The organism is Paenibacillus sp. FSL W8-0186, from assembly GCF_037969765.1.
GTDB lineage: Bacteria > Bacillota > Bacilli > Paenibacillales > Paenibacillaceae > Fontibacillus > Fontibacillus woosongensis.
In genome coordinates this window covers 3940571-3998241 of record NZ_CP150207.1, presented here as the reverse complement: position 1 = coordinate 3998241, position 57671 = coordinate 3940571, and the positions used below count along the sequence as shown (strand labels likewise).

Here is a 57671-nt window from a genome sequence, read left to right as displayed (position 1 = left end):
ACTCTTTAATTCAGGAAGTCATAAGTAACTTGATGAATTTTGTAGTCATCGGCGTAAATAGCTTGTTTCGAGAGAAATACATGAAGCTTGAAAAAACAAATGCAAAACAGCAAATAAAAACGCAACTGGTATTTTCATTAAGCAACGGATTTCTTCAGTTATCCGGCATGATCATTACATTATTTATTCTAGGTTATGGCGGTTACAAAGTGATCGAAGGAAGTTTAACGATTGGCGGGCTCATTACATTTAATGTTTATTCTCAGAGGTTGATAGCCCCCATCATGAGAGCTTCACAATTTCAGACTAGGCTAGCAGGGGCACTAGCCTCCTGGCAAAAAATCCGAGATATTCTTGAAGCGCCTTTGAATTGGGGAGAATCGGATGCCATGCTGAATAAATGTTCGTCCATTCGCAGCATAGACTTTCAGAACGTTACCTTTCAATACGATGATAAGCTGGTTCTATCGAAAGTAAGCATGCAATTCGAGTCGAAAAAGATATATGCCATTGTGGGCGAGAGCGGGTCGGGAAAATCCACGATCACTTATTTGATGCTCAAGCTATGGCCTATCGAAAAGGGGAATATTCTAGTTAACGGTACATCAATAAACCGGATTTCCACGACCGATCTAAGGCAGCAAATTGCCGTTGTAAGTCAAAATACACTGCTTTTTAATGACACCATTTATAACAATCTGGCATTAGGGAGCACAACCATTACGGAGGCCGACGTTATGGAAGTGTTAAGAATCGTAGAGCTTTACGAATTCGTAATGCAGCTCCCCCAGCAGCTTCAAACTGAAATTGGCGAACAGGGAATACGTATATCGGGCGGGCAACGGCAGCGGTTATCCATAGCAAGGGCACTTTTGAGACCGACTTCTGTATTAATTCTTGACGAAGCTACATCGATGCTTGACCCGATCACAGAGGAAAAAATAATGTTCAATTTAAATCAACATATTCAAGATAAAATCGTTATAGTAATAGCTCATCGATTACGAACTGTCGTAAGCAGTCATGAAATTTATTTACTGCACGAAGGAAGACTCGCTGAGAGAGGCAATCATGAATCACTTCTTGCTGGAAAGAAACAGTATCAAGCGATGTTTGAAAGAACAGTATAGTCGTTAAGAGGTGAAAATATGCAAATTCAGATTGATCAAATCAGCAAGCGTTACTCGAAGAAAGCCTGCGCGCTTCATGAGGTATCACTTAACATTGGTCCTGGTCTATGCGGCCTGATCGGGAGAAATGGTGCAGGTAAGACTACTTTAATGCGGATTATCGCAGGGATTATGGAGGCAACCGCCGGAACCGTCTATTTCGATGGACAGACGATGAAATCTTCAGCGATGCGAAAACACTTGCAGGAGAAAATAGGCTATCTTCCTCAGGATTTTGGTTTCTATCCTAATTTAACGGTTAAGGAAACTATGGATTATATAGCCTTGCTGCACGGACTAAGCGGGAAGAAGAAACGGACTAGAATACAGGATTCTTTAGAAAAAGTACATTTAAACAAGCAGGCTGATAAAAAAGTTCGGGAGTTATCCGGCGGCATGAAAAGACGGTTAGGCATTGCACAAGCGATTATTCATGAACCCGAAATTCTTATCGTGGATGAGCCGACAACGGGAGTCGACCCTGAAGAACGAATATCAATCCGGAACTTATTAACGGAATATGCAGGTCAGCGGATCGTTATTTTATCTACGCATATCATTGAAGATATCGCCCAGTCTTGCCAACAAGTGGCCGTACTGGATCAAGGCAAGCTAAAATATCAGGGTGACATTGGCAGTATGATCAGGGCCGTCTCCGGCGTTGTATGGGAGTGCTCTTTGCCCTTAACTGCAGATTATAAGAACATGCTGCATGAGTATACCCTAGTATCGAATCATTATATGGAGGATTGCATCAGGCTGCGGGTGCTTGGCGAGAAGGCACCGATAACGGGCAGCGTTCAAGCAGCCCCGACTGCTGAGGATGCTTATATTTGGATGATCGGCGGGCTTGCGAAATGATGCGAGTTAGCAAAGTGATGCGGTTTGAGTTTCTTTTTCAGATCAAGAGCAGGTTTTATTTACTTGGCTTGTTAATTGCCCTCTTGTTTCTGTGGTCGGAATTTTCACCTTATATTCAACATTATCCAGTGGACGATAATAATGACATTCGCCAGCTGTACGAAAAAGGAATACACCCCGAATTGCTGCATATAGACGTTTCGCCTGAAGAGACTTTATCATCCGTGCTGCAGCACATCGACAATCTCCCGGAAGGTATTCTGTCCCAAGAAAATTATGACGCGGCTAAAGAGTTAAGCGCTGCAATAAAGGCACAAAACCTATCTCTGGAGCAAGCAAACACTCTAGTAAATCAACAATATCCGTCATTGGCGCCGCAATGGGAAGTCTACGTTGAAGAAAAGGGACAACGCCTCGGTTCAATTGAAGAGGTTCAGCCTGCATTCAGGGCTTATTACGAACAGCGAACATTTAGCTCGGAACTCGCTGTACTTTGGGTGGATCGTCTGCAAATTATTATGTCATTTCTATCCATTCCTGCTTTTTTGATGCTATTCTTCAAAGATAGGCGGTTTAATGCGCTAGAGTGGCTGCATGCCAAACCATTTACAGGCCAGCAATACGTGATTGGAAAATATTTAGGGACGGTTGCGGCGTGGTGCCTGCCCACCGTGCTAATAAGCGCCGCAGTTAATATTTGGTTCGGAGTTCGGTTCACAGCTCAGTCATTTACGTACCATTTGGCGGATTTACTCTTAGGCCTGTTTGTTTGTGTGGTGCCGACCTTTATGATATCTGGGGCTATTATAATTTTACTAGGATTTATATTCCAAAATGAAATCGCCGCTTTGCCGGTCTTTATTCTTTATCTCATTTTCAATATTACTTCCGGCGTATTTGCGGGAAATGGAAACACAACCGTTATGAATTATATGCTTCGCTTAGATGAGAGTTTTTCCTATAATTGGCTGGCTTTTTTACCCCATCAAGGCTTGGTTATCGGGGCAAGTATTCTGTTTGTACTGCTCGCTGGACAATTATGGCCCCGGCAAGGTCTTAAAGGAAAAGGCAGGTTGACCTTATGAAGCTAATAGTTTATCAAATTAAAGTTCTCTTTTCGCCGGTAAAATGGCTGTTGACAGGAGCGTTTATCGTGTTTATTCCTTTTATGTTCTATGCTCCGACAGCCGTAGACATTCTGAACCTGTACGAAATCTATGCACCCTTCGCAGGAATCATATTGTTCCCTGATTTGATTTGGGTCGATCATTACACCCGCGCAGCGGAGGTGCTGGCAACCCGCAGAAGCCGGAGGCATCCTTTATTAGCATATAGATTAATGGTTATGATTCTGTTCATGATCTTCATGCTGCTTGCAGGGTGGTTGTTACTACGAATGAATTTATCGCCTCACGGTTTTCGCTTCTCAAGCGAGCAGCTTCCATTCTCCGGGCTTTTATATGTGGCTTTGCCCGGTCTCTTATTTTCCGGAGCGCTATCTTTATTGGCCGGCGCTGTTCTGAGATCGCCCGAAATTGGTTATTTGCTGGGTCTCGCCAATTGGATGTATTGGAACATTAATATGGAGAATACCTCCTGGCTGAATTTATTTTCGTATGCCAACAGGCTCAGCGATCTGCAGTCGAAATGCACATTAAGCTTGTTAAGTATAGTGTTCATCTCATTATGTGGATTTGTTATGCTCCGCCCTGTAGAGCAATATAAGTTAATAAGCCGACTGAAAGACGGGCTAATGAAGGGTCTTGACCGGCTATTATAGGGGTTCTCCGGCAACTTTTGGTTGATATGCTGGAATCATTTAATCCTTTACACTGTTGTAAAGCAGTAAAGGGAGATGAACGCGATGATGCCAAGCCAGGCTTTGAACCCATACTTGCCTAGCTACGAATACATCCCCGATGGTGAACCCTATGTATTCGGGGATAGATTATATGTATTTGGTTCGCATGACAGATTTAACGGTAAGCTTTTTTGCATGAATGATTATGTTTGCTGGTCTGCCCCCATTGATGATCTAAGTGATTGGAGATACGAAGGGGTCATCTATAGGAAAACGCTAGATCCTATGAACAAATTAGGTTTGTATCAGATGTATGCACCCGATGTGGCAAAAGGGCCAGACGGGCGATATTACCTGTACTATACACTGGCCTTTCGCAGCGTTATGGCCGTAGCTGTATGCGATTCACCGGCAGGCGAGTATGAGTTTTACGGTTATGTAAGCCATCCGAACGGAGATAGGCTGTGGGATCACAGCGGAGATCCTATTTTATTCGATCCCGGCGTTCTAGTTGATGATGATGGATGCGTTTATCTGTATTCAGGCTTTGCACCAATAAAAGATGTTCCTTTTTTCGTGACAGGATGGAAGAAACGTACTTGTAAAGGCGGGTACGTAATTCAGTTACAGCCGGATATGAAAACGGTGACCGGTGAACCGAAGCTCATCCTTCCCAAAGCGGGGGAGGCAGACGGCACTGGATTCGAGGGGCATGAGTTTTTTGAGGCGAGCTCGATCCGTAAAATAAAAGATACCTATTACTTGATCTACTCGTCGATCAACGGCCATGAACTATGCTACGCCACAAGCAAAAGCCCGACAGGCGGCTTTAAATTCGGCGGAACGATCATAAGTAATGGCGACCTTTATATAAACGGGTACGATTCGGATCAAAAGGCCTATAACTATATTGGCAACAATCATGGCGGGATCGTTCAGGTTAGAGATCAATGGTATGTGTTCCATCACAGGCACACGAACCGGCATCATTATTCCAGACAGGGACTTGCCGAGCCGATCGAGATCAAGGAAGATGGGACGATTCCACAGGTAGAGCTGACGAGTTGTGGACTAAATAACGGTCCATTCATCGGCAGAGGAGAGTATGAGGCGCGAATTGCTTGTCATTTGATGTCAGCGGAAGGCGCAGGCCGGTATGGGGTATATTTCGGAAATATAACCTTCAGAAAGCATCCATATTTCACGCAAAGCGGGAAGGACAGGGAGAATAGCCCTTATCAATATATTGCAAATATGAGAAATGGAGCCGTGGCAGGCTTCAAATATTTTCTGATGCAGGATGTGTCGGAAATCGCTGTATGTGTTCGGGGTCCTGCTACGGGGTTCATGCTGGTTGCGAATGGTTTAGATGCAAAGCCTATCACAAGAATACCGATCTCGCCAAGCAGCGCCTTTACGTATTACGGGGCGAAAATTAACATCGAAAATGGGAAGCAGGCGCTCTATTTTACCTTTGAGGGATCGGGAAAGCTGGATTTCAAGTCATTGGTGTTGAAATAATAGCTTGTTCCGTCACGTCAATACCGCCATAACAAATAATTTTCCATAATGATAGGCTGCGCTAACTTCTAACCAAGGAAGGGCGCAGCCTATTTTCATAAGATATAAGAAAGTATAGACACTGGGGACTCCGCTTCCCCATTTCGCAATAAAAACTAAGCCCCAAGGAACATCTTCATGTCATCCTCAACATTTGTAATCCCGCCGATGCCGAACTGCTCCACCAACACATTGGCCACGTTCGGAGAGAGGAAGGCAGGCAGCGTCGGCCCGAGATGGATGTTTTTAACCCCAAGATAGAGCAGGGCCAGCAGCACGATGATCGCTTTTTGCTCATACCAGGCGATATTATATGAAATCGGCAGCTCGTTGATGTCATCCAGCCCCAATATCTCTTTCAGCTTCAACGCAATGATGGCGAGCGAGTAGGAGTCGTTGCATTGGCCTGCGTCCAGGACGCGCGGGATGCCTCCGATTTCGCCGAGATCAAGCTTGTTGTATTTGTATTTTGCGCAGCCCGCGGTGAGAATGACTGTGTCGCGTGGAAGCTGCTGGGCAAACTCGGTATAGTAACTGCGCGACTTCATCCGGCCATCGCATCCGGCCATGACAAAGAAACGCCGAATGTCTCCAGCCTTCACGGCATCGACTACTTGGTCGGCAATGCTCGTCACGGTGTTATGGGCAAAGCCGCCGACGATTTCCCCGGTCTCCAGCTCGGTAGGGGGCGGGCACTGCTTGGCCAGGGCTATAATTTCGGAAAAATCTTTAGGCTGACCGTCTACGCCCTCCGGAATATGCCGCAATCCAGGATAGCCGGTGTTTCCCGTCGTAAAGATGCGTTTCACATAGCTCGGCTTCGGTGGAACGATGCAGTTGGTCGTCATTAGGATCGGGCCATTAAAGCTCTCAAATTCGCTGGCTTGCTTCCACCAGGCATTGCCGTAATTCCCGACAAAATGCTCATATTTCTTAAAGGCTGGGTAGTAGTGCGCCGGCAGCATTTCGCTATGGGTGTACACATCCACGCCAGTTCCTTCGGTTTGCTGCAGCAGCTCTTCCAGATCCTTCAGGTCATGGCCGCTCACTAAAATGCCCGGGCGATTACGAACTCCGATGTTGACTTTCGTCACCTCGGGATGACCATAAACGCCGGTATTGGCTTGATCCAGCAAGGCCATGGCATCCACGCCGAATTTGCCCGTCTCCATCACGAGTGCGACCATTTGATCCACGGTTAATGTATCATCTAAAGTAGCGGCAAGCGCTCGCTGCATAAATTGCTCCACTTCGCGATTCGTATAATTCAGTTGATAGGCATGATACTGATATGCGGCCATTCCTTTAAGCCCATAGGTGAGCAGCTCTCGCAGGGAGCGGATATCCGCATCTGCAGTAGCAAGTACGCCAACCTCCTTGGCTTTGGCATCCAACGCTTCTTCATCGCTGTCATGCCAAACCGCCGCATCTGGCAATATCGTCTGGCTGGCTGGATGCTGATGCTCCCAGTGCTCACGTACCTCATCACGAAGAGTGAGCGCTTCGCGAATTTTAGCGACGAACACGTCCCGGTCAAAATTGGCATTTGTAATTGTAGCGAACAATGAATCCATTATAAAGACAGATGTCCGGCGTTCCAGCGATTCTGGCAGCTCCGTACCCGCGCTGAAGAAGGATATGCCTTTCAAAACAAAAATAAGCAAATCCTGCAGGTTGGCGACCTCAGGCGTCTTCCCGCATACGCCTACGATGGTGCAGCCAACACCTTTAGATGCCTCTTGGCACTGAAAACAAAACATCGGCATCCGCTCATCATGATGATTTAATGCAGCTTGATTCATCTATGCGACCTCCTCATTTTTATTTGTGAAAACGATTTGAGAATCATTTACGTCATCTGTTCATCAGAAGCATAACGCAGGAGGAAAGGCGACTAGGTGATTGGAATCACAATAGAACAATCTGATCCAAAATATCCATAATTAGCGAAAATAAATAACAAACCGTTTTCTTTTGTAAAGAGAGATGTTTCTAAAACAGCCTATACAAATTAGGATTTGAATTTTAGAATGGATAAATAATAGCAGCTATGAAATCACTGGAGGTTATGTTGTGAGTAGATGGAGGACCATGTTCCCATGGTTTGGACGATTACAAATCATGCACAAGATTATTCTTATATTCCTTCCATTGATTTTTATTCCACTCTTTATTTCGGGCTATCTCTCTAGCTACAATTTCAGCCAATCTACCATCCAAAATATGGAGCAAAGTGCCCTGGATGAGTCAAAATTAATAGTATCTCAAATCGATTCTATTATTAGCAATGCAGAGAACAGCGCTAATTTTATTGCTACTGATATTAATCGCATCATTGCCAGCTCCCCTGAGCAGCGTGATTCGGTACAAGAGCTGAAGTTCAGACGGCAGATTCAAAGCAAACTATCCACGGATCTTATTCTGTTTCCCGATGTCGATTCTGCCATTTTTATCGATAGGAACAACCATATTCATACTTCATACTCTCGCATAAACGAGGATGAGCATCAGATATTTGATAGCGGAATGATCGAACAGGTGACTCGGATGGGAAGCTATGGAAGGAATCGCTGGTTTTCAATGGAGCAGCGTAATTTTCTGGTCAGTGACCCGGCGGTTCCCGTTCTTACTCTCGGCAAGGTCGTGATCGATGTAGATAGCGGCAATAAATTAGGCACCTTATTTATCAATGTGAAGGAGACGACGTTCTCTTCATTTCTCGGCACTGAGAATGATCAGGGCATTTCCAAAACCTATTTGCTGGTGGATACGGCTCAGAGAATTATTTCCAGTTCGAACCCGGAATATGTTCTAGAACCGTTCGATCACTTAAAGATGAAGCGGCCCTTGACGCTTCTTAATGAACCCTATTCAGAAATGATCGATCGTGACCAAGGGCAGGAATTCATCAGCGTATATCCTTACAACAGGATGAACTGGAGCCTGGTAAATATGAACCCGATGACTGCGTTAAAAAGCATGATCAGTCACAATGTCTGGATGACTGTCGTGATCGGGATGGTTTGTTTATTGCTTGCATTCCTAGGCATAGCTCTATTATCCAAGGTCCTTGTAAATCCCCTGCTTCAGCTTGCTAAATCGATGCGCAGAGTCAAGGAAGGCGATCTGAACGTTACAGCGGCTATTCGCGCGCAGGATGAGACCGGACTGCTAGCTACTGTATTCAATCTCATGATCGACCGCATAAAGCAGCTTATCGCCACCGTAGAGAATGAGCAGCTCCGTAAGCGGGAATACGAGCTGGCGCTGATGCATGCCCAGATAAAGCCGCATTTCCTCTACAACACCTTAGATACGATTTATGTACTTGCTGATATGGAGCGAACGGAAGAGGCCAGAGATACAACCAAAGCTCTTGCGGACTTCTATCGTGTCATTCTGAGTAAAGGCTATGAAATTATTACGCTGGAAGAAGAGGTGAAAATCGTTAATGACTATTTAACGATTATGCAGGTTCGTTATCCTCATATTCTACAATATGATATTGCTATTCCTGACGAACTCAAAGGAATCCATATTCCCAAGTTGTCGCTGCAGCCCCTGGCCGAAAATGCGATTTATCATGGACTGAAGACGAAGGACAGCAGTGGCTTTATTCGGATTCGTGCGCATGCGGACAGCGAGCATGTGATCATTGAAGTGGAGGATAACGGCGTAGGAATGTCCCCCCAGCTTATATCCCGTATTACTGATTTCAAAGAGGATTCGGCAAAGAGAACATCGATTGGCATATTTAGCGTGCATGAAAGACTGAAGCTGTATTTCGGGGACATCTATGGTATTCATATTGAGAGCAAAGAGGGCCAAGGAACAACGGTTAAACTCATTCTTCCCAATAACTACAGCAAAGGTGAGCAGAATGTATAAAGTTATGATTGTTGATGATGAACCATTATTCAGAGACTACATGCGAAGCAAACTGGACTGGGCTAGCCACGGATTTCATATTTGCTGCGAGGCGGCTAATGGAAGAGAAGCGCTGGAGGAAGCCAGGGAGAATCGACCGGATCTCGCATTCATTGACATATCCATGCCGTTTATCGACGGGCTGGAATTGACGGAACTGCTAAAGCAGACACAGCCTGATATTTCCGTCGTATTTGTGACAGGGCACAGTGAATTTGATTATGCGAGGCAGGCGGTTCGGCTCGGGGCACAGGATTATTTGCTTAAACCGTTCAATAAGGTTGAATTTTCAACAACGCTTCAGCGGGTAAAACGTACGTTGGATGAACGCTCCCGGCCTTCTTTTCAGGAGCAAATCCCCCCTCAGAAAGCGGAAAACCTTGGAGTTCTCCCATTTGATGTTCAGGAGACGCTGATTTTGACGCTCAGGATGAGGGAGATGGATGCCGTCCACGAAGAGCTGAGCCGAATCTGGCAGGTGATTCGCAAGATGGATATTTCCATTTCGAGCGCTAGGGGACAGAGCTATCTGGAGGCCTTCATCCACCTTTGTCGTGCTTATATCATAGAGTCCGAGCTGAACCCGGAAGAAGTGTGGGGAACGGACAGCACGCTAGAGCAGCAGCGGCAAGCGCTGCCATCCTGGGAAGAGGCCCTGGGATGGATCGCCGAGCTGTTCAGCAGAGCGGTTAACTATAGGGAATCTTTTAGGCCTTCGAAATCGTATCAATTATTTACGGCTGCCAAAGCATATATCCAACAAAACTATTCAGATTCAGAATTGACTGTTGAAGGTGTGGCACAAGCCCTATATGTCGATGCCAGTTATTTGCGCAAAGTGTTTAGGAAGGAAGCTAGCATTTCAGTCGTAGATTATATCACCTACATTCGCATGAAGGAAGCGAAGGAGATCCTGCTAACCAGGCCCATGAAGCTGTCGGCCGTGGCAGAAAAGGTAGGATATAATGACCCGAATTATTTCTCCAAATGCTTTAAAAAAAGATTCGGTCTAACCCCTTCCGAATTCGAGCAGCTCCATGCAAATAAGGCGAATCCTGAGTAGATTCGTCTTTTTTGTCCTGTTTATTCCTTATGATGCTCGATTATTGCATTAATCAAAATGATGAACAATTTTATAATAAACATACACCTTGAAAGCGTTGCCAGCAGAAGGTGAACAGCACGTTTAATCCAGAAAAGAGGGGTAACAGCATGAAAAAAGTTTGGTTCAAGTCTTTAACAGCTCTAGTCACCATCGCCATGTTATCTTTGTTGCTAGCTGCTTGTTCAGGGGGGGATTCGAGTCAGGGTTCGACAGGCTCAAGCGGTAATTCAGGAGAAGAGAAGGTTAAGCTAAAGGTGTATGCTCAGCATTTTGACGACGACACCTCCAAACCGTTTGACTACGCGGTAGAAGAACTGAAGAAGGAAATGCCGAATGTTGAAATCGTGCTGGATCCTGCGGTACAGGATGGATACCAGAAGCTAAAAACCTATGCCGCTACCGGGAATATGCCGGATATATTCGAAACAGACTGGGTAACTTTGCAAACGTTTGCCAAATCTAAAAACGTTCTTTTATTAGATGAATTTGAAGAAACGACAGCTTTTAAGAATAAATTGAATCCTGGGGTTGAAGGAAGGTTAATTGCACCAGACGGTCATGTTTATGCTTTTCCATTTACCGGCATCGAATTCCAGATCCTCTATTACAACAAAGAAATATTTGAAGAGGCGGGTATTGAAGTTCCGATCAAGACCGTGGATCAGTTAGCAGAGGCGGCCAAAAAGCTGAAGGAAAAAGGGTATGTTCCGCTATCTATTTTTGCTAAAGAGAAGTGGATCCCTACAGCGCTTTATCAAGGCTTTGTTACGCGCGAGGAAGCCATGGGCTACGGCAAGCTGGATGAAGCCGGTGTCACTGAACTGCCCGAGTCCTTCATCACTGCAGCTCATCAACTGAGAACATTGCAAGAAGCTGGGCTGTTTGATGTAAACGCTACAAATACGAACTATGATCAGGCTTCTTCCTTGTTCTACACGGGTAAGGCAGCAATGTTCGTAAACGGACAATGGGAAATTTACAGCTCTCAAGAAAAGCTTGGCGATAAAGTGGACTGGATGTACTGGCCCGCAAAGGATGAAGAAACCTATGAAAAAACAAAATATGCAGTCAACGGTTCTCCATCCCCTGGCGGTTTTGCCGTATCTCAATCGACGAAAGATCCGGAGCTGACGGTGAAGGTAGCCAGCTTTCTAGCTCAAAAGGCTGCCGAGTATAAATACGCTCAGCTTGGCAGTCCGATCGTATCCGTAAAAGTGGATAAAGAAATCACGGCGGAAATCTCGCCGATGATGCAGCGCATTGCCGATGAAATACTTCCAAATGCTACCGATTATGCGGTCGCCCTGAACAATGTTTCGATCAAGAATGTACTGGATGACAATACGCAAAGTATGCTGATCGACGGCTTCTCCACGGAGCAGTTTATTAAAAATCTAAATTCCGTATTGGCTAAAGAGAACAAGTAAGACATAGAGACCCGGGCCGTCCCCCTTGATGCATGTGTTCAATCAGGGGGGGATTGCTTCCAGGAAAGGAGTGGGGCTACACCATGGATAGATATTTAAGCAACAAGAAGGCAATCCTGATTTTTCTGCTTCCGGCATTGCTAGCCTATACTGTCGTTCTCATTTCACCGGTGCTGCAAACAATGTATCGCAGCTTTTTTGAATGGGACGGATTAGGTACGGCTGTGTTTAATGGTCTCGATAATTATAAGGAAATGTTCCAGGATCCTCTTCTCATGACATCTTTGCGAAATGGCTTTATTTTTTCCGTTGTCCTGGTCGTTTTTCAAATTGGCCTCGGAACGATTCTAGCGCTGGCTTGTGCCGATCCGCGAGTCAAGTTTAGAAAATTGCTGAAAACGGCTTATTTTGTGCCGGTGATTTTGTCTGTGACGGTAGTATGCCAGCTTTGGATTGCAATGTACGATCCGACGAATGGCCTGATCAATAAGCTTTTTCAGATCATGGGAATCTCCTATCAGCAAAACTGGCTGACTTCGCCGACGGTATCGATTGTTGCCATTGCTTTTGTTAACGCCTGGCAGTTCATGGGCTATCAATTCAGCCTCCTGTATGCAGGAGTGAAATCGATCCCCGAGCAATACTATGAAGCGGCAACCATCGACGGCTGCAGCAAATGGATGGCTCACCGTAAAGTAACGCTCCCTTTGATGAAAGAAACCTTTAAGTTCTGCTTTATCATTGCGATCACATCAGGAATCGGCGCTTTTGTACAAATGCTTATTATGACGAATGGCGGACCAGGCACGAGCAATTATACTTTAACCTTCATGATTTACCGGTATGCCTTCCTGGAGAATAAGTATGGCTATGCCTCAGCCATATCTGTATTATTGGTCGCCATTTCACTAGTAGCGACGATGATTATCAACAAGGTGTTTGATCGTAAAGATGATTAACATGCATCTTAGAAGGAGAGATCGTTATGCAACGGGTTAAATCATTCCTCATCCAGGTTCCTTTATGGCTGTATTTCATTATTTCTGTTTATCCGCTGTTTTGGATGATTTCCTATTCGCTCAAGGACAACAATGAAATATTCGTTACCAATCCATTTGGGCTGCCGACCCAATTTCGATATGAAAACTACATTAACGCTTGGACTCAATTTAATCTTCCGCAGTATTTTATGAACAGTGTGGTCGTTTCTACGGTGGCAACGTTATTTATCGTCATTTTAGCGTTAATGTTCTCGTTCGCTATCGCCCGGCTGCGCTGGAGGTTTCGGGAAGCGGTCCGGCTCTATATGCTGGTTGGCATGTTCATGCCATTGCAGGTCATTATGATCCCTCTTGCTATTCTCGTAAAGGACTTTCACTTGGCGAATACGTATGGAGCGCTCATTATTCCTTATATCGTGATTGGATTGCCATTTTCATCGCTTATTTTCTATGGGTTTATGCGCGATATTCCTTCCGAGATTGAAGAAGCGGCATGTATGGACGGAGCGAGTGTCTATCGTCTGTTCACTAAAATTATAGTACCCGTAGTTGTTCCGGCAATCGCGACGGTGGTCATATTTCAATTCTTGAACAATTGGAATGAGTTCATGCTGGCGAACATACTTATTTCCGATGAATCGATGAAAACACTACCCCTGGGACTATTGTTCTTTCAAGGTCAATATAGCACCGACTGGGGCGGAATGGGGGCAGTGATGACGATTGCCAGCCTTCCGATGGTGATTATCTATTTGTTCTTCAGTGAACAGGTTGAAAGGGCGATGACCATGGGCTCTGCGGTAAAAGGATAATAGGCACGGCTGAATTAAAGGCCTGAACCCGGAAGAATACCGGGGGCAGGCCTTTGATGCCTAACGGCCTATTTTCGCTTTTATATCAAGCTGTCTAGCATGCATCAGGTGACTGCTGCTTTCCACACGAATGTTCCGTTTGTGGAAATGTCCGAAACCCTGCTCCGCCAAGTAAGCAGCCAAATTCCCCGCGCCAGGCGAGACGGGGCCCGGCTGGCAGTGATCATACAACACTTCTGCTCTGCGGGTATCCTCCGCATCAAGATAGATTTTACGGCCTGTCATCACGTTGCTTAGTATAGAGACGTCTCTGCGCTTCGTGAAGACGACCTCCGGCTTAAATTTGAAATACATCGCCTGCCCCCCCCTATTTATAGATAACTCTCAAAATATATTATAAATGGAAAAAATATTATTTTAGAATGACTATAGTGTCTATTTTGTTAAATATAGTAAAAATATGGATAAATGATCGTTTTGAAAACCAGGTTGTTATAAAAATGCTCAAGGTTATAATAAGATGCAAATGACATGTATTCTATCGGACATCGAGGAAAAGAGATGATACCCTTGAGAACCTGGCGCACTCTGATGCTGCAAACGAAAATTCTGATCGCTTTTATTCTCGTTCTATTTGTCGTGATCGGTTTAACCTGCCTCATTTTCTACTATGGAAATATGAGAGATACGAAGACGCATACCTACTCGATGTTAAATACGCTCAGCGGGCAGTATAGCAAAACCGTCGATTTTTTTATGGATGACATTGAGAAAATCTCTCTATCGATCTTCAGCGACCCCGCCATACAGGGTATTCTGGCCAATCATGCCCAAATCAGTCCTAAGGAAGGCTTGAAGGTAAGGAACGAGCTCTTTGCCTTGCTCTTCAACTATGCCCATCCCCGTCCGGAAATTGCGGGAATCCGCCTATTAACGACGGATCATATTTCCTATCATTACGAGGCAGGATCAACCGTAAATGCCGAAGTATTTCAGGAAGAGCTTTGGCAGACCCGGCTGGATGCGATGTCCAAAAGCGGTTATTTGCTGCTCCCGCCGACCTCCTCCAATGAAGAAGGCTACAGGGAGAAGAACCTTTCCCTTGTGCGCCATATCTACCGGATTCCCAGGAGGGATAAAATTGGCTCACTCAAGATTGATATCAACGCCCATGAAATGGGACGCTTGCTCGTATACTCTGGCTCCGACCCGCTTGGCGAGCAAATGCGTGTATTCATCGTCACGGATGAAGGCGCTGTCATATACGACAATGAGGATGCCTATACGGGACAGCGCGTTGCAGCCTTCGCTCATGCGCTAAGCACGGACGAGAGGAAGTATTCCGGGGAAATCGATTGGCTGGATAAGAAGTATTTGTACACTTCCGAGAAATCCGATTACACCGGCTGGAACATTCTGATTCTGCTGTCTAACGATTTCCTGGTCGCCAAACAACAGGAGGCACAGATCATCCTTGTCATTGTCGGGCTTATTGCAGCCGTACTTGCATCCATAGTCGCCTACCTGATTGCCCGTCATGTGACCAAGCCTTTAAGGGAGCTGATTACCGAGATGAACCGGGTCGAACGGGGCGATTTAAGTGGAAGGATGGATATTAAAAACAGGGGCGAGCTCGGAGTGCTAAGCCGCGTGTATAATAACATGCTCAACAGTATATCGCGCCTAATCACGGAGGTATACGAATCCAAGCTTGCTGAGAACGATGCCAGGCTATCCGCGCTGCAAGCGCAGATCAATCCGCATTTTCTTTACAATACGCTGAATATTATGAAGTCCATCAGCCGCTTAAAGGGCGTTGAAGAGGTGGCGGAAATGTCCGAATCGCTGGCTGACTTATTCAAATACACCATGAAGAATTTGCAGCTTCCCGTTTCGCTTCGGCAGGAGCTGGAGCATGTGGCTAATTATATGAACATTCAGAAGCATCGCTTTGGCGACCGGTTTGCGTTAAGGATGGAAGTCTCTGAGGAACTGATGAACGCCTCCGTCCTCAAGCTCACGATACAGCCGCTAGTAGAGAACGCAATCATCCATGGCTTCAGCCGGAAGAAAGCGGATGCTATTATAAATATCAAGGTATGCACGGAAGGGGAACTGCTGCTGATCTCGGTCAGTGACAACGGATTGGGCATGGAGGAGCAAGCGCTCAAAAAGCTGGAGCAGCGCCTTGCCGAGTACAGTAAACGCAGTAAGCATGATGTTCAGGAGGATGGCGAAGGGATTGGACTCAGCAACATCCATCAGCGCATTCAATTGCTGTACGGTGAAGGGTACGGCGTAAAGATTGCGGGCTCACAGGGAGCAGGAACAACGGTGACGTTGATTTTTCCTTACAAGGCTTTTACACCAATGCTGGCAGAGGAGACGAGGCAATGAACATCTTTTTAGTGGAGGATGAGCGCTGGGCGCTTGCAGAGCTAGTGGAGTTGTTTAAGGCATATGAGCCGCGGCACCGGGTTTACAGCTATGACAATGGGGATGACGCGCTTGAAGCGGCGGTGAGAATCAGGCCGGAGCTGGTCGTCACGGATATCACAATGCCGGGCATTAGCGGTTTGGAATTAGTCGAAAGACTTGCTGAATTGGATTCAACGATCAGGGCGGTCATTTTGAGTGTGCACGATCAATTCTCTTATGCCCAACAAGGATTGAAGCTTGGCGTTATCGATTATTTGCTGAAGCCCGTCAAAAAAGAGGCGCTTTACGACACGATCGATCATGCCATCGAGCGCATTCAAAGCGATATGAAGTTAAGGAGCGCCAAGAATAAATGGCTTCTGTCGCAAATGCTGCTCCATTCGGAGCCTGTCGATTCTCCGCTTTTTGATGAGATCTACGAGCAGCCCTATTTCATAGCTCTGGCTATGGCAGAGCAAGGCTTGGCCAATATGCCGCCTGCTGCAGAAGAAGGGCTTCGTGAATTCGCAAATCATGCAGCCGGCAGCGGCTACATGGTGGAGCTGGACACACAGCGAAAGATACTGCTTCTCCCTTTCAACGACCAGGGGCAGATCAAGCGGTATGAAGCTGAATTGCACGAATGGTTCCTGGAAGCCAAGCAGGATGGGCCCATACATGTCGGCTGGGGCCTGAAGCAGGCGAAGGCCTCTCTACATGCCGTTTACAGAGGATTGGACGAAAGAGTGGAAACGAACCGGAGATTTGCCCAATCTACTTGGATTGGCCGGAATGAAGCGGTCTCCGAGGTGAATCTCAGCGATCTGTGGGACGATATCAGGGTGCTGGAAGCCTTCATTAAGAAAGGCCAGATGACCAAAATTAAAGAAACCGTCGCCACGGTGGTCGACAAGATTGCCAACAAGCGGGTGGCCCGGCACCAGCTGATGATTTTCCTGAATGACATGGCCTACTCGCTTCGATATAAATTGCAGCAGGGGGCGATGGATTGGCGGCAGACGGATCCTGAAGTGCAAGGGAATTTCGAGGGAGTAGCGACATACGAGGAGCTCGGCTGTCATTTGGAGCATTTCGCATTAAGCATCTGTGCCCAGACGGTCACGCCGGATACGCTGCCTAAGGAGTTGATCCCCGTGCTCCTGAAATGGATCCATCAGAATTATCACCAGAACATTTTTTTGCAGCAGTTTGCTAGCGAACATCATGTCAGTCTGGGATATCTGTCGCGGCTGTTCAAAGCCCAGACCGGGCAGTCCTTCTCGGAATATTTGGCAGGCTACCGGATGGAGAAAGCGAAGGAATTTTTGGCTGGCGGAATTGAACGGATTCAGGATGTCTGCCAGATGGTCGGTTACGAGGACGTCAAATATTTCAGCCATCTGTTTAAACGAATTGTGGGCATTACGCCGACAGAATATCAGAAGAAGCTGCAAGCTCAATAAAGCCGGGCATCTGTTTGCCTGGCTTTTGGCTTAAAGGAAAATCTCTCCCCCCAAATACGAAAAATCCCCCGCTGTGCTCCGTTCATTTTAAAATTAAACTATATATGTAAGCGTTTAACGGACGCTTCGCTTAAGGGAACCCGGGCCCTTTTGGCGGTAATGGAATGCAAATAAAATGGGGGCACATGTCCAAAAGGAGGATTCATTTATGACGTTCAGAAGAAAAGCAACCTGGTTAAGTCTGACGCTGGCTTTGCTGCTGATTGTATTGTCCGCTTGCGGCAAAGGCGGGAACATTGCCGGAACTTCCGGCAATGAATCTGCGAAGGAGACTGCGGATACCGAGAAAACGACGCTCACACTGCTTATCGACAACCAGACCGCGATTGACGGCATTCAGGCGGTGGCCGATGAAATCAAACGGGAATTGAACATCGAGACCAAAATCGAACTCCGCCCTGGCGGTACAGAGGGAGATAACGTCGTAAAGACGCGCCTGGCGACAAGCGATATGGCGGATTTAATGTTCTACAACTCGGGTTCCCTGTTTAAAGCCTTGAATCCGCAGGAGTATTTTGTGGATCTGACGAACGAACCGTTTATGGACAATGTGCTGGATTCCTTTAAAGATACAGTCTCGGTAGATGGCAAGGTATACGGCATTCCAGGCGGATCAACAGTGGGCGGGGCCTGGCTGTATAACAAGAAAATTTATAGTGAGCTGGGGCTGTCGGTGCCAAAGACGTGGGATGAGTTGCTGGCGAACAACGACAAAATTAAAGAAGCCGGATACACCCCGGTCATCGGCTCCTTTAGCGATTCTTGGACCTCCCAGCTTGTCGTGCTGGCTGATTATTATAACGTGCATTCCCTGGCTCCGAATTTTGCGGAGGATTATACCTATAACAAAGCGAAATATGCCACGACTCCAGAGGCGCTGCGCAGCTTCGAGAAGCTGCAGTCGCTTCGCGACAAGAAGCATTTCAATGATGACGCTACGGCAACGAAGCTGGAGGATGCGCTAGCCATGCTGGCCGAGGGCAAAGCGGCCCATTATCCGATTCTGACTTTAGTATTGACGAATATTAATGCGAATTACCCTGAAATGATGGATGATATCGGCGCGTTCGCCCAGCCGAGTGATGCGGCCGATGTCAACGGCTTGACGATTTGGATGCCGGGCGGTATTTATGCAAATAAAGAGGGCTCTAATATAGACGCTGCCAAGAAGTGGCTGGAGTTCTTCGTCTCTCCTGAAGGCGTTAAAGCTTACTTGACGGCTATGAAACCGGAAGGGCCGATGCCGATCAAGGGTGTGGAGCTGCCTGATGATACTTACGCTGCCGTAAAAGAAATGCTGCCTTATTTCGAGTCCGGCAATACGGCTCCGGCGCTGGAATTCTACTCTCCCATCAAAGGGCCTTCCCTGGAGCAGATTACCGTTGAAGTAGCAACGGGAATATCCTCCGCGGCGGAAGGCGCGGCCAAATATGACAGTGACGTCGAGAAGCAGGCACTCCAACTCGGTCTTGAAGGCTGGTAACGGCTATTTGGTAACAATTGGCCCTGCGGCGGCGGCTGCGGGGCCGGCAATTCCGAGGAAGGAGTGAAGCCTGAATGAAATCAACGAAATCTTTGTACAGCTATGGATTTTTGCTTCCCGCGGGCATCATCTTCTTTATTTTTTTCCTGCTGCCGACGATGGTGTCCTTCTTCTTCAGTATGACGCGCTGGACGCTCACGGACTGGGAATTCATCGGCCTTGATAATTTCATCATGTTCTTCAAGGAGTCTTCGCTGAATATCGGATTTCGCAATACGTTCATTTACGCCGTGATGACTAGCGGGACGAAGGTAGTGCTCGGCCTGCTGCTGGCGGTGCTGTTGACCTCTAGCATCAGATCGAAGGATTTTCTGAGATCGGTCGTTTTTTTTCCAACTTTGATCAGTACGATTGCGGTCGGGATTACATTTAGCTACTTGATGCATCCGTCCCGCGGCTTGATTAATACGGCATTGGCGGCGCTTGGCATTCAGGGGCCGAACTGGCTTGGCGACCCGGCGCTCGCGATTTATTCGGTCGGACTCGTGGATATTTGGAAAGGTGTCGGTTTTGCTACCGTCATCTATATTGCGGGCATGATGTCCATTCCGGCCGATTATTACGAGGCGGTCGATATCGACGGCGGGAATGCCTTTCGTAAATTTTGGCATATTACGCTGCCGCTAATCCGGCCGGCAATGAATTCCGTCATTATCTTATCGTTTATCGGCGGACTGCGGACATTCGATTTAGTCTGGACCATGACCAAGGGGGGACCCGGCTTCAGTTCTGACCTGATCGCATCGATCATATACAAGCAATATCAAGGCGGATTTTACGGATTATCCACGGCAGGCAACGTCATTTTATTCGTGATCGTCGCCGTACTGGCCTTCCCGCTCTACAGATTTCTGACGAAAAGGGAGGTCGATCTGTAATGCGCAAATCCGGAAAAATCATAGCGGAGCTCTTCGCTATTTTGCTAACAGTGATTTTGTTCATTATTCCGTTTTATTTCATTCTGATCAATTCCTTTAAGAACAGCAGGGAAGCTTCCAAGATGAATCTGCAATGGCCGAACGCATTCCAAATCCTTGAAAACTACCGCGAAGTGATTCAGGCCCAGGACTATATGCTGATTCGCGCTTTTTTCAACAGCGCATTCATTACGGTCGCTTCGATCATCATTCTAGTTTTCGTCTGCGCGATGGCGGGGTTTATTATGCAGCGCAGGAAGAGCAAGCCGCTGACCATCGTTCATTTTCTATTCCTGGCCGGACTCATGATCCCGCCGGCAGTTGTGCCAACGATTTGGGTCTTGAACGGGATCGGCATGTTCAAAACGATGGCCGGGCTCATCCTGATCGAGGTTGCAATCAATATCCCGTTTGCGATCATATTGTATTCCGGCTTTGTGGCTACCATTCCACGGGAAATCGATGAAGCGGCGCTCGTTGACGGCGCAGGGAGCCTCAATTTTTTCTTCCGTATGATTTTGCCGCTGCTTAAACCGGTCACGTCCACGATTATAGTGCTGACTTCGGTCAACGTCTTTAATGATTTTGTCAACCCGCTGTATTTCCTGCCGGGTGCGGAGAACGCAACGGCACAGCTGACTCTGTACAACTTCATGAGCCTGTACAACACGTCATACAATCTCCTGTTTGCCGATGTCGTTCTGTTGACCGTTCCGCCCCTGATCTTGTTTCTCATTTTTAATAAACGGATCGTAGCGGGAATGACGGCTGGCGCGGTGAAAGGGTAATCAAGTTATAAATAGGGGGAATCCCCCAACATAAATGCGATAAAACTTATCCATGAGGAGGATGGCTATGTTTAAGATCACGGACGTCAGGTGTGAATATAAGGTCAATCCGATCGGTCTGGGTATACCGCATCCACGGATTAGCTGGAAGCTGGAATCGGATCAGCGGGGAGCAAGGCAGCTGGCTTATCAAATCGTCGTATCGGCAGATGAGCCGGGGAACGAGGTGCTCTGGGATTCCGGCAAAGTCATGTCGGACGCATCGATCCAGATCGAGCTGGACAGCATGGCATGCGAGTCCGGCAAACGTTATTATTACCGCGTTCGAGCCTGGAATGAGCAGGAGGAGTCCACCGATTGGTCGGACATGGCTTATTGGGAGATGGGGCTGTTATCTCCGCAGGAATGGAAGGGGGAGTGGATTCAAGCTCCAGGCGTCATTGCAGGGTTTGGCGCCGAGCAATGCCCTATGCTGCGCAGAAGCTTCCGGATCGAAGGCAAGGTGAAATCGGCGCGGATTTATGCGACGGCGCTGGGACTGTATGAATTGAAGCTGAATGGCCGGAAAGTGGGCGACAGCTACTTTAATCCGGGCTGGACGAGTTATCAAGAACGGCTGCAATATCAAACCTATGACGTTACGAACCTGCTGCAAACCGGAGAGAACGTCATTGGAGCATTCTTAGGAACAGGATGGTACAAAGGCCATCTCGCTTGGGAAGGACTGCATTCCATTTACGGTGACCAGTTGGCATTGCTGCTGCAAATGCATATTGAGCTGGAAAATGGAGAGCAGCTGACGATTGTGTCCGACGGCGAGTGGAAGGCAGCGGGCAGTCCGATCCTGATGTCGGAAATCTATCATGGAGAAACTTATGATGCCAGGCTGGAGCAGCCGGGCTGGACGGAAGCCGGCTTCCATGATCAGGGCGGATGGCATCAGGTGCAGATTCTAGCTCACTCCAAAGACATTCTCGTTGCTCAGGAGAGCGACCCTGTACGCATCGTTAATGAGCTTAAGCCGGTGGAACTTATGAAGACGCCTAAAGGCGAACTTGTCATCGATATGGGGCAGAACATGGTCGGCTGGGTGCGCTTCGAGGTAGAGGGCGAAGCCGGGAAGGAAGTTATGCTGCAGCATGCTGAGGTACTCGACCGCGAGGGCAATTTCTACATCGGCAATTTGCGTAAAGCGAAGCAAACAGTACGTTATATTATGAAGGGAAATGGCGTTGAAGCCTATGAACCCCATTTTACATTCCAGGGCTTCCGTTATGTGAAGCTGACCGGTTTTGACGAAAGCAAGGTACGGCTTGAGCAATTCAAGGGGATGGTATTGCATTCCGACATGGAGCGGACGGGCTACTTCGAATGTTCGGACCCGCTCATAAACCAGCTGCAGCATAACATCGAGTGGGGTCTCAAAGGCAATTTCCTGGACGTCCCTACCGATTGTCCGCAGCGCGATGAACGGCTCGGCTGGACGGGGGATGCGCAAATGTTCATCCGAACAGCGGCATATTTGCACGGTACCGCGGACTTTTTTACGAAATGGCTCCGCGACCTAGCTGTGGATCAGCTCGATAACGGCGGCGTGCCATTTGTCATTCCGAACGTGCTCGGCAAGAAAGGCGGCGAGGAGTTCAAGGATCAGCACAGCTCGGCGGCTTGGGGAGACGCAGCGGTCATTAACCCATGGACGATCTATTTAGTTTATGGGGACAAACGTCTCTTGTCCGAGCAGTACGACAGCATGAAAGCCTGGGTGGAGTATATCCGCAGCCAGGGCGAGAACGAATTTCTGTGGAATACCGGCTTCCATTTCGGGGATTGGCTGGCGCTGGATGCGAAGGAAGACAGTTATGTCGGCGCCACCGACCGCGATTATATCGCTACGGCCTTCTATGCGTACTCGGTATCCTTAGTGTTGAAGGCGGCAGAAGTATTGAACAAGGCGGACGACGCTGTGAAATATGCGGAGTTGTATCGCAATGTGCGGAAGGCGTTCCAGGATGAATTCGTTACCCCGTCGGGAAGGCTGGCTGTAGGTACGCAGACCGCGCAGGTGCTGGCTCTAATGTTCGGGCTTGTAGAGGGCCCGGCGAAGGAACGTGCTACCCAGAAGCTGATAGAGCTGCTGGAGGAGAGCGACTATCATTTGACGACCGGCTTTGTCGGCACGCCGTATTTGAACTTCGTACTAAGCGACAACGGCTATAATGATATCGCATATAAGCTGTTGTTCCAGCAGGACTATCCTTCCTGGCTATACCAGATTACGAAGGGCGCTACGACAATCTGGGAGCACTGGGACGGCATCAAAGAGGATGGTACCTTCTGGAGCGATGATATGAACTCCTTCAATCATTATGCTTACGGGGCGATCGGCGATTGGCTGTATCGGGTCGTGGCGGGTATCGATCTGGATGAGACGGTTCCGGCCTACAAGCGGATTGTAATTAAACCGCAGCCGGGTGAGGGCCTGCATTGGGCGGATGGCAGCTTGGAGAGCATGTACGGCATGATCCGCAGCGCATGGCATAAGCTCGATGATGATAAGCTTCGCCTTGATGTTACAGTGCCGGTCAACACTACGGCCGAAATTCTTCTGCCTGCGGCGTCCAGCGAGACCCAGGTTACGGAAAACGGAAAACCGCTGGGCGAAACGGAAGGCATCGAGAAGATCGAAGCAGCAGAGCAGGGAATCTGGGTTACCGTGGGCTCCGGGTCATATAGGTTTGAAATGGATCAGGTTAAATAAGAAAGGGCGATTATTGACCCTTCTAGAATGTATTGCTAAGGGGCTCCGGTGAACCGGAGCTCTTTAGCAGCTTTGTTATGAAAGTCTGTTCAGTAATACCTGTCCAATTGAAGGATTTCCTCGACGTCATCCATTTGGACAATGAGCAGTTCAAATGTCTCTCCGTGGCGCCCGTAGATTTGCGGGAGCAAAATACCAAGGAGGCTGTCGTCATCTGCCTGGTTCACCAGATCGTCCATTAACACGGACACGCCTCGTTCATCGCCGTAATCCTCGGCCTCCAGCGGCTCGAGGGGAGAGGGCAGGGATATGTATAATGTCTTCGTCCAGTCCAGCTCGCCCGGCTCACACTTGATCACAAGCTGCAAAGGCCTATAAGCTTCGTTATAGAAATCGCAAAATGCTCTTATCCGCATATCTTCACCCCTTCTCCCAAAGCTGCTTCTCCAGCTGGGAAAGAATCCGCTGTGTTTCTGGCGACCATTTGACCACGTTCTCCTTCTGTCTCCTTTCAGCCTCCTGGGCCGCTGCCATCAAGCTGCCGTGCAGGACGCGCCGCTGAATTTGATCGAGCCGCTGCTCGGCCAGCTCAAGCGGAATATGGAATACTTCAGCGATGAAAGGGATGGCTTCGCTCCGCTGATCCGGAATGGGCAATTTCTCGAACATGTAGAAAGGGACGGCTGCATACAGCACAAATTGATCCGCCTCCGCTTCCTGGGCATCCTTGAATAGGCTGGGCATGACGCGTTGATCACCTGCATGCCTCAGGACATGGCACAATTCATGGAAGAAAATGACCCGGGCCATCACATCATGGGTATGTTTATTCAGGAATATGACCCGTTCCTCGTTATCCGAAAAAGAGGGGCAGTCTGCATATATGAGTTCTATGTCAAAAGCTTCCGCAATCCGCTCGATATCATGCTGCTCGGCATCAAGCAGGCCGCTGCTTCGATATTTTGCGTTAATCCAATGCTCCAGATGGGTCTCTTGATAATAACAAAATAACATGGAGATCACCTCTTATGGGAATGTATGTTCGGTATGAGGGTGCAAATAAAGGTCCTGGTTAAGGACCCGAATGAGAATAAATGAGATTGCAGGGCATTGCCTTCATTATAGTTAATTATTGGATTGGTTGTCCAGAAGCTTTTTCTTCTGCTCGCGGTAAGCCTTCAATGCGGCCTCCATCATAGCGATTTCATCCGCCGTGTAAGCTTCCGGTCCGCCGTAAAAGGACATGCTCGCCTGCATTTCCTCCGTTGGCGAAGGATCGGAAGTACGCCCCAGCAAATAATCCCCGTTGGTGTCCAGGGCATCGACAATCCTTCTTAACGATTCGGGGTCTGGCTTCCGGTCGTTCGTCTCATATCTCGACAACTGAACAGTCGTTAAGCCTGCTCTAGATGCGAGGTCTTTTTGGGTTAAGTTTTTCAGTTCTCGAAGATGTTTGATCCGATCGCCCAGTGTATGCATAGACACTCCCTCTTTTGTTTGAACTCTGCTAATAACTCACCATTACCATAATGGCATAGAAATATTTGAATGAAATGAATGATGTAAGATGTTGACATTACCAAAATGGTAATATATAATCGGGTTATCATTACCGAATCGGTAATTTGGTGAATGAATTAAAACGTTCTATATGTATTTTACCTTGATTGAAGGGGCAAATCAACACTTTTAACGTAATTTGTTTAAGAAAACAAGGGCTGTTGCTTTGTAAGTGTACAGTGTTTATGTTGCCGTATTGGCAATGAAAACGCTGAATAATGAATTTCATGGAGGGATTTACAATGAGCAAGCGACAAATGAATTCATTTACGATTTTTCATAGTTTGCCGGTGGATGAGGCCGCAACCCGGGCAGCGGTCATCGGGTTTCTTGAAGAAGTGCGGCAGTATCGGCAGATTGGCTATATTCGCGAACTGGCGAGTGTAACGCACAGCTATTCACAGAGATATCACGGGGCTACACATGCCATTCACAAGCCGACCGAGCAGGTCGCGCTGCGCAATATCGACCGGGAGGCTGAGCTGCGGAGAAAATCGGAGCTGCTGGATCAGGCCATGGGCGGGCTTACCGTTATGCAGCGTGAAGTCATTGAACGCAGTTATTTGGCGGGCGAGCGCGAATACGACTTTATCAGCTGCGGGGAAATGGGCATTAGCGACCGGACGTATCGGCGCATCAAAGCCAGCGCGCTCAAGCTGCTCGCCATAGCTATGAAACTTGAAGTCCTTGTGGAACCAGAGGAGAGGACAGCAACCTTATCTGTGCATGGAGTCGGCTGATGCCGGCTTTTTTATTTATAATAGGAAATCCTTCCAAATTATGAAGTTGTCTGTTAAAGGGAAGGAACCGATTACTGGTGTATCTTTTGCCACAGCATACGCAACTGGATACGCAGCACTTCTAATTCAAAGTTTCCGAGAAGAAGCACAAGAATATAGCTATGAGGTTATAAAAAAAACCTAAAGCAATATCTAGAAACAGAAATGTAATTTTCATAAATGTTACTTCAGAAGCTAAGTCCATGTAAAGACCGGGTTCAGACGCTGTTCGATGGGCTGTCCGCCAGATGTCCGGTTTATGACCAGGGGATGTCCGTGCGCTGTACTTTAGACGTGTTAAATTTGTATTGTGGAAATGAATAGAGAGGGACGAAAGCCGCTGACGAGTCAGCGGTTTTTGCCGTTCTTTGAGTCCACGGAAGCGAGGCGGCAGCCTAAAGGGGGGAGGTGATACCATTGCGCAATGTTGGAGCAGGTAAATTCGAGATGCGGGAATGGTGTGCTTTATGAGAAGTGCGGTAACAGCCCAGCTGCTGGAGGCGGTGCCCGGACTGAATGCGGTCTACAGCTCTCCTGACGGGATTGGGGAAGAAGCTTTACTGCCTTGCGCGTTGTATTTGCAGGGCGAGGTGGAAGCAAACGGTGCCTGGTCCGGGTTGAGGCAAATCATCGAGCTGTGGCTTTACGTGCCCCGCTTAAGTCCGGCCGGATTGGATGGGTTGAGTGAGGAAACGGTTAAAGCGCTGGACAAGCAGCTGCTGAGGGCTGGGACAGGGGAAAGGTTCCTTTGTGTATTCGAGGGAAACATCGGGCCGGATACGCCGGATGAAGCCAGGGATGCCGTGAAACGAGGTCTGCGGTTCGCCTTGATGGTGCCGCAACCATTAAGCCGAACGGTACAAATCAGCAGTGACCCATGGCTTAATGCGATCCAGACATGGACGCAGCTTGTGCTGGGCCCGGATTGGCAGGTACATAACGGCAGCTGGCCGTTAGGTTACGAGCCGCCCGCAGTCATGTGGCGGATTGTCGACATGGAATCGACACCGCATGGAAAAACGTCTTGGGAGCTGCGGAAAAAGTTCACCGCATTTATCGCCGGGACGGATGCAGATCAAGAGCATCTGGCAGTTCTTGCCCTGATTGAAGGCTTGGGAAAAGCAGTGAAGATTCCGCTACAGCCTGGCACTAAAACGTATTTGACCGTCCTAGAGCCGAAGGTGAATTGGAATGCGAACGGAGTAACGGAGGGACAGCTGTCGGTGACGTTCAGCCGGCGCATCACGAGCGCTGTGGACGAGGGGGCACTGATGCAGTTTATTCAACACAAACGAACATCAATTTGAGGTGAAAAGCAATGGCACAAAAAAAGAAAGCAGCTCAAACGGTAGCCGAAGCAGCTAAAGCCACGCAAGCGGTTCAAGCAGCCGAGGCAGCTCATGCGAGTAAGGTAACCAAAGCTGCGAAAGCTGTCAATGCATCTGAGGCTGCCGAGCCAATGTATCCGCTTGATGAAATTATGCAGCAGTCGGAAGCGTTGATGGGCGTTAAGCCGGAGGTATTGGCGGGTGCATATCATTCGCTGCCTGGCGGCAGCTTGACAGTTCAGGAAGCAAAGAAGCAGGTACAACTATTTTTGAATAGGAAGGTGAAGTAAATATGGCAGCAGGAAATTGGAATTTGACGAGTCAGCCGGTATTGCCGGGGCTGTTCATGAACTTTGTAAGTGCGGCGGGGTCAGCGATTGCGCCGGGCGCGCGCGGCGTGGTGGTCGCTCCGGTCAAGGCGCATTGGGGGCCGATCGGCCAATTTGTGGAGGTAACGAGCGAGAATGCCATCAAAGAGCTGTTTTCAACCGACGAATCCGGCGGGGCAACGGCCTATACGACGCTGTACTTTTCCTTGCTTGGCGGCGCAAAGAAGCTGCTGGCCTACCGGATTGCGGACAGCTCTGCTGCGCCGGCCGAGCTTGTGCTGAAGAACGGTGAAGCGAGTCCTGAAGAGGTATTGAAGCTAAGCGCCAAATACAGCGGCCAACGCGGCAATGCTTTTAAGGTGACAATTCAACCGAACCTGGCCGTGCCGGACGTAAAGGAGCTCAAGCTCTATGAAGGCAACGCGCTGCTCCGCACGATCACGCTGGGCAATGGCGATGTGGATGCTGCTGTTGCTGCAATCAATGAGGATGCGGGGAATAAGTGGATCGTGGCGGAGAAGCTGTCTGACGGCGAGCTCGCCAACGTGTCCGGCGTGACTTTTGAAGGGGGAGCCAGCGGAATTTCAGGGATTACGAACGCGGATTATATCGCGGCTACGGAAGCTTTTGAGACGCAGGATTTCCATGTGTTAACGCTCGACGGGGTTACGGACGCGGCGCTGCGCACAAGCCTTGTCGCCTGGATCAAACGGGTGCGCAGCGAGGGCAAAGGCATTATGGCCGCGCTCGGCGGAACATTCGCAGAGGATACGGGAGCAGATGCCGTGAATAAAGCAATTGCTCGCAGTGTTGCAGCGGATTTTGAAGGAGTCATCAACGTAGGGACGGGGGCTGTATTGAACGGAAAATCGTATTCCTCCGCACAGGTCGCTTCCTGGGTCGCCGGATTGATTGCTGGACAGGCATTAAGAGAGTCCACGACGTATGCCGCGTCGCCATTTGAGGACGTGACCCGCCGCTGGACGCGCTCGGAACAGGAGCAGGCGGTACACAACGGCGTATTCCTGCTAGTGCATGACGGCCGCCGGGTCAAGGTGCTGCGCGGGGTGAACAGCTTGATTACCTTGCAGCAGGGCCAGAACAAGGGCTGGAAGAAAATCCGCAAAATCCGCGTTATTGACCAGATTAATGCTGATCTGCAGCGTCAGGCGGAGGATCATTACATCGGCAAGGTCAACAATACTGAGGAAGGCCGTCAGGCGCTGATTAGCGCAGGCAGGCAGTATTTGCAGTCTTTGGCTGCGGAGGGGGTCATCGAGGCTACCGGCTACGACGTGACGCTGGATCCGAGATTTTACGGGGACGGCGCAGTCATGCGGCCAGAGGATGATCAGGTATTCCTGACCTGGCAGGCGGACGACACTGATGTGATGGAACAAATTTTCGGCACGTTCTACGTGCAATAATTTTGAGGGGGAATTCATAAGATGGCACAATATCTCGATCCAAGCCGCGTCATTATGGGGACGTTCGGGCAGATTTTTATCGATGGCGTATGGCAGTCGAACCTGAATCACTTGGAGGCCAACGTAGAGGCGGATAAAAGAGAACTCAATCTGGTGGGTACGGAATATACCGTTTTCAAGCTGGGTCGCAAAAAAGGCACCGGTACGATGAGCGGCTACAAAGTGACCTCCGACATGATCCAGAGGGGATTTCAGAAGTTCAATATTATTCAGAAGCTGGATGACCCAGAGGCGTACGGCTTTGAACGCATTGAGCTGAAGAACTGCATGGTCGATAGAATCCAGCTGGCTAATTGGACGGCGGGGGAAGAGGTTGTAGAAGAAACGCCGTTCACCTTCGAAGGCTATGATCTGCTTGATCCGATCACAGGACCTTAATCTTTCCCGAAATTGAAAGGAGAAAACGAACATGAGCGATGGAAAAGAGTGGAACGAACAGGATATTCTCGACGGTCTCTTCGAGACGGCAGCGAATCTGCCGGAAGAGACCGTTTTTATTTCCCGGCTAAGCCTGCGCGTAACGCTGCGCGGACTGACCTCCAGCAAGGTCGATTCAATCCGCGAGCGCTGCACGGTCCGCAAAACGACGAAAGGCCACGTCTCGGAAAAGATCGACAGCGAGCTGTTTAATGCGACGCTGATTAAGGAGGCGACCTCTGCTCTGGAAGTCGTGCGCAAGCTGGCCGACGGCCAGGAGCAAAGCGTGAAGCTGAGCGGCTGGGGCGACGAGCGCATTACGAGCCGGCTCCGGCTGTCGGGCGGAGATGAAGCAGTGCGCCGCATGCTTCTCGCCGGGGAGCTTGATGCTGTAGGCGATAAGGTGCTGGAGCTGTCCGGCTTCGGGGTGGACATTGCCGACCTAAAAAACTAGCGAACTCCGGCGGCATGACGACGCTCTTGTTCCATATGTGGAGCAGGCATAGTCTGCGCCCCGGAGAGTTCTGGTCTCTCCCGAAGGGAGAGCGCATGCTGCTGCGGGCTTTTACGGAGATGGAGCTGGAGATGATGTCATCTTCAGCCTCGCCGTCCGGCTCCGGGCGGAAGCAGCCCGGATGAGCCTGTATGGCTGAATTACGGCCGAAAGGAGGTAAAACGTGGCGAATCATGAACTGCGTTCAATGGACATCATTATCGATTCACGGGATATCGATATTGCGGAGAGGAAGCTGCGAAGCCTGGATCGCATGCTGCTGCAAACCCGGCGGCGCGCCCTCGCACTTGGTAACACGAGAATGCGGCCAAGCATTACGTTGGAGGACCGTTTCACGGAAACGGCCATCCGGCTGAGCGCAACGATGAAGCGGCTCAATCAGGCCGCGGCCCGTCCGGTGGCCGAACTGATCGACCTGGCGACGCCGAAGATCGCCGAGATCAGGGGCGCGCTGGAGGAACTGAGCCGTACACGGTTGCGGGTCGAGGTGGATGCAGGAGGCTTTGGAGCTGCGATTGGCGGCTCTATAGCTGAACAGATCTGTGCTGAAGGAGAAAGTTTATTGCAGCGGATTTCGGTGACCTTCCAGGAAGCTTTAGAGTGTATTTTTGACGCGCTGGAAGTTGTTGAATGTCCGGCTGAGGCGGCAGGAGAGTGCAAATGCGAAGAATCCTCGGGACGCAGCCCGCAAGAGAGCGAGCCGCTATGCGAAGGAGCGGGCAAGACGCTCGGTCAGGTATTTTTTGAGGCATTCCTGGAGCTCATTGATCCTCAACGTATTGTTGAAAAGTTCTCGAATATTCCGTGGGATACGATGATTTCCGCTGCCGGGAATGCTTTGAAGGAATTCGGAAACAAATTAATAGAGTCAATAAAATCTGATATAGCTGACGGAGTGCAAAAGGAGCTTAAAGATCAGTGGAGTAATAAATGGCTTCCGAAGATCAAGGATTCCTGGCAGAATAGCAAAGTAAAACAAGCGTGGGACAATAGCAAGGTAAAGAACGAGTGGATTCCCAAGGCCAAAGACTTATGGAATAACAGTAAAGTAAAGGGCTTTATGGATAAACCATGGGTGAAGAAGGTAACGGAGTTTATAGGCAAGGGTAAAAAGATAATAAAAATACCGGGTATTTCACAAATCCAATCAGTCTATGAGATATTTACTGCCAAGACTGATAGGGAGAGAGCAGGGAAAATAGGGGGTTTTGTGGGCGGCTTGATTGGAACGGCAGTAACTGGATTCTTTACTAAAAATTATATAGCAACAGTAGTTGGAAATACAGTAAGTGATATGATTGGTGAAAAAATCGGGGTAGGTATATATGACTTATTTAGTGAAAAAGGAAAACGTACATTCCATGACCCACCTTACCCTCCGGGAACGACTATAGCTGATGCCTACTTAAGTGGTGGCGGAAGGAAATCGCACTCAACTACCGATGTAGAACAACTCAAGCACGAGATTATTTTCGGTAATGGCAATAAGCCTTCTGGGACCCCGTTAACGGATGAAGAGATTTTGAGTGCAGCTGAGTATTTCAAATCATTAAATGGACCGCTCCCTGCTCCAATTGCCCCTGTTCCCCAGGCGGCTGCACCTCAGTCAGCCCCTGAGATTATAGTAAATATGCCTCCAGGGATGGTTCAAATTCATCAGCAGCAACAGGAAATCGATATTGATAGTATTTCCAAGCAGGTTGGCTGGCATGTGACTCATAATATAAGCAGAGTACTTATAAATATGACCAAATAAGGGGGGAGCAAAGAGTGGAAATTAGGTTAATAGATGAAGCCGCAGGCACAGATTTCGTGTTCCCCGTCAACCCGGAAGAGGTGAGGATCACTCGGGGCAAAGGCTACGAGACCTTGAATATGCTATCTTACGGGGAATTTGATATGGCAACGGCAGAGAGGGTGAGGGAAATCACCTTCTCTTCTTTTTTTCCCGCACGGTGGGGAGATCACGAGATGCAGCCTGCGCCAAAGGAAGCCATGCACCTGCTGACGGAGATGATGAACAGCAAGCGCCCCGTTCGACTGATCATTGAGAATTTGGTGAACTTGCTCGTCTTTATCACGGTACATGACACTACGTTTAAGGGCGGGGAGCCCGACGACATTTACTTCGACCTGACGGCCCGGATGTGGAGGCAGCCAAAGGTTCATTCGAAGGCAGGGAGTGCTGCAAGCAGTGGGGATAGCGGTGGTGGATCGAATCGTCCTGATTTGAAAAAAACACCAAAAGCCTACACCGTCAAGTCCGGCGACAGCCTCTCCAAAATTGCCAAGCTGGAGCTCGGTGACAGCTCAAAATGGTCGGCCATTTACAATTTGAACAAAAAAGTGATCGGCCCTAATCCCAATTTGATCAAACCAGGGCAGAAGCTGGTGATGCCGTGATGAGTTATGAGGTGGTTCTGGAGGATAAGCATTATTTGCGGGAGTTGATCGAGAGTGTCTCCTTAACCGATTCGCTGGATCAAATTTCGTATGAGGCACGCATCAATCTGCGGTTGCCTGAATCTGGACTGGCCATTGCTCCGGGGCAGACGATTCGCGTAAGCGGCGTGCCCTTTGGAGGCAAGGAAATGGTCTATCTGCTGAATCCCGGCGTGGTGTGGGAATGCATCAGCAGCAATCGCGGCAGCAAAAGCCTCAGCCTTGTGGTGTATGACCGGACCATTTACCTCGCGAAATCGGAGGATGAGTACTTGTTCTCTTCGGGAGGAACAGCAAGCCAGAGGCTCAAGAAATACGCACAGGATTGGCAAATCAAGCTTGCATCCATTCCGGATACAGGGAAGGCGTTAAGCAAGGCGACATACCGCTCCCAACCGATCTATAACATGATCGTAACGGACTTAAGGGAGACCGTAAAGCTTGGCGGGGATGCTTACATGCCGCGGATGACGCCTGCGGGTCTCGAACTGTTCAAAATCGGCAGCAACAAAACCGTATGGAAGCTTGAAGCTCTGGAGGGCATCGACCAGCATCGGACCTTGGAGGGAACGGTTACTAAGGTCAAAGTGATTGGCAGCACCGATAGCAGCAAACCAGCGAGTCCGAGAACCGGCAGCGATATGAACAAAGCCGATCCCCCATCGCAATTTTTGGCGGTAGAGACGGGAGAAGTCAGTAAATTCGGGACTTTGCAGCGGATTGTTCAGGACGAGGATGTAAAGACGCCGGCGGAGGCCAAAAAATTGGCCAAAAGCATGCTGACCGGCCTTCAGGAGACCTTCACCGTAAACGGGCTCGACATTAACACGCTGCGGGCTGGTGATAAGGTGGAGCTAAACGGCCTGGAGCTGATCGTCATGTCCATATCGCATGAGCTGGGCGATCCGGGACGGATGTCGCTGGAGCTGGGGTCCTACGACTACGTGAAAAGGAGGTATTATCTCAACCATGGCTGATCCTTATAAATCATTGGCAGCCGTTTTCCGGGAGCAGATGGCGGGGTATGCCAAAGATATGCTGTCCGGCATGTCCTCGGAGCTCGGAACGATAACGGCATCGGGGCTGAAGCTGGATCATTTCAAACACGAAATTAAAAATTATTGGGTTGCGGATTTTCCGGTCACTTTGGAAATTCCGGCTTTTCATATGGTAGGAACGATGATGTCGCCCGTCGATCAGGAGGGATACCCGCTTGGAGTACCGGGTCCGCGAACGCGTTTTGAATTTGAGGCGGCCGAGATCAAGGACGTTCGCGTTAATCTGGCCGACGGTCTTCAGCCGGGGGATCGCGTCGTTGCCGTTAATTTGAATGGCGGCCATGAGGTGGTCGTCCTATGCAGGGTGGTGAGCCAAGATGGCTAATTTATTTCCAGCGGAGCAGGAATGGGACGCTGGCTCGGGCGCGGCTGGGTCAGATGAACTGAACGTACTGGAGGAGCAGAGTGCGGGAACTGGGGGAATGTTTGGGCGGAGCTGGCTGTTTGATTTTGAGGCAGGCGAGTTCCGGATGACCCCTACGCGAAAAATAGTGTCCGCCAACGAGACCGCAGCCTGGATGATGTGGTGTGAAAAAGCCGTGCGAACGGCAAGGTATCATCACTTGATTTATTCCCGCGATTACGGGCAGGAATACGAAGGCCTGATCGGCCGGGGGATGAGCCGCGGGGCGCTGGAATCGGAAATTCAGCGCATGACAACGGAGGCATTGATGATAGATCCGCGTACGGCGCGGGTGGATCAGTTTTCTTTTCGCTGGTCTGGGGATGCCTGCTCGTTCTCCTGCCGCGTGATGAATGTAAGAGATGAGACTGCGGTCTTGGAAGGGAGTGTGACCGTGTAATGGCAGGATTGCCAGTATATTTGCAAGAACAGACGGAAGAACAGATTATGCAGCGAATGCTAAGCCGGGTGCCTGATGATATCGACAAATCAGAGGGCTCGTTTATTTGGGATGCGCAGGCTCCTGTGGCTTTTATGCTGTCGGAGGCCGCGCTTTGGGCCAGGCAGGTGCTGGAATGGGGCTTTGCCAGCTCGTCCTATGGGCCATACCTGGATATGCGAGCGGCAGAGCATGGCGTTGCGCGGCGTGCAGCGACGGCGGCTACCGGACAGGTTCGGTTTACCGGAACGCCAGGCATAACGGTGCCTGCGGGCACGCTGGTAGCTACTCCGGCCGACGAAATTACGGGGGAAGCTTCTATTGAATACGCGACGACGGCAGCCGTGACGCTGGATGACACAGGTGTGGCATTAGTAGGCGTTCGTGCCGTAGAACCAGGCCGCAATGGCACGGTTCCTGCGGGTGTGATTAGCGTAATGTCTGCCTCGGTGAACGGGATTGTGGCCGTGACGAACCCTGAGGAGACGCGGGGCGGCACGGATGTAGAATCGGATGAGTCGCTGCTGGAGCGTTTTTTGAATCAGGTGCGAAGCCAGGGGACAAGCGGGAACAAAGCCCAATATATGAAATGGGCCGGAGAGGTGCCGGGCGTTGGCGGCGTACAGGTTCATCCGTTATGGAACGGAGCGGGAACGGTCGGCATTTATTTGCTTGATGCGGACAAACGCGCGGCCAACGAGGATATCGTTGCGGCTGCCCAGCAGTATATCGACCCGACACAGGACGGGCAAGGGGAAGGCATGGCCCCGGCCGGACCGGTTGTGACCGTGATGGCGGCTGAGGAAGTGCCGATTCATATCAGCGTTAAGCTGACCTTGGCGGATGGCGCTACCTTGGCCGAAGTAAAGGCACTGATCGAAAAGGGAGTGCAGGCATATTTGAAGCAGCTGGCTTTTGCCGATCCGCTCGTGCGGGTAACGCGTATTGCCTCAGTTCTGCTGGATATTCCACCGATTATTGATTACTCCGATCTAACGGTGAATGGTAACGCGGATACGAACATTCAGATTCAGCCCGGTCAGGTCGCCGTGTTGGGGACGGTGGTAGTGAATGCGTAATGTGGTGATGGAGTGTTCGTGGGCTGATGCAAGCACGAGTCGGCGAATGTTGCTGAGGATGGTGTTGAAATTATGAATTATAAAACGATAATGAGTACTGGAAATGGTGGTCGTCTATGAATGCTCAAATAATGACAAGCCCGAGAGGGCGCGAGCTATTTTCGTACCTACCGGGTTATTATGAAACCTCCCGCGTCATACGAGGGGATATGAATGCAAAAGGTGCAGAATTGGATCTGCTGTACCAGGCGCTCGATGAGACATTGGAGCAATTTTTCGTCAAGACGGCCACCTGGGGGCTGAACCGCTGGGAGCAGGAACTGGGGATTGAAACAGACCTGGCCAAGCCACTGGCACAGCGGCGCGCCGTCGTGGAGTCAAAGCTGCGAGGCGCTGGGCAATTTACGGGACGGCTGGTCAAAAATGTCGCCGAAGCATACGACGGCGGTACGGTCGATGTATCCTTTCAGCCGGATGAATGGAGCATCACGGTGAAGTTTATTGATACAATCGGCGTTCCACCGAATCTGGATGATCTCAAAGCTGTTATCGAAGAACTTAAACCGGCTCATCTGGCGGTCGAGTACGAATTCAGCTATTTGCTGATTCAAGACATCCATGCCGTCATAACGCTTGGCGAATTGGAGCAGGTGCCGCTATCAAAATTTGCAGGAGGTGGTTCAGTTGGCAAGTAACACAGAACACTTGAACTTGTTGAAGAAGGATCCGGTAGCCGATGGGAATGAGTATTTTAATATTGAGACGATGCTGAATGAGAACTGGGATAAGATTGACGAGGCCGTTGGTAATGTCCAAAATCGTCTAAATAGATCCAGCACCGAGTTTGTTACACTGCAACCAGGATTACAAACGATCAACGCTAAGCGCGACGCACGCTTTAAGCTTGGCGAAGTACGGGGACGAACGCTGATTAATATACTCGGTAGCTGGGGAGGATGTGAAAGTCTAAATCCTCGATATTTTTATAATAGAGTAACCGCGAGTATAGACACAACAGTCAAAAAGTCTGGGAGTGCTTCTTTAAAGGTTGTGGCGGATACTTCGACTGATACTACTCATTATTATAGATTCGCAGGAAGTGTAGTAGAAGACTGCTACAGGGTTTCAGAAGGAGAATATATCCTTTTTGGAGCATGGATAAAGCCACAATCTGCTGGTGCACACATGACCTTATTTTTTTGGAACGAGACAGGTACCGATAATGTAAGCGGACTAATTGGAGGAAGCGTTATTTATGGAAACCCTTCGAAGTTTACATATGGGTATGTTAAGGCAAAAGTTCCTCCTGGCGCTCGTTATGTAGTTCCGAGAATTGCTCTTGTTGATCAAAATGGAAATGAAAACTTTACAGGAACTGGAGCCGAAGGTTGTAACATCGACGAGGTGAGCATTTATAAGCTTTCGGAGGCCGAGTACGCGGCACTAGATGGGATGACCAGTGAGGAAATTGCTGATAAATACCCGTTCGTTTCTTCCGGTATTGTAGGCGTGGAAAATCCCTATGCGATTGCTACGTCTGGTAATTTGCTGCCACCGTTTTATGAGTGGACTTGGGGAACATCCTACACTGTTACAGTGGATGGGCCATACGCTGCAACTTTAATCAGGACAGCCGCCGGGCAAAATATTTACAAAGACATAGCAGCTATTCCTGGAGATTATTACTCTTTATATTGGGAGAGTGATTCATCCGTACAGGCTACTGTCAGTATTCAATTCTATGACAGTAGCGGCAACGCAGTTTCTGGCTACGGAGTGAACGGGACAACCGCAAGGACATTGACCGTACAAGCTCCTCAAAATGTGGGTACTATAAGGATCGTTTTTTCCGGGGATATAGGGACAATATTATTTAAAAATCCAGTTCTCATCCATGGAAATAATCCGAAACCGTTCAAACCGCAACATAAATCCATGCTTACTTTCCAGACGGAGATACACGCGAACCCACTTGACGGCAGCGACCCGGACGTACTTTATGAACGGAACGGACAGTATAATAAGCTGGCGAAGTGGAAAAAGGTTCTAGTAACCGGGGATCTGCCCGAGGTGGTTTACGAAGCGCCGATATCATACACCGGATATAAACGTATAAGATTACGGAATATCGGCCCTACTCCTCAAACAGTGCCAAGGTATACAGCATTCGCGACAAAATATAACGGGAATCAGTTAGTACGTATGGATCAATCTTCTGGTGCGGATACGTATGCAGTTGGCTCAGACAGCGGCAACTACCTTCTTTTTCATGTTTCTAATGCGGATAGTGGTTGGGGAGACAACTACACACCTTCGGCAGACGAGATTAAGGCGTTCTTTAGAGGATGGCGTATGGCCGCTAACGACAATTGGGGCTTACCGTACCCGGGAACTGGAGTAAAGGCATGGGGTCAAATCGACAAAGCTGGCAATTTGGTCGAGGGTAGTGGAACCACTACCCTGCCAACCGTGATGAACGATCAAGGATATACGCCTTATCAGCTTCTGTACCGCCTTGCCAAAGAAACCGTTGAGCCAGTCGTTTCAGAGGGTTGCTTGGCACTAGCCGAAGGCGATAACATGGTCGAATTCGGTACGGGGATGGTGTTAAGGGAGAGTGTGAAACCGAAACTTGATGGAACAGGGTGTTGGATTGCAATAGATGGCACCAAAATTCCAAGCTCTGCCTCAGAGCTAAGGTATAAAAATAATGTAGTTCTAGGTGTATATAAGAATTCCATGGCGGATTTTAAGTGGAGTATTGTCGACAGTGTCAATGCTTACGGTAGACAACGAGCCTATTTACCTACCGCAGACTATGACCAATCAGCAGCTTATAGCGTCACCTATCTCAAACTCGATAAATCACCTATTGTTCCGATAAGCGGAAGCCTGGCTACAAACGAAAAGTCTCAACTTAACGACTTGACCGCAGGCGTGTCCGAAGCCCTGCATCGGGTAAGCGTCGTTGAGCAGAAGAAAGCGGAGAAGGATGCACCAGGTTGGATTACGCCGACGTTGTTGAATGGGTGGACATTATCGAGCAGCGGTGTATTTCCGGCTCAATATTTCAAAGACAGTATGGGGATTGTCCATGTGAAAGGTATTGTAACAGGTGGGGCGACAGAAACTGTTGTATTTAAGCTTCCGATTGGTTACAGGCCAAAAATAACAAGTAGAATACCTTCAATAATCATGTCTGGGGTGAATGTCTATATTGCCTATTTTGATGTAAAAGCTAATGGTGATATCTTAGCTGTTTTTCCATCTCAAAGTACACATTTAACGCTTAGCATGTCATTTGTGGCCGAACAATAAGGAGGAATTACCGTGAAAGCAGTACCTAAAGTAAATGCAGACGGCGTTTATCTGGAGGACGAATTAGTGAATGATGCCTTTAACGGAGTCGTTCCTTTCTATTACCAGGATTTGGTGACGCAGCTTGAAACCAATACTTGCGTTGAAGACAAGCTGTCAGAAGAGCAGCAGCAGCCAGTTGGTTACATTGTTGGGGTCCCGGTACCTCCGGGTTTATTCTGTCCTCGTTTTGACATAGCAGCATGGCGGAAATACCAGGATGCTCTAACTGCGGCAGAGAGTGAATACCAAACTATGTATGCGAAATGGACCACTCAACCCGAAGAAGAGCGCGGGCAACTCCCTGTTTATACACACCCAGAGCAGCCGACGTTGTGGAGCGAGGGCTTATCACCCGAAGAGATCGAGGAGCTTACTTGTCCACAGTCACAAGAGCCAACCGAACTTGAACGTCTCCAGGCAGAGAACACCGAGCTTAAACTGGCTCTCGTCGAACTAGCTGAATCGCAGGAAGCTGATAAACTCGAAATGCAGCTAGCGCTTGCAGAACTTGCAGAAATTATTACAGGGGGTGAGACTGTTGGCTAAAATATACTATGATCTAATCATGGCAAATATAAAAGCTATTAACGATGTGCCGCTTCGGTGGCAGGCTCAAGTGCAAGAGTTACTAAATTCTTACGCCCTATAAGGCGTTTTTCCTTTGCCCCCGATTTCCCGGGGGCTATTTCTTTTGAAACGGAGGGAGCAGGATGGAAATTACGATACTTATCTCCATTGCGACAGCCGTTAGTGGAATTTTGCTAGGCTGGTTGGGGCGCACGCGGACCATACGCCAGGATGCAGCGAAAGACGCGGAGGCAGGAGCGACCCTGCAGACGGACGTGGAATATATCAAACGCGGCGTCGATGACATAAGGGTGGATATGCGGATTCAAAGCCAGCGCTTGGATGGAATATCCGAACGCGTGACAAGGGTGGAGGAGTCGACTAAGCAAGCACACAAGCGGTTGGACCGCCTGGAGGAATAAACTATATTATAAGCTGGAAAGGAAGGTAGAAATGGACTGGAACGCTATTTTTGATCTCATTCATCCGTATTTATTCGGAGTTGTGGCGGTGTGTTGGGTGATTGGCTATATCCTCAAAAAGACGCCCAAGGTTCCCGATTGGAGCATCATCTATATTGTTACCGTCGTATCAGTACTGCTGACTATTTGGCTGCTCGGCTGGGGACCGGATTCACTGATTCAGGGCATTCTTACCGGGGCGTTTGCAGTGTACGGCAATCAGTTTGTGAAGCAAGCATTGAAAGGGGCGGATGATCATGAAAACGGTATGGATTGACGCAGGCCACGGAGGTAAAGATCCGGGGGCAACAGGAAATGGATTGAAAGAAAAGGACATTACCCTCCAATTATCTCTAGCCATTAAACGGCGGCTCGAATCGCAATATGAGGGTGTTAAGGTGCTGCTCTCCCGCAGTTCGGATGCCGATATGACTTTAAAAGAACGCACCGACAAAGCCAATCAGGCGAGTGCCGATATTCTTATCTCCGTTCACTGTAACGCCGGGGGTGGGGCGGGAGGCTTCGAATCGTACTGCTATACTGCGGCATCCGCGGCTTCTAGGTCCTTGCAGGACGTTTTGCATAACGCCGTCATGACGGAGCTCAAGCCTTACGGCGTCAACGACAGGGGGGAGAAAACGAAGAACCTCCATATGGTTAGAGAGAGCAAAATGCCTGCGGTGCTGACGGAGAATTTGTTTGTTGATGTAGTTAACGATGCGAACAAGCTGAAGCAGCAGGAGGTTATTGAAGTAATTGCGCAAGGGCATGTGCGCGGCGTGGCCCAGTTCCTCGGATTGAAGCCGAAAGGGGTAAAACAACAACAGGAACCCGCCGATTCAGGGGCAAAACAGACTTGGAAAGAGAGTGGTCGCGAATGGCTTATTACGCACGCTGGAATTAGTCCGGACTGGAAAGCAACCGACCTGATTGATATCGGAACGCTTGGCACGATCCTCAGCAGATTACAGAAGTAAATTCCCATGGCGCCGGGAGTTTCCTCTGCGTAATTGCTGCTTCATTGTAGGATTTGTGATTTTGCTATTGGTTCTCTATTCGTAGCTTTTTCGATACTTCTTTATTGTTACTCCGTTATTCGCTATCCACTATTTGCTATTTGCTGCTTTACTATCCACTACCTCTAATTGCTATCAGCCATTCGCTGTTTAGCTAGCTAGTTAGTGCGAACTAATTGTATTTGTTACATTTAAAAACTACCGTTTATCGTTGACGATACAAACTAGCTGCAATTCTTACAGTTAGAAATGAGATATGGAGGCTAGTTAGGCAAAATACCGTAAACTAGATGTAGGAATTACATTTACTTCGCAAAATTTACCCTTATTAGCTTAAAGTAAATGTAGAAAATACATCTAGCGGACGCCTTCCCATACTAGGCTGCCAGCTTGCAGGCGAGTCGCAGTGATTATTACCCATGGTTAAGCCTTAATCTAGAGGAACAAGGGGATTAGCAACCCCATTGGTCTCAAGACGCAGACTCCCTGTAAGTTTCTTTATGACCAATACACGCTAAACAGAATGTACGCGACATACGCACACCCCATCAGTATGCAAAACACAATAATCCACAAAATCCCCTTCCCTTTGCCTCGATATCTTTCGCCAAGCTTCCACATGATGCAGTCTCCTTTCATTTCACATGATCGATTTTCCCTTTAATACTCCATGCTTCTCCTCCGACCCTCTTACTATTCCTTAACATTGCCTGACCAAATCTAAACAAGCCATCTTAAGGAAAAGTCCGGGCAATCAGGCGCTATTTTCTACTTGTTAAAGAACATAAGTTCGTATATAATACAAACAAACGTTCTTATCGGAGATGATTTTGGTGAAAAAATACATTAACCAGGTGGTCGAGATCATATATATGGATCGCAGCGGCAGAATTTCGCAGCGGCCCATTCACATTCATGCCATTTGCAGTGGGCTGGTTCGGGCAACATGTCTGCAATCGGGAGCGCCAAGAGCTTTTAGAACTGAGCAAATTCTCGCACTTCATCCCGTGAAGCAATCTGTGAAGCCATCTATGAAACAATCGATAAAACAATCTACAAAACAATCCATAATACCATCCATAAAACAACCCGTGAAGCGATCTATGAAACAACCTGCAAGATCGAGTGTACAACCAACCGCGCAACCAATCGTGCAATCATCTATGCAGCAAATGACGAAAGGAGGCAGCTACTATGCTTCCTGATTTGGAACGCAAGCTGTTGCGGATTATTTATAATTTTTGGTCACAGCGCCGTCGTATTCCGAGTATGAAGGAACTTGAACGTACAACTGGCAGAATGGAGCGGGATATCCTGGCAGCTATGGGACGGCTGGAGAGAGACGGATATCTGAATTGGCCGGACAAATCCAATCTAGCCACCCTGAGGCTGTTAAATGTTGCAGGGACGGAGGAACAAGCTAAGGCTAGGCCGCGGCGGGGATTGCGAAGCGATATCGATTACTGGACGAATGATTGAAGATTACATAGGAATTTGAACCGATAGGGATAAAAAATACTTGCCTTTTCAGAGGAGCAGCTATAGAATCTAGGTAAGAACTTGTACGTACAATTAACATCAAGAATTTAAATATATAAATATTGTATATACAAGTTGGCAGAACTATTCCATTCTTACTTAAAGAAATCAATCACTCTGGGAGGCGTTAACGCAATGAATTTGAAACCGTATTCATTTTGGTTTGTAACAGGAAGTCAGCATTTGTACGGGCCTGAGACGTTGGAAGAGGTAGCTGGGCATTCCCGCATCATTGCCGAGCAGCTGGACAAAGATCCTGCGTTTGCACAATCCATCGTATTTAAGCCAATTGTAACCACACCAGATGAAATTTATAAATTAATTGTCGAAGCGAACAGCGATTCATCCTGCGCCGGGATCATAACATGGATGCACACGTTCTCGCCGGCCAAGATGTGGATTCGCGGCTTGTCCCAATTGCAGAAACCGCTGCTTCATTTCCATACGCAATTTAACCGCGACATTCCTTGGGAAACGATCGATATGGACTTTATGAACCTGAACCAGTCTGCGCATGGCGACCGGGAATACGGCCATATCGGGGCCCGTCTTGGCATTGCCCGTAAAATCGTTGTCGGTCATTGGGAGGACGCCGAGGTTCGCCAGGATATCGCCGGTTGGATGCGGACTGCCGTTTCGTATGCAGAGAGCCGCAGCCTGAAGGTAGCGCGCTTTGGAGATAACATGCGCGAGGTAGCGGTAACTGAGGGCGATAAGGTTGAAGCGCAAATCCAGCTTGGCTGGTCGGTGAACGGGTATGGTATCGGCGATCTCGTACAGCTGGTAAACGAAGTAAGCGATGCAGAAGTGAAGCAGCTTCTCGATGAATATGCTGAGAAATACACGATTACCAAAGAAGGTCTGAGTCCTGGTTCGGTTCGCGATTCCATCGCTTATCAGGCGCGTCTCGAAATCGCGATGAAACAGTTCCTTGAAGCTGGTAATTTTGGTGCGTTCACTACGACATTTGAAGACTTGCATGGTCTGAAGCAGCTCCCGGGTCTGGCTGTACAGCGTCTGATGGAAGCGGGCTACGGCTTCGGCGGCGAAGGCGACTGGAAGACCGCCGCATTGACCCGCGTGCTCAAAGTGCTTGCCGACAACAAGAATACTTCCTTCATGGAGGACTACACGTATCATTTCGAGCCGGGCAAGCATATGATCCTTGGCGCACATATGCTTGAGGTTTGCCCGACGATAGCTGCGACGAAGCCGTCGATCGAGGTTCACCCGCTAGGCATCGGGGGCAAGGAAGATCCGGCGCGCATCGTCTTCGATGGTCAAGACGGCCCGGCGGTCAACGCTTCCCTCGTAGACTTGGGCAACCGTTTCCGCCTGATCGTTAACGTTGTTGACGGGGTAAAGGTAGAGAAGCCGATGCCGAAGCTGCCGGTTGCCCGCGTACTCTGGAAGCCGCAGCCGTCGCTGAGAGAAGCTGCAGAAGCATGGATTTTGGCAGGCGGGGCTCACCATACGGTGCTGTCCTATAACATTACGGCCGAGAATCTGTCGGATTGGGCGGAAATGGCTGGTATCGAGGCTGTTATCATTGACAAGGATACGTCGCTGCGCCGGTTCAAGAACGAGCTTCGCTGGAGCGACATGGCATACCGCTTGCGCTAATGGTCTAAGCCTGAGAGATCCTGTTTCCGCGCGTTCCCCGGCCTATGATACAATAGCGGGTAGAATAAGAGCATTTGGCTGAGGTGAATGATGAGTAATCGGCGGATTCCTAAATATATGCAGCTCAAAAATGAACTGTTGTCATGGTTTGAAACGGGAAAGCTGCAGCCCGGACAACAGGTCCCATCGGAGAACGAGATTTCTGAACAGTTCGGCATTAGCCGGCAAACGGTGCGCCAGACGTTCGGTGAATTGGAGAAGGAAGGGTGGCTGGAGCGGATTCAAGGCAAAGGCACCTTCGCGAGAAACCCATTGCGCCGAGAGGGTGAGCAGGTCAAGACGATTGGGATCATCACGACATACATTTCGGACTATATCTTTCCGCATATCGTCCGCGGCGCCGAGGCGGAGCTGCGAAGCAAAGGATACCGGCTTCTTCTATCGAGCACGGATAACAATAAAGAGAAGGAAATGGAAAGCCTGCAGCTGATGACCAGCCAGCCGCTGAGCGGGCTCATCATCGAGCCCACCAAGAGCGCGGAAGGCAATCCAAACTTAAGCTACTTTCTGTCGCTGCAGGAGAAGGGCATTCCGTACCTGATGATCAATGAGAAGTATCGCGAGCTGGAATGTCCTTGCCTGAAGGTGGATGACGAGCTTGGCGGCTATTTGGCTGCACGACATCTGCTGGAGAAGGGACACACCTCTATCGTCGGGTTCTTTAAACGGGATGACCTGCAAGGGGTTAATCGCCTTAAAGGTTTTCTCGCGGCGCATCGGGAGTTCGGGATCAGTGTATCTCCCCAACGAGTAGTAACTTACACGACGGAGGAGAAGGACGGAGTCCCGTACACTCAAGCGGTGCAGCTGCTACAGCAGGATGAGGAAGGCCGGCCGACCGCCTTTGTGTGCTACAACGATCAATTGGCGGTCGTTCTGATGGAGGCTATTCAACAGTGCAGCCTGCGTGTTCCGGAGGACGTTTCGGTCGTCGGTTTTGACGATTCATCTCTTGCGCTCGCTTCCGGGACGAAGCTGACGACGCTGACGCATCCGAAAACGGAGATGGGCGAGCTGGCAGCCCGGCAGCTCATCGGGATGATTGAGCAGGGACTGGTGGTTGAAGACACGGTCTTTAAACCGGAGATCGTAGAGCGGGAATCCGTGCATAACAGAGAACAGGCGAATCAAGAAGTGGAATTGCAAAGCTAGGGTCCGTTTCCCAGGGCTCTAGCCTATAACTTGTACGTACAATACGTTTTGATTTAGCTTGTATGTTTATATGCATATACCAACCAAACTGTGCTGTATTAAATGGAATGAAGGTATCTAATTAGGCTCTAAACCATTGTTTTAGGGAATTAGATGGATTTATACACCTAAGATCAAGGATCTAGTCCGATCATTGGCGATGTTCCTTCTTATAACTAAATCCATTTAAATTTATGTTCCCTTTCTTACCGTAGAAACTAACGGCTATAAATCCATTTATTATTAAGTTGAATGATAAAAATGTTGTGAGTAAGTACGTAAACTGTTCCTACGAAGCTGTACCTCCTAAATTCCTTGGATGATACAGGTTCATGGGATGTGTTTCCTTGACTGCATCCCAAATTTTCAGTCGAATTCATCTTAGATCTATATTTACAACTTGATTTGACTGATCTTGTAGTTTGATCTAACACTAGATGTTTGCAGTTTGATCGGATTGGATACTTGTCTTGTTTATAGATCTAGTTGTAGATCTGCATCTGCCTTCTAATCAGGACAGGGTATCTGTAATAGATATGCAACGTAAAGAATTACGATGAGAGGAAAGGAGTGGCTGCATATGTTGGAGGCGCTTAAACAGCAGGTTCTGGAGGCTAATTTGGAACTGCCGAAGCACGGACTGGTTACATTTACATGGGGAAACGTCAGCGGCATTGATCGTAAAAGCGGGCTGTTCGTCATAAAGCCAAGCGGCGTGCCGTACGAGGAATTGAAAGCGGAAGATATGGTCGTCGTGGATCTGGAGGGCAATGTGGTCGAGGGCAAATTGCGTCCATCCTCCGATACTCCGACCCATATGGTGCTGTACCGGTCTTTTCCGGATATCGGCGGGGTCGTGCACACTCACTCACCTTGGGGAACAAGCTGGGCGCAGGCTGGAAAGGCGCTGCCAGCTTACGGCACGACACATGCCGATTATTTCTACGGAGAAATTCCTGTGACCCGGCCGATGACCCGGGAAGAAATCGAAGGGGCTTATGAACTGGAGACGGGGAACGTGATCGTCGAACGGTTTGCGGACATCGACCCGAACCAGGTGCCAGGTGTATTGGTGCATGCCCATGCACCCTTCGTATGGGGAAAAGATGCCCACAATGCGGTTCATAACGCGGTTGTTCTTGAGGAAGTAGCGAAAATTGCGGCACGCATGCTGATGCTGAACCCGGAGGCGGCACCTATGGATCAGACGCTGCTGGACCGCCATTTCCTGCGCAAGCATGGAGCCAAGGCATATTACGGACAAAAATAATGCGCTATTGAACGGGAGGTTTTTCAAATGGCTAACAAGTATACCATCGGGGTAGATTACGGTACGCAATCGGGCCGCGCGGTACTGGTCGACTTAGCGGACGGACGCGAAGTGGCGGATCACGTGACCCCTTATCCGCATCACGTTATCGACGAACAGCTGCCGGGCTCCGGTATCAAGCTTGAGCATGACTGGGCGCTGCAGCATCCTGACGATTATCTGGAGGTACTGCGGAAATCTGTGCCAGCGGTTATCCGGGAGTCTGGCATCGATCCGGCTGATGTAATCGGAATTGGCATCGATTTTACGGCATGCACGATGCTGCCGATCGACGAGCAGGGCCAGCCGCTCTGCTTCGATGCGAAATACATCGATAATCCGCACAGCTGGGTGAAGCTATGGAAGCATCACGCCGCTCAGCCGGAAGCCGATAAGATCAATGAAATCGCAGCGGAGCGCGGAGAAGCGTTTCTCCCGCGTTACGGCGGTAAAATTTCATCCGAATGGATGATCGCCAAAGTATGGCAAATCCTTGATGAAGCCCCCGAAATCTATGAGCGCACAGATATGTTCCTGGAGGCGACAGATTGGGTCATCTCGCAAATGACGGGCACCATCGTCCGCAACAGCTGTACGGCTGGTTATAAAGCGATCTGGCATAAGCAGGACGGCTATCCAAGCAAGGAATATTTCAAAGCGCTGGATCCAAGGCTGGAAAATCTTACAGAGACAAAGCTTCGCGGTGAAGTCATTCCGCTCGGTACGAATGCGGGCGGGTTGACTGAGCGTATGGCGCAAATCATGGGCCTCAAGCCGGGCATTGCAGTTGCCGTCGGGAACGTAGACGCTCATGCTGCAGTGCCGGCTGTCGGCGTCGTAACGCCGGGCAAGCTTGTGATGGCGATGGGCACCTCGATTTGCCATATGCTGCTGGGCACGGAAGAGAAGCAGGTCGAAGGCATGTGCGGCGTCGTTGAGGATGGCATCATCCCCGGGCTGTATGGATATGAGGCGGGACAGTCGGCTGTAGGCGATATTTTTGAATGGTACGTAGACGAGGCGGTTCCAGGATACGTCAAAGAAGCGGCGGCCAAGGAAGGCATCGGCGTCCATCAATGGCTTGAGAAGGAAGCCGCGGCCTATAAGCCGGGACAAACCGGATTACTGGCGCTGGATTGGTGGAACGGCAACCGGTCTGTTCTCGTCGATACAGATTTGACCGGCCTGATTCTGGGTATGACGTTGCTTACCAAGCCGCAGGAAATTTACCGTACCCTGCTCGAAGCTACGGCCTTCGGTACCCGTAAGATCGTAGATGCTTTCCATAACAATGGAGTTGAGGTTGACGCCTTGTACGCTTGCGGCGGATTGCCGCAGAAGAACCGTCTGCTGATGCAGATTTACGCGGATGTTACGAATCGCGAAATTTTCGTTGCCGATTCCAAGCAGACGCCGGCACTTGGTGCAGCGATGTTTGCGGCGGTAGCTGCCGGGAAACAGGCTGGCGGTTATGATACGATTCTTGATGCGGCAGAGCGGATGGCCCGGGTGAAAGAAGAGACGTTCAAGCCGATTCCGGAGAATGTGGAAATCTATGACCGTCTATACCAGGAATACAGCAAGCTGCATGATTATTTCGGCCGCGGCGAGAACGACGTGATGAAGCGGCTCAAGAGCATCAAGAAATCTACGGAGTAATGCCGTCAGACTGGAGGTAAATTCTGCATGGATAATTCCCGGGAAATAGACCATTTGGAGAAAATCGTTCTGGAGACCGGAGCGATCTATAAGGCAGCTTCTTTTCTAAGAGATCGTATTCTGCACCGCTTAGTGATCGTAGCCGACCAGAATACTTATGATGCGGCAGGGAAAGCCGTGGAAGAGAGTCTCCAATCCCAGGGCTTGAAGACAAAGCTATGTATTCTGGAGCCGAATGCGGCCGGCGATGTCGTCGCCGATGAGCAGGCTGTTGTGCAGCTGCTGCTTGAAGTAGATCCTGGCACCACGGATGGGCTTATTGCTGTTGGAGCCGGAACGATCCATGATATCGTACGTTTCGCGAGTCATAAGACGGGAATTCCGTTTGTATCCATTCCGACGGCTCCTTCCGTAGACGGCTTTACCTCGGCGGGAGCGCCGCTGATTATTCGCGGAATTAAGAAGACGGTGGCGGCTGTTCCGCCGATTGCCATATTTGCCGATGTGCACGTTCTAATGAAGGCGCCGCAGCCGCTGGTAGCGGCTGGTTTCGGGGATATGCTGGGCAAATATACCTCTCTGTTCGATTGGAAGGTATCCCGCCTTACGGGGGGAGAGCCTTACAGCGAACAGGCTGCAGTCATTACAGAGCAGGCGCTTAAATCCTGCATCCAGCATGCTGCGGAGATCGGAGAGCGGACAGAGGAAGGGATTCGCATCCTGATGACGGCCTTGATCGAATCAGGCATTGCGATGCTGCTGTTCGGGCAATCTCATCCGGCTTCCGGCGCAGAGCACCATTTATCTCACCATTGGGAGATGGCCTATTTGCGCCGCGGAAATCGGGCACTGCTACACGGGGCAAAGGTTGGCGTGGCCTGTGCTGAAATTTCCAGCTTGTATCACGCGGCCGTGGACGAAGGCAAATTCCCGGGACGGCAGCCGAAGGCGCTGCTTGAGCACGGTGACCAGATTCGGGAATGGCTGGCCGAGGTACCGCCCGCATCCAGGATCCGGGAATTGCTCGTTCTTGCTGGAGGTCCTTCTACGCTGGAAGAGCTTGGCGTCGATGAAGATTTATTTACGGAGAGTCTTCGCGAGGCGCATCTGGTTCGCTACAATCGGCACACCTTGCTGCGAGCGTTGAATGAGGCATGATTTAGCTTATTCTTATAATAGGTGGTGACGAAGGATTGCTTGGGATTTAACCCAGGCAATCCTTTCTTTCATTGATTTTGCAAAAAAATAGTATGTTTTCTATAAAAAAATCAATATATTAAACCGATATATCCTTGTGCGAATTGTCGCAACAAAACTATTTTTATGAGGTGACGTTAGTGGAGTGGTATTTAAAGGTTCTCAAAAACTATGTCGGATTTGAAGGGAGAGCGCGCCGTAAAGAATACTGGATGTTTATTCTATTCAACATGATTGTTTCGTTAGTTCTTGGCTTTATCGGTAGGTTAATAGGCTTGGATACAATTCTGTCCTACATTTATTCTTTGGCTGTTTTATTGCCAAGTCTCGCGGTAGCTATGCGTAGATTGCATGATACAGGAAGAAGCGGCTGGATGATTCTGCTAAGCTTTATTCCTCTAGTTGGCGCGATTGTTCTAATTGTGTTCATGTGCCAAGATAGCGAGCCAGGCGACAATAAATATGGTTCCAATCCTAAGCTTCAAAGTTAATAAAATTAAGTTGTCTATACCAATTAAGTTTTATCTATCTATACATATGTTTTAAGAATGGAACACAAAGAGAGTCCGGGGCCTTGCAGGCTTCGGGCTCTTTATGCATCAAATAAAAGTTATCGAAAAACGTATAATGGGTATATTTGTCAACCTATACTAATATATTCATTAGGTGGTGTTTTTTGTGCAGAAATTAAAATCCAATTATATTAAACATAGGATTGAAGAAGAACGGCGTCAGCTTGGGCAGCTTGCGGAGCAATACGGCCTGCGGGATACGCGGGTGCTGAGGCAGTCCATGGAACTTGACCGGCTGATCAATCGCTATAATGAAGTCATGTATGATTATTTGCGGAGAAAAGAACCGATCGCCTAAAGCAATCGGCTTCTTGAGATTTGCCTCAGCCATCCTCTGAAATCTAACGGAAAGAGGCTGCGGCGCTCTGAAGCAAAGTACGTATATCATATTGATACCGGTTGATCGGCTGGATTGGTTTGTTCACTCCCAGCAGTTGATAGACAGCGATTCTAGCTGTCCTGACGGAGTACTCCTCTGTAAAAACAACGTCATCAGGAATTTCACAGAATTGACCGATCAAAGCTAGGTTCGTTGAGCCTTCCGGAACGACCTGAGGCCGGTCGCCGGGCGTTCTGGGCATGAATTGCGCCGTAATATACGGCATCATGCAGGGAATACAGTTTGCGGAACGGATAAGCTCATCCAACTCATTTTCAAATTTCAAATGATGCAGCAGCTCCGTTAAAATTTCCTCTCCGGTGCAGTCGCACATTCTTTTTTTCACATAGTCCCCCACATGATCCGGATACAAGCCATAACCCCAGAACACTTTTACATCCTCAGGCTGGTTGCGGAAGTGCGGTTGATGAGCCAGCACGATGGACATGAACCAGCTGGAATCTTTAAAGGTCACCAGAGCTCCGCTTCCGGCTCTATTCCGCGAGAACTTCTCCATCCGATCGAAGAAGCGGGAGCCCTGGCAGGTGACGGTAAACGATTCCCATTTGGATTCATCGATGTGATCATCAAAGGAAGCGGGATTACCGAGCAGCCCTGGCTTTTTCGCCGCGATCCGATCCCACAGCTGCCATGAGCTGCCTTTGCCGTATAGCTGTGGAGGGGCTGTCATCGACCCAAGACTTGAACTTTCCGTCATCGAGCCGTTCGTGACAATGACCAAATCCTCCTCCGTCAAATCCAGCGCACGCTCCACTCCATCCTTTACATAGTGCATGCGTGTCACCGTAATGCCATCCCCCGCTTGGAAATCCAAATCCGTCACCGTGCAATTCATTTCAAAATCAACACCATGCTCCTGCAAATACCGGTGCAGCGGAAGAATGATCGAGTCGTACTGGTTATAAGGCGTACGCGTGACGCCTTCAAGCGTATGAATCCGCGGAAACTCATGCATGAAGCGGATCATGTACCTTTTGAGCTCGACTGCGCTGTGCCAGGGCTGAAAGGCGAAGGTTGTCGCCCACATATACCAGAAATTCGTCTGGAAAAAATGAGCCCCAAACCATTCGTTAATCCGCAGCCGGCCTAACTGCTCCTCCGGTGTGATGATGAGCTTGGCCATGTCCATACGATCCCCCATGTCAAATCCCATAGAGGCCGCATCCACCACTTCACCATCCTTGTTCACAAGCCTGGCCCGGGAATGCGTAGGATGCGCCGTATCAAAGGCCATAATCTCATCCCTTACCGATTGGCTGGGGTCATCGAGAGAGGGGATCGAGCTCAGCAGGTCCCATAAATTCTCATATGTCTCATCGTTCAGCATTCTGCCGCCCCGGATGACATAGCCATGCAGACGGTCTCCTGCGCCGTCGTTGCTTCCTCCAAGTACCTTCAGCTCTTCGATAATATGAATCTGCCGTCCTGGAAAGCCGCAATCCCTGATCAGAAATGCCGCCCCAGCTAATGAAGCGATTCCTCCTCCGACAAAATACACCTGGTTACTGTAAGTGCCCATGCTCTTCATCCCCGCCTTCGTAGATTTTGATAACAACCACAGCACATCTAGAGTAAGACAATTTCAATGTACGGCATTTCTTTTTTATATAAAATCGACAATCGGCGGGTACTGTATCATTTTTGGACATGTGCATGGTAATGTCTAGATTTTCTGCCTATAACGCTGCAAGGCCCGTTCAAAATTGCCCTGCATCAGTTCACTTAATTGTTCCACGATCAAAGCCGGCTCTTCCTTCATTCCCTGCTGCATCCATTGAGTGACAAGCCCGGTAAAGGCCAGCGTATAGAAGTTGGCGAGAAATTTCTTATTCTCTTCGGCAACATGCATGCCGCGGCTTACCTCCTCCACGACGCCCATCATCAGGTCATAGGTGACATTATATAGGTAGGAGTCCAGTTGACTTCGAGCCAGGGAATGAAGGGTGTTCAGGCAGAAGGATTTATTGCTCTCAATATAGGCGAAAATCGTATATAACCCGTGCGTCCACGTATCGTAACTGCGATATTCGGCGAGGTTGCCCACGGCCTCCGTCTCATAAATCCAACCGAGCAAATCGTAGATATCTTGAAAATGGTAGTAAAACGTTTGCCGATTCACCCCGCAGCGGCTTACGAGCTGCTTTACAGTAATCTTGTTTAAGGGAAGCTCCTGCATGGTTTGCTTCAAGGCATGGGCCAAGGCTCCCTTCGTAATGGTCGAGTTCGACAAAAGAATCCCCCGCTATCCCTAATGGTTATCCAGATATATCCAATTGTAGCATAAAAAAAAGGCCCCACTCTTTAACAAAGAGTGAAGCTTTTTCAGAGGACTGCACACCTGCAGGCTGCAAATCGCACTTAATTCGTTTTCGATTTGTTATAGATGTCAAAGGCTACGGCCAGGAGCAGGACAAGCCCTTTGATGCCTTGCTGCCAGTCCACCCCAAGGCCGATCAGGGACATGCCGTTGTTCATGACGCCCATGACCAGGCCGCCGATAATTGCACCGATGACGGTGCCGATGCCGCCGGAAGCAGAAGCGCCGCCGATGAAGCAGGCTGCGATCGCATCCAGCTCGAAATTCGTGCCCGCTTTAGGCGTTGCCGAGTTGAGGCGTGCGGCGAAGATGAGTCCGGATAACGCAGCCATCGCGCCCATATTGACGAAAACCCAGAAGGTCACTTTCTTCGTCTTGACCCCGGACAGCTTGGCGGCTTTCTCGTTGCCGCCCAGCGCGTAAATATGGCGTCCGGCGATCATCCGGTTCATGACGAAGGAGTAGATGACGATGAGCACGAACAGGATGACGAGAATGTTCGGAATCCCGTTATAGGTAGCGAGCACATAGGTAAAGACGTTGACGATCGCGACAAGGGAGATCACTTTGGCAAGGAAAATCCACATGGGTGCAGTCTCAAAATTGTATTTGATTTGTGTCTGGCGCTCCTTCCATTCCTGCCAAATGACGAGCAGGGAGAGGATGGCGCCAAGGACGATCGTCAGGATGTGAATGCTCTCGCCTCCGAACCAGTCCGGCAAAAATCCGGAGCTGATCTTCTGGAACGACTTCGGAAACGGCGAGATCGATTGGCCGTTCAGAATAATCATGGTTAGACCACGGAACAGCAGCATCCCGGCCAAGGTGACGATAAAAGCGGGAATCCTCACGTAAGCGATCCAGAAGCCCTGCCATGCGCCGATTAGCGCCCCGACGCCCAGGGATATGATAACGGCGAGAAAGGGAGGCAGCTGCATATCGACCATCATGATGGCCGCCAGGGCTCCGATGAACGCCGCGATGGAGCCGACCGACAGGTCGATATGACCCGTAATGATGACCAGCACCATCCCGATGGCCAGCACGAGAATGTAACTGTTTTGCAATATCAAGTTGGTTACGTTAAGCGGCTTCAGCAGAATGCCGTCGGTTAGAATTTGAAATAAGACCGTGATGAATACAAGAGCGATAATCATGCCATACTGGCGGATATTTTTTTTGAAAAGCTCGCTAATCATTTGCATCTCCTTACCCCCTGCCTCGAGTCATGGATTTCATCAGTACTTCCTGGGTGGCGTCCTCGCGCTGGACTTCACCGGTAATGCGCCCTTCGCTCATGACATAGATGCGGTCGCACATGCCGAGCAGTTCGGGAAGCTCCGAGGATATGAACAGAATGCCTTTGCCTTCATCCGCCAACTGATTGACGATGGAGTAGATTTCGTATTTGGCGCCGACGTCAATGCCGCGGGTGGGTTCGTCCAAAATGAGAATTTCCGGCTGCGCGTAGATCCATTTGCTGAGCACGACCTTCTGCTGGTTGCCTCCGCTTAAATTGACCGTTTTCTGCAGAATGCTTGGCGTCTTGATTTTTAATTTCTGCCGGTATTCCTCGGCGACCAGCACTTCTTCGCTCTCATTAATCACACCGCGGCGGGACAGCTTGCCCAAATTGGCGAGGGAAATGTTGCGCTTGATATCGTCGATCAATACAAGACCATAATGCTTGCGGTCCTCCGTCACGTAGGCGATGCCATGTTTGATCGCACTGCTGATATCGTTCAGACGGATTTCCTTTCCATGCAGCAGCAGCTTGCCCTGGATGTTTCTTCCATAGGACTTGCCGAAAATACTCATTGCAAGCTCCGTTCTTCCCGCCCCCATGAGACCGGCCACGCCGACAATTTCGCCGCGCCGGATATGGATGTTGATGTCGTCCAGCATTTTGCGGCCTTCCTGTTCAGGGTGATCGACCTGCCAGTTCTGCACTTCAAACAATTTCTCCCCGATGTTCGGTACACGCTCCGGATAACGGTGTGTGAGATCCCGGCCAACCATTCCTTTGATGATGACATCCTCCGTCACCTGATCCTTGTGCATGTCCAGCGTCTGAATGGTCTTGCCGTCCCTCAGAATCGTAATCGAATCCGCGACCTTCTCGATTTCATTCAGCTTGTGGGAAATGATGATCGAGGAAATGCCCTGCTTCTTGAGCTCCAGGATCAGGTTCAGCAAATTTTCGCTGTCATCCTCGTTGAGAGCGGCCGTCGGCTCATCCAGAATGAGCAGCTTCACCTTCTTGGAGAGCGCCTTGGCAATTTCCACAAGCTGCTGCTTGCCGACTCCGATCTGGACCACATGGGTGTTGGGGGATTCTTCAAGCCCCACCGTGGCCAGCAGCTCCTTCGTTTTGACGGTCGTTTCGTTCCAGTTGATGACGCCCCGCTTGGTCTGCTCGTTGCCGAGAAAAATATTTTCCGCGATGGATAGGTAGGGGATCAAAGCCAGCTCCTGGTGAATGATGACGATACCCAGGCTCTCGCTCTGCTTAATATCCTTGAATTCGCATACCTTGCCTCGGAACAAAATATCGCCCTCATACGAGCCATGCGGATAGACGCCGCTCAGCACCTTCATCAGCGTGGATTTGCCGGCGCCGTTCTCCCCGCAGAGGGCGTGGACTTCGCCTTCCTTGACCTTCAAGTTCACATTTTCCAAGGCCTTGACGCCCGGAAATGTCTTTGTAATTCCTCTCATCTCCAAAATGAAGTCACTCACAGTTCTCACCAAGCCTTTCGTCTCCATTCGAGTACAAAGGACAGCGGAGGCCGGAAAGGCCACCGCCGTATGTGCCGTTTGCGTTCACGCAACTTTACAGTCCCAATTCCTCTTTGGTATAGTAGCCGGTCTCTACCAATTCCTGCTCAATGTTGTCCTTGTCTACCGATTTTGGCTCCAGCAGGTAGGAAGGGACGACTTTCACGCCGTTGTCATAGGTTTCCGTATCGTTGACCTCGGCTTCCGTGCCTTCGAGAATGCTGAGGGCCATGCCCACGGCTTTCTTTGCCAGCTCGCGCGTATCCTTGAAGACCGTTTGCGTCTGCTCGCCGGCCAAAATTGATTTGATTGAAGCCAGCTCGGCATCCTGTCCGGTAACGATCGGCATTGGCTTATTGCCGGAGCCGTATCCGACGCCTTTCAGGGAAGAGAGGATTCCGATACTGATGCCGTCATAAGGGGAGAGAACCGCATCGACGTTCTCTGTCGCATAGTGAGCGCTCAGCAGATTATCCATGCGCGCCTGAGCGGTAGCCCCGTCCCAGCGCAGGGTGGCGATTTGCTCCATTTTTGTCTGATTGCTGCGCACGACCAGCTTGCCGGAATCGATGTACGGCTGAAGAATGGACATCGCGCCGTTATAGAAGAAATAAGCGTTGTTATCGTCCGGCGAGCCGCCGAACAGCTCGATATTGAACGGCCCTTTGCCTTCCTTCAGGCCAAGCTTCTCCTCGATATAAGAGGCCTGCTGCACGCCGACCTTGAAGTTGTCGAAGGTGGCGTAGTAATCTACGTATTCGCTGTTCATGATCAGGCGGTCATAGGCGATGACCTTGATGCCTTGATCATGCGCTTTTTGCAGCACCTCGGTAATGGCTGCGCCATCAATGGAAGCGATGACGAGCAGATCCACGCCTTTGGTGATCATGTTCTCGATTTGGGATACCTGGTTCTCTACGACATCCTCGCCGTATTGCAGATCCGTGCCGTAACCCTGCTGTTGGAATTCCTTCACCATATTGTTGCCGTCATTCACCCAGCGCTCCGATGATTTCGTCGGCATCGCAATTCCGACTGTGCCTTTCTCGCCTTTCGTCGATCCGCCGCTGTTATCCTTGCTTCCGCAAGCCGTCAAAGTTAATGCCAGTACGAACGTCAGCAGCAATAATGTCGTTTTTTTCATTCCCGCTTACCCCCTGTTTATAAATTGAATTCTTTTATGAATCCGCTTTCAGAAGAGAGTATAACAAGGGGAGGCGGCTTTCGTATTTACAATAAATCTACTCTTTTTATAAAAATCAAACTTATTTGTGGGGAAGCAACTTTGGGGAGAGGGGGTATCCTGTGGTTCTAGTCATGAAAGAGGAAATATCTTTGATCATTTAAGATAGGAATGTATTTTATACATTTAGTTAAGCCTCTTTTATCAAAAATACATACGCTAAATGTAAAACATGCAGTTAGTTTGCCCGAATGGAGCTCATTCGTCGAAATAGCTTTAAACTAAATGTAGGTTTTGCAGTTAGTTCCCGCTAACACGGAAAAAATCGCTGAACTAACTGCATGAAATGCATTTAGTTACCTGATCCTGACGATCTAGTCATAAATTAGTAGTCTAATTTATTGGAGAGGAAGGATTCATTTTTATTTAGGAGGTCGTGAGGTTCTTGCAATTTTTCGTCATACAAAGGAGTTACGAAATCCCATTACAGACCGGGGAGTAGCTTTAGCTCTCACTTGTTTCTATTTTCAATCACAACGCAACATCCAGCAAACGGCTGATCCGTCCAAGATCGATGTTGGCTTCGAACAACTCGGCCATACGGTCAAAGCTCTGCTCGTCCGGCACGATGAGGTCATGCTGGTAAGGCAAAATCCCGGCACAGGGGACGCCATGCTTATTTTCAAGGACATCTATGCCTGGCTGCAAAATATCCTTGATCCCTTGATAGCGATTGATAATGAATCCTCCCAATTGATTCTTGATGGACTTATCCAATAAATCAATCGTGCCGTGAATCGCTGCAAAGACGCCGCCGTAATGAATGTCCGAGACGAGCAGCAGCGGGGAGTTCGTTATTTTTGCCGTATAAACATTAGCTACGTCCTGATTGGCCAAATTAATCTCTGCGGTTGATCCCGCGCCTTCAATGATGAGAATGTCGTATTTGGCGGCCAGTCGATGAAAAGAGCTTTCAATGCCAGCTCTGATT

At 49.2% G+C, this 57671-nt stretch carries 55 protein-coding genes (2 of these 55 running past the window's edge); 44 read left to right on the top strand and 11 right to left on the bottom strand.

Annotated elements, in window-relative coordinates; all coding sequences use genetic code 11:
- The 5 genes from MKX50_RS17965 to MKX50_RS17945 form a co-directional block, all read left to right on the top strand.
- Nucleotides 1-1130 carry the 3' portion of an ABC transporter ATP-binding protein gene (locus MKX50_RS17965; protein WP_339157501.1) on the top strand. 592 nt of this gene lie to the left of the window's left edge, so only the last 1130 of its 1722 coding nucleotides appear in the window; its start codon lies off the left edge, out of view; it ends in the stop codon at nt 1128-1130.
- Nucleotides 1131-1148: 18 nt separating this feature from the next.
- Nucleotides 1149-2030, top strand: a complete 882-nt coding sequence (locus MKX50_RS17960) for an ABC transporter ATP-binding protein (protein WP_339157500.1) — start codon at nt 1149-1151, stop codon at nt 2028-2030.
- On the top strand, nt 2003-3115 hold the full coding sequence (locus MKX50_RS17955; RefSeq protein WP_339157499.1) for an ABC transporter permease: 1113 nt from the start codon (nt 2003-2005) through the stop codon (nt 3113-3115). The genes MKX50_RS17960 and MKX50_RS17955 overlap by 28 nt, the downstream gene beginning before the upstream one ends.
- Nucleotides 3112-3810, top strand: coding sequence for a hypothetical protein (locus MKX50_RS17950; protein WP_339157498.1), 699 nt, complete (start codon nt 3112-3114; stop codon nt 3808-3810). Before MKX50_RS17955 ends, MKX50_RS17950 begins: the two co-directional genes overlap by 4 nt.
- Before the next feature lie 75 nt (nt 3811-3885).
- On the top strand, nt 3886-5352 hold the full coding sequence (locus tag MKX50_RS17945) for a family 43 glycosylhydrolase (RefSeq protein WP_339157497.1): 1467 nt from the start codon (nt 3886-3888) through the stop codon (nt 5350-5352).
- A 155-nt stretch (nt 5353-5507) separates the two neighbouring features.
- On the opposite strand, the gene hcp is transcribed toward MKX50_RS17945, so the two are convergent.
- Nucleotides 5508-7193, bottom strand: coding sequence for a hydroxylamine reductase (gene hcp, locus MKX50_RS17940; protein WP_339157496.1), 1686 nt, complete (start codon nt 7191-7193; stop codon nt 5508-5510).
- A 421-nt stretch (nt 7194-7614) separates the two neighbouring features.
- On the opposite strand from hcp, the gene MKX50_RS17935 reads away from it, so the two are divergent.
- The 5 genes from MKX50_RS17935 to MKX50_RS17915 all read left to right on the top strand — a co-directional run bounded on the left by MKX50_RS17935 (nt 7615) and on the right by MKX50_RS17915 (nt 13663).
- Nucleotides 7615-9279 (top strand): sensor histidine kinase, encoded by a 1665-nt coding sequence (locus MKX50_RS17935; protein WP_339157495.1) that lies wholly within the window; start codon nt 7615-7617, stop codon nt 9277-9279.
- A gap of 4 nt (nt 9280-9283) precedes the next feature.
- Nucleotides 9284-10381, top strand: coding sequence for a response regulator (locus MKX50_RS17930; protein WP_339157494.1), 1098 nt, complete (start codon nt 9284-9286; stop codon nt 10379-10381).
- Between the two features lie 149 nt (nt 10382-10530).
- On the top strand, nt 10531-11850 hold the full coding sequence (locus MKX50_RS17925) for an extracellular solute-binding protein (protein ID WP_339157493.1): 1320 nt from the start codon (nt 10531-10533) through the stop codon (nt 11848-11850).
- A gap of 83 nt (nt 11851-11933) precedes the next feature.
- A complete protein-coding gene (locus MKX50_RS17920) occupies nt 11934-12809 on the top strand; it encodes a sugar ABC transporter permease (protein WP_155610611.1) in 876 nt (291 codons plus the stop codon).
- A 26-nt stretch (nt 12810-12835) separates the two neighbouring features.
- Nucleotides 12836-13663 (top strand): carbohydrate ABC transporter permease, encoded by an 828-nt coding sequence (locus MKX50_RS17915; protein WP_019636935.1) that lies wholly within the window; start codon nt 12836-12838, stop codon nt 13661-13663.
- Between the two features lie 60 nt (nt 13664-13723).
- On the opposite strand, the gene MKX50_RS17910 is transcribed toward MKX50_RS17915, so the two are convergent.
- Nucleotides 13724-14017, bottom strand: coding sequence for a hypothetical protein (locus MKX50_RS17910; protein ID WP_213589841.1), 294 nt, complete (start codon nt 14015-14017; stop codon nt 13724-13726).
- A gap of 237 nt (nt 14018-14254) precedes the next feature.
- Between MKX50_RS17910 and MKX50_RS17905 the strand changes: the two genes are divergently transcribed.
- From MKX50_RS17905 to MKX50_RS17880, 6 genes are all read left to right on the top strand, one after another.
- Nucleotides 14255-16060: a sensor histidine kinase gene (locus MKX50_RS17905; RefSeq protein ID WP_339157492.1), complete on the top strand. Its 1806-nt coding sequence runs from the start codon at nt 14255-14257 to the stop codon at nt 16058-16060.
- Nucleotides 16057-17544, top strand: coding sequence for a response regulator (locus tag MKX50_RS17900; RefSeq protein WP_339157491.1), 1488 nt, complete (start codon nt 16057-16059; stop codon nt 17542-17544). The genes MKX50_RS17905 and MKX50_RS17900 overlap by 4 nt, the downstream gene beginning before the upstream one ends.
- A 208-nt stretch (nt 17545-17752) precedes the next feature.
- Nucleotides 17753-19087, top strand: a complete 1335-nt coding sequence (locus MKX50_RS17895) for an extracellular solute-binding protein (protein ID WP_339157490.1) — start codon at nt 17753-17755, stop codon at nt 19085-19087.
- A gap of 74 nt (nt 19088-19161) precedes the next feature.
- On the top strand, nt 19162-20025 hold the full coding sequence (locus MKX50_RS17890; protein WP_213589848.1) for a sugar ABC transporter permease: 864 nt from the start codon (nt 19162-19164) through the stop codon (nt 20023-20025).
- Nucleotides 20025-20852 (top strand): carbohydrate ABC transporter permease, encoded by an 828-nt coding sequence (locus tag MKX50_RS17885; protein ID WP_339157489.1) that lies wholly within the window; start codon nt 20025-20027, stop codon nt 20850-20852. Before MKX50_RS17890 ends, MKX50_RS17885 begins: the two co-directional genes overlap by 1 nt.
- A 67-nt stretch (nt 20853-20919) precedes the next feature.
- Nucleotides 20920-23613 carry a glycoside hydrolase family 78 protein gene (locus MKX50_RS17880; RefSeq protein WP_339157488.1) on the top strand — a complete coding sequence of 898 codons (2694 nt, stop codon included), beginning with the start codon at nt 20920-20922 and terminating at the stop codon, nt 23611-23613.
- Between the two features lie 89 nt (nt 23614-23702).
- Here MKX50_RS17880 and MKX50_RS17875 read toward each other — a convergent pair whose 3' ends face one another.
- The 3 genes from MKX50_RS17875 to MKX50_RS17865 all read right to left on the bottom strand — a co-directional run bounded on the left by MKX50_RS17875 (nt 23703) and on the right by MKX50_RS17865 (nt 25092).
- A complete protein-coding gene (locus MKX50_RS17875) occupies nt 23703-24029 on the bottom strand; it encodes a hypothetical protein (protein ID WP_339157487.1) in 327 nt (108 codons plus the stop codon).
- Nucleotides 24030-24033: 4 nt separating this feature from the next.
- The gene (locus tag MKX50_RS17870) at nt 24034-24627 is read right to left on the bottom strand and encodes an ImmA/IrrE family metallo-endopeptidase (protein WP_339157486.1); all 594 of its coding nucleotides are present in this window, start codon (nt 24625-24627) and stop codon (nt 24034-24036) included.
- Nucleotides 24628-24738: 111 nt separating this feature from the next.
- Nucleotides 24739-25092 carry a helix-turn-helix transcriptional regulator gene (locus MKX50_RS17865; RefSeq protein ID WP_213589858.1) on the bottom strand — a complete coding sequence of 118 codons (354 nt, stop codon included), beginning with the start codon at nt 25090-25092 and terminating at the stop codon, nt 24739-24741.
- A gap of 323 nt (nt 25093-25415) precedes the next feature.
- On the opposite strand from MKX50_RS17865, the gene MKX50_RS17860 reads away from it, so the two are divergent.
- The 28 genes from MKX50_RS17860 to MKX50_RS17725 all read left to right on the top strand — a co-directional run bounded on the left by MKX50_RS17860 (nt 25416) and on the right by MKX50_RS17725 (nt 50300).
- A complete protein-coding gene (locus MKX50_RS17860) occupies nt 25416-25913 on the top strand; it encodes an ArpU family phage packaging/lysis transcriptional regulator (protein ID WP_339157485.1) in 498 nt (165 codons plus the stop codon).
- A complete protein-coding gene (locus MKX50_RS17855; RefSeq protein ID WP_339157484.1) occupies nt 25900-26097 on the top strand; it encodes a hypothetical protein in 198 nt (65 codons plus the stop codon). The genes MKX50_RS17860 and MKX50_RS17855 overlap by 14 nt, the downstream gene beginning before the upstream one ends.
- Nucleotides 26098-26419: 322 nt before the next feature.
- Nucleotides 26420-27259, top strand: a complete 840-nt coding sequence (locus MKX50_RS17850) for a hypothetical protein (protein WP_339157483.1) — start codon at nt 26420-26422, stop codon at nt 27257-27259.
- 11 nt (nt 27260-27270) lie between these two features.
- Nucleotides 27271-27570 carry a hypothetical protein gene (locus tag MKX50_RS17845; protein WP_339157482.1) on the top strand — a complete coding sequence of 100 codons (300 nt, stop codon included), beginning with the start codon at nt 27271-27273 and terminating at the stop codon, nt 27568-27570.
- Nucleotides 27571-27572: 2 nt separating this feature from the next.
- On the top strand, nt 27573-29036 hold the full coding sequence (locus MKX50_RS17840) for a phage tail sheath family protein (RefSeq protein ID WP_339157481.1): 1464 nt from the start codon (nt 27573-27575) through the stop codon (nt 29034-29036).
- Between the two features lie 21 nt (nt 29037-29057).
- On the top strand, nt 29058-29474 hold the full coding sequence (locus tag MKX50_RS17835) for a phage tail tube protein (RefSeq protein WP_155610595.1): 417 nt from the start codon (nt 29058-29060) through the stop codon (nt 29472-29474).
- A gap of 31 nt (nt 29475-29505) precedes the next feature.
- On the top strand, nt 29506-29967 hold the full coding sequence (locus MKX50_RS17830) for a hypothetical protein (RefSeq protein WP_213589866.1): 462 nt from the start codon (nt 29506-29508) through the stop codon (nt 29965-29967).
- Between the two features lie 14 nt (nt 29968-29981).
- On the top strand, nt 29982-30152 hold the full coding sequence (locus MKX50_RS17825) for a hypothetical protein (protein ID WP_187386514.1): 171 nt from the start codon (nt 29982-29984) through the stop codon (nt 30150-30152).
- 62 nt (nt 30153-30214) lie between these two features.
- Nucleotides 30215-31783 carry a hypothetical protein gene (locus MKX50_RS17820; RefSeq protein ID WP_339157480.1) on the top strand — a complete coding sequence of 523 codons (1569 nt, stop codon included), beginning with the start codon at nt 30215-30217 and terminating at the stop codon, nt 31781-31783.
- A 14-nt stretch (nt 31784-31797) separates the two neighbouring features.
- Complete coding sequence (locus MKX50_RS17815) at nt 31798-32430, top strand: LysM peptidoglycan-binding domain-containing protein (protein ID WP_339157479.1); 633 nt, start codon at nt 31798-31800, stop codon at nt 32428-32430.
- Nucleotides 32430-33446 (top strand): phage portal protein, encoded by a 1017-nt coding sequence (locus tag MKX50_RS17810; protein ID WP_339157478.1) that lies wholly within the window; start codon nt 32430-32432, stop codon nt 33444-33446. Before MKX50_RS17815 ends, MKX50_RS17810 begins: the two co-directional genes overlap by 1 nt.
- A complete protein-coding gene (locus tag MKX50_RS17805; protein WP_339157477.1) occupies nt 33439-33852 on the top strand; it encodes a hypothetical protein in 414 nt (137 codons plus the stop codon). Before MKX50_RS17810 ends, MKX50_RS17805 begins: the two co-directional genes overlap by 8 nt.
- On the top strand, nt 33845-34330 hold the full coding sequence (locus MKX50_RS17800) for a DUF2634 domain-containing protein (protein WP_213589875.1): 486 nt from the start codon (nt 33845-33847) through the stop codon (nt 34328-34330). The genes MKX50_RS17805 and MKX50_RS17800 overlap by 8 nt, the downstream gene beginning before the upstream one ends.
- Nucleotides 34330-35448, top strand: coding sequence for a baseplate J/gp47 family protein (locus MKX50_RS17795; RefSeq protein ID WP_213589876.1), 1119 nt, complete (start codon nt 34330-34332; stop codon nt 35446-35448). The genes MKX50_RS17800 and MKX50_RS17795 overlap by 1 nt, the downstream gene beginning before the upstream one ends.
- Nucleotides 35449-35564: 116 nt before the next feature.
- Entirely contained in the window at nt 35565-36143 is a 579-nt protein-coding gene (locus MKX50_RS17790; protein ID WP_213589877.1) for a YmfQ family protein, read from the top strand.
- Nucleotides 36133-38766: a hypothetical protein gene (locus MKX50_RS17785; RefSeq protein ID WP_339157476.1), complete on the top strand. Its 2634-nt coding sequence runs from the start codon at nt 36133-36135 to the stop codon at nt 38764-38766. The genes MKX50_RS17790 and MKX50_RS17785 overlap by 11 nt, the downstream gene beginning before the upstream one ends.
- Before the next feature lie 12 nt (nt 38767-38778).
- Nucleotides 38779-39354 carry a hypothetical protein gene (locus MKX50_RS17780; RefSeq protein WP_213589879.1) on the top strand — a complete coding sequence of 192 codons (576 nt, stop codon included), beginning with the start codon at nt 38779-38781 and terminating at the stop codon, nt 39352-39354.
- A gap of 164 nt (nt 39355-39518) precedes the next feature.
- Nucleotides 39519-39797, top strand: a complete 279-nt coding sequence (locus MKX50_RS17775) for a hypothetical protein (protein WP_213589880.1) — start codon at nt 39519-39521, stop codon at nt 39795-39797.
- 31 nt (nt 39798-39828) lie between these two features.
- Nucleotides 39829-40113, top strand: a complete 285-nt coding sequence (locus MKX50_RS17770; protein WP_213589881.1) for a phage holin family protein — start codon at nt 39829-39831, stop codon at nt 40111-40113.
- Complete coding sequence (locus MKX50_RS17765; protein ID WP_213589882.1) at nt 40094-40813, top strand: N-acetylmuramoyl-L-alanine amidase; 720 nt, start codon at nt 40094-40096, stop codon at nt 40811-40813. The genes MKX50_RS17770 and MKX50_RS17765 overlap by 20 nt, the downstream gene beginning before the upstream one ends.
- Before the next feature lie 1233 nt (nt 40814-42046).
- On the top strand, nt 42047-42331 hold the full coding sequence (locus MKX50_RS17760) for a hypothetical protein (protein WP_213589883.1): 285 nt from the start codon (nt 42047-42049) through the stop codon (nt 42329-42331).
- A 195-nt stretch (nt 42332-42526) separates the two neighbouring features.
- Nucleotides 42527-44014 (top strand): L-arabinose isomerase, encoded by a 1488-nt coding sequence (araA, locus tag MKX50_RS17755; protein ID WP_213589884.1) that lies wholly within the window; start codon nt 42527-42529, stop codon nt 44012-44014.
- Nucleotides 44015-44101: 87 nt separating this feature from the next.
- Entirely contained in the window at nt 44102-45226 is a 1125-nt protein-coding gene (locus tag MKX50_RS17750) for a GntR family transcriptional regulator (protein ID WP_155610581.1), read from the top strand.
- A gap of 619 nt (nt 45227-45845) precedes the next feature.
- A complete protein-coding gene (araD, locus tag MKX50_RS17745; protein ID WP_339157475.1) occupies nt 45846-46535 on the top strand; it encodes an L-ribulose-5-phosphate 4-epimerase in 690 nt (229 codons plus the stop codon).
- A gap of 27 nt (nt 46536-46562) precedes the next feature.
- Nucleotides 46563-48233 (top strand): ribulokinase, encoded by a 1671-nt coding sequence (locus tag MKX50_RS17740; protein ID WP_339157474.1) that lies wholly within the window; start codon nt 46563-46565, stop codon nt 48231-48233.
- Between the two features lie 27 nt (nt 48234-48260).
- Nucleotides 48261-49391 (top strand): sn-glycerol-1-phosphate dehydrogenase, encoded by a 1131-nt coding sequence (locus tag MKX50_RS17735; RefSeq protein ID WP_213589887.1) that lies wholly within the window; start codon nt 48261-48263, stop codon nt 49389-49391.
- Between the two features lie 179 nt (nt 49392-49570).
- Nucleotides 49571-49921, top strand: coding sequence for a DUF805 domain-containing protein (locus MKX50_RS17730; protein ID WP_213589888.1), 351 nt, complete (start codon nt 49571-49573; stop codon nt 49919-49921).
- A 187-nt stretch (nt 49922-50108) separates the two neighbouring features.
- A complete protein-coding gene (locus MKX50_RS17725; protein WP_230873731.1) occupies nt 50109-50300 on the top strand; it encodes an aspartyl-phosphate phosphatase Spo0E family protein in 192 nt (63 codons plus the stop codon).
- 43 nt (nt 50301-50343) lie between these two features.
- On the opposite strand, the gene MKX50_RS17720 is transcribed toward MKX50_RS17725, so the two are convergent.
- The 6 genes from MKX50_RS17720 to MKX50_RS17695 form a co-directional block, all read right to left on the bottom strand.
- Nucleotides 50344-51921, bottom strand: coding sequence for an oleate hydratase (locus MKX50_RS17720; RefSeq protein ID WP_339160175.1), 1578 nt, complete (start codon nt 51919-51921; stop codon nt 50344-50346).
- Between the two features lie 144 nt (nt 51922-52065).
- Nucleotides 52066-52632 (bottom strand): TetR/AcrR family transcriptional regulator C-terminal domain-containing protein, encoded by a 567-nt coding sequence (locus MKX50_RS17715; RefSeq protein WP_339157473.1) that lies wholly within the window; start codon nt 52630-52632, stop codon nt 52066-52068.
- A 128-nt stretch (nt 52633-52760) separates the two neighbouring features.
- Nucleotides 52761-53924, bottom strand: coding sequence for a multiple monosaccharide ABC transporter permease (gene mmsB / locus MKX50_RS17710; protein WP_213589891.1), 1164 nt, complete (start codon nt 53922-53924; stop codon nt 52761-52763).
- Between the two features lie 4 nt (nt 53925-53928).
- The gene (gene mmsA / locus MKX50_RS17705) at nt 53929-55458 is read right to left on the bottom strand and encodes a multiple monosaccharide ABC transporter ATP-binding protein (RefSeq protein ID WP_339160173.1); all 1530 of its coding nucleotides are present in this window, start codon (nt 55456-55458) and stop codon (nt 53929-53931) included.
- Nucleotides 55459-55552: 94 nt separating this feature from the next.
- On the bottom strand, nt 55553-56641 hold the full coding sequence (chvE, locus tag MKX50_RS17700; RefSeq protein ID WP_155610573.1) for a multiple monosaccharide ABC transporter substrate-binding protein: 1089 nt from the start codon (nt 56639-56641) through the stop codon (nt 55553-55555).
- Nucleotides 56642-57211: 570 nt separating this feature from the next.
- Nucleotides 57212-57671, bottom strand: partial view of a cobyric acid synthase gene (locus MKX50_RS17695; protein WP_339157472.1) — the 3' portion only. Its footprint extends 323 nt past the window's final position; only the last 460 of its 783 coding nucleotides appear in the window; its start codon lies beyond the right edge, outside the window — the gene reads right to left on this strand; its stop codon occupies nt 57212-57214.

Excerpts from the sequence above, each read along its gene's own strand:
- MKX50_RS17960 (WP_339157500.1), top strand. The coding sequence starts at position 1,149 with ATGCAAATTCAGATTGATCAAATCAGCAAGCGTTACTCGAAGAAAGCC.
- MKX50_RS17950 (WP_339157498.1), top strand. The coding sequence starts at position 3,112 with ATGAAGCTAATAGTTTATCAAATTAAAGTTCTCTTTTCGCCGGTAAAA.
- MKX50_RS17945 (WP_339157497.1), top strand. The coding sequence starts at position 3,886 with ATGAACGCGATGATGCCAAGCCAGGCTTTGAACCCATACTTGCCTAGC.
- hcp (WP_339157496.1), bottom strand. The coding sequence starts at position 7,193 with ATGAATCAAGCTGCATTAAATCATCATGATGAGCGGATGCCGATGTTT.
- MKX50_RS17935 (WP_339157495.1), top strand. The coding sequence starts at position 7,615 with ATGGAGCAAAGTGCCCTGGATGAGTCAAAATTAATAGTATCTCAAATC.
- MKX50_RS17930 (WP_339157494.1), top strand. The coding sequence starts at position 9,284 with ATGATTGTTGATGATGAACCATTATTCAGAGACTACATGCGAAGCAAA.
- MKX50_RS17925 (WP_339157493.1), top strand. The coding sequence starts at position 10,531 with ATGAAAAAAGTTTGGTTCAAGTCTTTAACAGCTCTAGTCACCATCGCC.
- MKX50_RS17920 (WP_155610611.1), top strand. The coding sequence starts at position 11,934 with ATGGATAGATATTTAAGCAACAAGAAGGCAATCCTGATTTTTCTGCTT.
- MKX50_RS17915 (WP_019636935.1), top strand. The coding sequence starts at position 12,836 with ATGCAACGGGTTAAATCATTCCTCATCCAGGTTCCTTTATGGCTGTAT.
- MKX50_RS17910 (WP_213589841.1), bottom strand. The coding sequence starts at position 14,017 with ATGTATTTCAAATTTAAGCCGGAGGTCGTCTTCACGAAGCGCAGAGAC.
- MKX50_RS17905 (WP_339157492.1), top strand. The coding sequence starts at position 14,255 with ATGCTGCAAACGAAAATTCTGATCGCTTTTATTCTCGTTCTATTTGTC.
- MKX50_RS17900 (WP_339157491.1), top strand. The coding sequence starts at position 16,057 with ATGAACATCTTTTTAGTGGAGGATGAGCGCTGGGCGCTTGCAGAGCTA.
- MKX50_RS17895 (WP_339157490.1), top strand. The coding sequence starts at position 17,753 with ATGACGTTCAGAAGAAAAGCAACCTGGTTAAGTCTGACGCTGGCTTTG.
- MKX50_RS17890 (WP_213589848.1), top strand. The coding sequence starts at position 19,162 with ATGAAATCAACGAAATCTTTGTACAGCTATGGATTTTTGCTTCCCGCG.
- MKX50_RS17885 (WP_339157489.1), top strand. The coding sequence starts at position 20,025 with ATGCGCAAATCCGGAAAAATCATAGCGGAGCTCTTCGCTATTTTGCTA.
- MKX50_RS17880 (WP_339157488.1), top strand. The coding sequence starts at position 20,920 with ATGTTTAAGATCACGGACGTCAGGTGTGAATATAAGGTCAATCCGATC.
- MKX50_RS17875 (WP_339157487.1), bottom strand. The coding sequence starts at position 24,029 with ATGCGGATAAGAGCATTTTGCGATTTCTATAACGAAGCTTATAGGCCT.
- MKX50_RS17870 (WP_339157486.1), bottom strand. The coding sequence starts at position 24,627 with ATGTTATTTTGTTATTATCAAGAGACCCATCTGGAGCATTGGATTAAC.
- MKX50_RS17865 (WP_213589858.1), bottom strand. The coding sequence starts at position 25,092 with ATGCATACACTGGGCGATCGGATCAAACATCTTCGAGAACTGAAAAAC.
- MKX50_RS17860 (WP_339157485.1), top strand. The coding sequence starts at position 25,416 with ATGAGCAAGCGACAAATGAATTCATTTACGATTTTTCATAGTTTGCCG.
- MKX50_RS17855 (WP_339157484.1), top strand. The coding sequence starts at position 25,900 with ATGGAGTCGGCTGATGCCGGCTTTTTTATTTATAATAGGAAATCCTTC.
- MKX50_RS17850 (WP_339157483.1), top strand. The coding sequence starts at position 26,420 with ATGAGAAGTGCGGTAACAGCCCAGCTGCTGGAGGCGGTGCCCGGACTG.
- MKX50_RS17845 (WP_339157482.1), top strand. The coding sequence starts at position 27,271 with ATGGCACAAAAAAAGAAAGCAGCTCAAACGGTAGCCGAAGCAGCTAAA.
- MKX50_RS17840 (WP_339157481.1), top strand. The coding sequence starts at position 27,573 with ATGGCAGCAGGAAATTGGAATTTGACGAGTCAGCCGGTATTGCCGGGG.
- MKX50_RS17835 (WP_155610595.1), top strand. The coding sequence starts at position 29,058 with ATGGCACAATATCTCGATCCAAGCCGCGTCATTATGGGGACGTTCGGG.
- MKX50_RS17830 (WP_213589866.1), top strand. The coding sequence starts at position 29,506 with ATGAGCGATGGAAAAGAGTGGAACGAACAGGATATTCTCGACGGTCTC.
- MKX50_RS17825 (WP_187386514.1), top strand. The coding sequence starts at position 29,982 with ATGACGACGCTCTTGTTCCATATGTGGAGCAGGCATAGTCTGCGCCCC.
- MKX50_RS17820 (WP_339157480.1), top strand. The coding sequence starts at position 30,215 with ATGGACATCATTATCGATTCACGGGATATCGATATTGCGGAGAGGAAG.
- MKX50_RS17810 (WP_339157478.1), top strand. The coding sequence starts at position 32,430 with ATGAGTTATGAGGTGGTTCTGGAGGATAAGCATTATTTGCGGGAGTTG.
- MKX50_RS17805 (WP_339157477.1), top strand. The coding sequence starts at position 33,439 with ATGGCTGATCCTTATAAATCATTGGCAGCCGTTTTCCGGGAGCAGATG.
- MKX50_RS17800 (WP_213589875.1), top strand. The coding sequence starts at position 33,845 with ATGGCTAATTTATTTCCAGCGGAGCAGGAATGGGACGCTGGCTCGGGC.
- MKX50_RS17795 (WP_213589876.1), top strand. The coding sequence starts at position 34,330 with ATGGCAGGATTGCCAGTATATTTGCAAGAACAGACGGAAGAACAGATT.
- MKX50_RS17790 (WP_213589877.1), top strand. The coding sequence starts at position 35,565 with ATGAATGCTCAAATAATGACAAGCCCGAGAGGGCGCGAGCTATTTTCG.
- MKX50_RS17775 (WP_213589880.1), top strand. The coding sequence starts at position 39,519 with ATGGAAATTACGATACTTATCTCCATTGCGACAGCCGTTAGTGGAATT.
- MKX50_RS17770 (WP_213589881.1), top strand. The coding sequence starts at position 39,829 with ATGGACTGGAACGCTATTTTTGATCTCATTCATCCGTATTTATTCGGA.
- MKX50_RS17765 (WP_213589882.1), top strand. The coding sequence starts at position 40,094 with ATGAAAACGGTATGGATTGACGCAGGCCACGGAGGTAAAGATCCGGGG.
- MKX50_RS17760 (WP_213589883.1), top strand. The coding sequence starts at position 42,047 with ATGCTTCCTGATTTGGAACGCAAGCTGTTGCGGATTATTTATAATTTT.
- araA (WP_213589884.1), top strand. The coding sequence starts at position 42,527 with ATGAATTTGAAACCGTATTCATTTTGGTTTGTAACAGGAAGTCAGCAT.
- MKX50_RS17750 (WP_155610581.1), top strand. The coding sequence starts at position 44,102 with ATGATGAGTAATCGGCGGATTCCTAAATATATGCAGCTCAAAAATGAA.
- araD (WP_339157475.1), top strand. The coding sequence starts at position 45,846 with ATGTTGGAGGCGCTTAAACAGCAGGTTCTGGAGGCTAATTTGGAACTG.
- MKX50_RS17740 (WP_339157474.1), top strand. The coding sequence starts at position 46,563 with ATGGCTAACAAGTATACCATCGGGGTAGATTACGGTACGCAATCGGGC.
- MKX50_RS17735 (WP_213589887.1), top strand. The coding sequence starts at position 48,261 with ATGGATAATTCCCGGGAAATAGACCATTTGGAGAAAATCGTTCTGGAG.
- MKX50_RS17720 (WP_339160175.1), bottom strand. The coding sequence starts at position 51,921 with ATGGGCACTTACAGTAACCAGGTGTATTTTGTCGGAGGAGGAATCGCT.
- mmsB (WP_213589891.1), bottom strand. The coding sequence starts at position 53,924 with ATGCAAATGATTAGCGAGCTTTTCAAAAAAAATATCCGCCAGTATGGC.
- chvE (WP_155610573.1), bottom strand. The coding sequence starts at position 56,641 with ATGAAAAAAACGACATTATTGCTGCTGACGTTCGTACTGGCATTAACT.